Here is a 56,291-nt window from a genome sequence, read left to right on the forward strand (position 1 = left end):
CCGTTGACAGTCCATGATTTGAGAAGAACAGCCAGCACATTACTACACGAAGCTGGCTTCAATTCTGACTGGATAGAGAAGTGTTTAGCCCACGAACAAAAAGGCGTACGTGCTGTTTATAACAAAGCAGAGTATGCAGAGCAGCGCCGCGATATGTTACAGCAGTGGGCTAATATGGTGGATGGTTGGATAGAAAAAGAGAAGGGTAAAATTTAAAAAGTTTATTTTTCTGAGCCTAAAACTTTTGTGGCCAGTATAGTTGATAATATCGATGCACCAACTACCAGCCAAAATATGGAATAAAAAAGCCGCTCAATAATTACTGGGCGGCTATCGTTTTCAGTACCAATTGCAGAAAATACATAACCTGCAATCCATGCGTACGCTATGAAAATGAACTCAATCAATGGCGGCCTCCTTAGTTGTAAATTGAGGGCCGGTAAGTTCGATGCTGTTATTCGGGCATTCATTGCCCCAAGCATCCCAACCCTGTGACATGTCACGCGCAAATAACTCTATGCGATTAACGTCACCGTATAATTGTTCAAGCCTATTTTTAACCTCCCAAGGCTTTTGACTGTGCTCACCTAAGCAACTAAATACAACTTGTTTAACGCTGGCACTCACACGCTCTAAGCCATTGCCGCGAGTCGCTATTAATACATCCTCGCTATTGGCTCTGGTGTAGTTGCCACCATTCATTTTTGTTTCGGCATTGAGTAGATCCAGCATGTCATGAAAATCAAATAAGGCTCCATTTTGCAGGGCTTTATCGAAACGCTCATGCGCTAGTGAATTGAACTTAACCCATGTAAAGGCTTTTGACGTGCGAACCGTAAAGCCCCATGCTTTGGCTAACTCAAATGCTTCTTGCACAAAGTTACCTGTGTACCACATGGCAAGGACTGAGTTTTCGGCGGCGATGGTATGAACTGGAAGGTGTTTTAAATCAAAAAGGCTGGTTGTTTGGTAGTGGTTATTTGCGGCACCGTTGGAAGCTTTATTGCTGTATTGCCAAGGGGGATCACAATAAATGAGGCTGTATTTTTTCATTATCACCTACGCTAAGTTGATTACCTTTCTAAAATAGAATGCAATTCTCAAAGCAAAAATATCAAACTTATTTTTGTTGTTTAATGCAACTCTATAATATTCGCATTTTTCACAAGAGCATTCGTAATAAAACAACTCTTCTTTATTGAGTTTTTTATTACACCATACACAGCGAGTTTTATTCATTGATTAACTCCAAATTGTATGGTTTAAACGCATGTTCAGCGCCTTCCAGTTCACAGAATACATAAAGAGAATGGACAAAAGTTACAGTAAATATTTTGTCTTTATTGTTAATGTATTTACTTGATTGCCTCAGCCTTACCTTATCGCCGACTTTAAATTTCATTACTTAATTTTACCTCTTCAATTAATGATTCAAGGATTGCAATAGCTACTTTTTTTTGCAATGAATACCCTTTCCCATCGAGATGGTCAAAGCCTTCCACAATGCAACTATCTGCCATCATATCTAAAGGTTTATCATCCTGTTTTGATATTTTCACATTACCGAAATGAACGATATTTTTCTTAGTTTTCATTCCATATTTCTCCACAAACTATCTCAACATCCCGCGCCTGCATTATCTTCATAGCACGGCTCTCGCATTCTTGCTGTGTGTATATTTGCTCAGATACAGGTACAGCAGAACCCTGTATTAGCATGAGTAATACATATCCGATTATTTACATTAATTGTTGCTCTGAATTTTAGGTATAAAAAACCCTGCTAGTGCAGGGATAGAAATTTAAATATAGAATCAATAAGATAAGGTAGAGTCCTAATCAATAAATAAAATATGGTAATGAAAAACATACAAGTAAACACCTGCGTCCAAAATCTATATATTTTTTCTCCAGTCTTTACTCTTTCCCATTCTTTTTTTAATACTGATGCTGACGCTAATGTTAGTCTATCTTCATAACACTCAAAAAGATTGGATGTAGGAAAATGATATAAAGCAGCCTTTAAATTTTCTATAACATCAATTAACTCCACCTCCTCAGTGTTTGGTCTTAGTTTATTTATCCTTAGATATACTTCTGATAACGACTCTCTAACATTTGCTTTGTGTTGAATTATTTCATCTAGTGATGTGTTATTTATATGCATCTCCTGAAGAATGAACATGTTTTTATTTAGCTTCACAAGAGAATTTCGTAGGTCATTTATCCATAACTGCCTAAATTCTGAAATTTTACTTTCTTTTGCAATTACCAGACCGACAATCGAAACAACACCAGCTAAAACAGCGGCAATCAAAGTTATTAACTCAGCAGACATGTATTTAATCCATTTTATTAATTAAAGCAGGAATCATACTCACATCCATGTGACTAATCCACTGTCAAAATGCCTCCTTAATTCACACTTATTTGTTTTAATGCCTCACGAACTGCATTTAAGCGCGATTCCATTCTTAGATATTTAGGGTTGGGAATAGAAGGCCAATCGCTATACCAAGCATCATCGCCAAACAAACTAAGCAACTTACTTCCTATATAGCAATTGCAACAATCACTCTTAACATCATCGGATGATTCAATTAAATCCCAATACTCCCTTGCTTCGTATTGGTCTATTTCATCATCTTTGCGCAGTTCGATAACTTGCTTTTTAGCATATTCAGCATTTGCATCGTTATCATCATCTATCTCAGAGTTTAAATTAGAATCTAGCTTACCTATCCAGTAGTGGTTATTAATCCTATGAATAAACTCAACTAGTGAGCTGCCCATAGAGCCCCAAAAACAAGACCATGAATCGCCACTTTCGCTAATAGTAACTCTGCCATTTTTGTTATCACCATAATCTTCAAGGTAAACATGAATGGGGTCGTGACGCTCTATGCCTGCTATCACCAGTTTAGTCACTTGAGATTGTTCAACCTTCATATTCATTCCTATTATTGCATCTATTTAATCGATATGATTAAAATAATTCATCATTGTTTTTAATTTATGACCTATAGTTAATTTGAACTTTCTAATTATTTTTGTAGTCCTCGCCGATTCTCCCTGTGTCGGCATTTTTTTATCTACTTCCTTGCTAAATTCCATGGCTTAACTATTCTTAAATTGCTTACACAGATAAATTATAAGTTTCATTCCTGCACGTCCCCTTGCCGTCAGCTCCGTGGCGGCTTTTTTATTCATTGCATCCTTGCGAGTTAAATTAGAATTGCTTACCGCCTTCCTTTGCGCGGTTTTCACGTTGATGGTCTGCGCGATGCTTGTTGTATTCGAGCTTTTCAGTGATAGCGCTTTCAATGTCATAGCCGAAAGCATGTGCATAATCCAAAATACGGATAACAGCATCAGCAAGTTCAACTTCTGCCATTTTCCGATGCGGTAAATGGTCGTCCATTAAATCCTTGCGTTCACCTTCCATCGCTTCACTGATTTCAGAGTGAATAAGACAAAGTAGCGTTCCTTTTTCGCGTGGATTATCCCACCATCCAGCATCTTTATTTTGCTGATGAATTTGTTGCTGTAACTGTTTAATGCTCATATATCTATCTCCTGTTTGCATCCTTGCAAATATATCCTTTGGTTAAATCACATAGGGAAGGGTTATTGCTTGGCCTTTTTAGCACCGGGTGCTTGTCTGGCTTGCTTTATGTTTTCTTCGTCTTCTTTGTACATGGTTGGATTGGTGATACAGCTATCTAAATAAGCATTCACTTCATCCAACAAATAAACATGCTTCCGCGGGGCTAGATAGATTTTTCTTAGAATACCTTCTTTATCACGGCTATCTAATGCCGTTCTACCTAAACCAGTTACTTTTTTAACTAAGTCAGAAGAGATAACTTTCCCAATGGTACCGATTTCTTCTATGCCAATAATTTCTAATTTTAATGATTCTAAATTCATAATTTCCCCTAAGGTGGGGCGAACCCCACCACAAGTTTATTACTGGTATTCGTCTTTCATATCGTTCAGCGTCAGGCTGAATGAATCGAACAGTTCATCACCAAGCTTGCGTTTGTTGGCAGTAAGGAATTGAACAACCTTTTCGAATGCTGCTTTAGCTTCTGGTGAGCCACCAGCTGGAAGGCTGTTAATTTGTGCTTCAAGGTTGTTGCGTGAATCGACACGGTGATAAGCCTGTTTAGCTTTGTTGGTGAGTTCGGTATACAACGAAGTACCCATAACTGATTTGAGTTCTTCAATTTGGCTACGTATAGCTTTGAATTGTTCCAATGTTTCAGCGTTACTGATTGCTTGACGCATTTCATCAGGGTTAAATCCATCATCAACAATTTCACCAGTAATTACATCGCTGTCGCCGCTGGTGGTTTCGTGATGCTGCTCAGGCTCATTTTGCTGAGTGATTTCATTAAGGCTTACACGCTCTTTTGGTGGCGTAACATCTTTGATTGGTGCATCTGGTAGCTCATCGTGGGTATAAACGCCTAGTATCACTTCAGGGCAATAGAGACGAGCCCAATATTTAACAGCTAGATAAGCAAGTTGTTGTTTTGGATTTGTTGACCATAAAGGTGAATTGCGAGTAACGACACTAGATAGATAAATGCGTTCTCCCCATGTGATTTCGCTATCGCCTCGTAAAATAGCACCTACACGTATCCATAATCCGTGTTCGTCGGCATCAGTCCAATCACGGACACGAAACGAATAATCTTTACCGTTTCGATTTTTGGTAAGCTCTTTGCTCTTGGTGAGTTTTTCCCAGCCTCCTTCGCTATATTCATAATGAAAACGGCCATGAATGGCGGTTGAAGTAGAAACTAGGGAGTTAATTAACTGGGCTTCATAACCAAGGACGCCGTTAACGGTATAGGTTTTTTGTGCAACAACAAACGGGTTCATATCCCATTGTATTGCTTGCATGACAATTGCTAAGCAGTCAGATGATTTACCCCTTAAATGGTCTGGAACGGTAACTGTTCCCTCAGCCATTAACTTAGAAAACTCAACTAAGCTTTGTAGTTTGTCAGGGCTAAACATGACTAAGTTATTACTTTGATTGATAGTTGCCACTTCTGACATGATGATTACCTCTAAATTGATAAGCGCCACGCAGTAAGCAGGGCGCTAGAATGGATTAAGCTTCTAATTGAAGTTCTTCTAACTTGCGTGTTTCAAAGTCAGTAAGATTAATGGTGAGTGTTTCGGTGACTGGGGCAGGCCATACACCAGTGTTCATTGAGTTGTTGATATCGCGCAGCGTCTTTTTGTACTCCAAGCGACCAAGTTCAAGCAGTTCAGGTGATGCTTCAACGATTGCAACCCAGTGGTAATTTTCGTCTTTGTTGACGAATATCCAGAAGAACTGGTCTAGCATGGCGATATCGCAGTACATTGCAGCGCTGACATGGTAATCACGGTTAATGATTTCCTTGCGTATCATTGCTGTGATTGCATCCTGCTTGTATCGTCCTAATGAAGCTGATTTAAGGTCAAAACCAACTCTTAGGTTTTCGTCATACTGGATCTCTAAGTCAGGACGCACACGAACTTCTAAGCCTGTGTCATCGTCGATACCGTAATAACTAACTTCAACTGCACGGTTAGGGTGAGTTACCAGTTTCCCTGCCTCTGGATGGTCAAATACAGCTTGCTGCATTGCTTTACCTAAGCGGTACTGATCAGCAGTAATGCGAATGCGTGATTCATCCGATTGCCATGCTTGCATTAACTCATCAGCGAAAACAGTGTTAGGGGAAACGCCTTTTATTCTGGCGATAAGGTCCTCTTTCTTACCTGATGTATTCAGTGGATCTGGTTTATTGCGTTCAGTTTCCACCAATTCAGGGTTTATCATTTCCAATTCCCTAATCAGGTCGATTCTGCCACCAGATGTTTTCAAGGGTGTAGGTAAGGTATTATTGAATGTTTTGATGCAGGCTTTCATTGCGGCGGCGGTATGCTTATCTGATTCAGGTATCGTTCTAAATTCATCAGGTAAGTTTGCATACAGTCCACCAATTTCTTCTACTGAACCAGATAGCGGTAATGGCTGTGGTAGGGTAGCGTTATATGCATCAATTTCAGCTTTTAGTTCGTCATTACTCATTACTGGCTGCAATGTAGCATTGTATTTTTCAATCCATTTCTTCATGGATTCAGTATTGGTCAGTGCTTCTGCAGGGATAACTGGCGGAAGGCTAAATTCATCTTCAACCTTTTCAGGCTCTAAAACTAAGATATGAAATAAGCTACCGAAGTCTAAGGCTTCTGAGCGTTCACGCTGAATAACTTTACTGATGTGTCGACGTTCGTAGTACATCAGGCTTATGCGAGCATCTTTAAGCATTGTGCTGCTAATGCCATTTGATGAATGGTAATCATCATTTGAAATATCTGTATAACGCCCTGGTTCAAAGTAATGCGGTTCATTTACGGGGCATTCTTCAATAATTTCCGGCATAACATTACCAGTTTGTTTATCTTCACTAGCGTGAGTAATCACATCAGGTTTAGCAGGTTCGACCACTTCCTCTTTATCAGGTGAAACCAAAGACTGGAAATATTTTTTACGGTCAACATTAGAACGGAATTTATCAGGGTTCTTAATGACATGAATGTAAGCATTGATAATGTCGTTATCATATAGAAACATCAGCTTTGGCGTTGATGTAGTGGTAATACTTAACTCAAAAGCTACCTTTTCGAACGGTTCAAACTCTTCGCTGGTGGCTGTTTTGTTTAAGTGATTAGTTAGCTTATCAATATTTTCAGGCGTGTTAATGTCATTAGCCATTAAAATTGCACTAACAATATTGCTTAGTTTACGTTTTTCAAATTGCTCTTGTTCTTGATTGCTCATTAGATAATTCCTTGTCGGTTTGAATTGCTACGCAGGTAGTAAATGCCCATACGATGCCTTCTTTAAAACTGCTAAATACTTTCTTGTTTCCACGTACGATGAATACATGAAAACCATTTTCGATAAAAAACATCATTTCAATCACCTTTAGATAAACAAATTGTTTATGTTTGTGGCGTGAAAAAAATCCAGCTAAAACAGCTAGATTGATTAATATTGTCACTGTCCAAATCTTGCATTCCGAATCTACGGGTTAGCTAAGACATTCTGCGGCTCACAGAATTTAGGAGTGTGATAGCCATTCTGTATTGTTAAAGAGCGTTAACCTTGTGGGTTAACATGAGATAAAGAATAAACCATAAACGACAGTTGTCAACTGTTAAAAACAAATAAATAACCATTTCGTTTATCTTTCATGTGAATAAAAAAGCCAGCTCGAGGCTGGCTGTAAATGTAATGCTTTGTTTTACTTTTCGTTTTTACTAATTATGAACTCTATAAAGTCTTGTATCTTTTCTTTTTCGTTATCGGGCAATGCCGCAAATTTTTTATGATCGTAGTGAAGAACATCTGAATCATCTTTAGACATGAGTAATTCGTATGGCTTACGGCCTAAGGCTTCCGCAATTGCAGCAACGCTATCAACTGTAGCACTGGACTCATTTTTGATAATGCGGTTTACAGTGGCTTGGCCTAAACCGGATTTAACTGATAACTGGGCCTGTGATTTAAAGCCATCAATTAGCATGAATGTTGTGATGTTATCACCAAGTATGCGCCCAATATCGGTAGGCTGTCGTGCTAATTCATCTGCTATCTGTTCAGCGGGCACATTCAAGTGATCCTTGTCCATATAATACTTGGGTAGCTTGGTAAGGTGCTCAATCTTTCTAGCAATAGGATCGCTAAGCGAACGATGGCTTTTCATGTCAGAGGACATTAAATAACGAGAAATAACATTAGGAGCACAACCAAGCGCTGCCGCTAGGCTCTTCTGTTTCCCTTCGTAATGCTTTTCTATCACAAAGACAAGATTGTCTCTTCTGATATCCTGAATGCTTTTCACTGTATTTTTCCCTTGCGTTTATTTTGTTCGATATTGTTTATTCTGTTTATCTATTAAATATCAAATTAACCCTTTAGGTAAATTACCGATTTGGTTATCATGATTTAAAATTGTGAGTCGGTTTATCTTTATGGTGGTTGATATGAAAGATTTTAACTTCAAAATATTCTGGAATGGTCTATCTAAGCGTGAGCGCCAGCAATTTGCAGACAGCGCAAACCTGACCGTACAGTATGTTTCTATCCATCTGCGCTATTGCAGTCGTAGCGTATCATTACAGACAGCTAAGAGATTGCAGAAGGCTCTTAATACATTCGGAATAGAGCTAACGCTAGACCAAATAGCAGACAAATTTATGAAGTAAATCACACAAGGCCGCGAAAGCGGTCTTTTTATGATTAGATGGATAAACAATAACGTTTAAATGGTTGATTATTTTTTCTGTAGCGTATAATCTTACTGCTAATTAATCATAGATAAAGAGGTATCAATGAAGATTATCACTAGAAAGGAGGCCGTTACGAATGGCCTTAGTCGTTTTTATACGGGAAAACCATGCAGGCATGGGCACGATTCAGAACGATTCACTAGCAATGGTGTTTGTGTTGAATGCTCAGCAATTAACTCAGCGGCTTATCGCAAAGAGATAAGCAAGCTATTGAAACAGGCAAGAGAAATCAACGCTACGGCGTAGAGGTGGCCTATGTCTACATATAAATGGCTTAGGCTCTGGCATGACATGCCTAACGATCCTAAATGGAGAACAATTTCAAGGGCTTCAAAGCAGCCAATTGCATTAGTTCAAGCTGTTTACATTCATCTTCTTGTTGATGCGTCACAGAATGTCACGAAATGTCACGATGTGTCACAGCGCGGTCACGTGACAGTCACGATTGAAGATTTAGCAAGTGCTCTGGATGTTGAAAATGAACAGATTGAAGCTGTTTTAAATGCCATGCAGGGGCGTGTTTTAGATGGCTCAAAAATTACTGGTTGGGAGAGTCGCCAGCCAAAAAAGGAAGACTTAGGAAACGCAGAAACAGGAGCAAAATCAGCAGCTCAGCGAAAAAGAGAGCAACGCGAAAGAGAAAGAATTCAAAGAGAGGAAGAACAAAATAAAAATGCATGTCACGAAGATGTCACGAAATGTCACGATGTGTCACAACAAGATAAAGATAAGAATAGAGATATAAAAGATCCTCTCTCTAATGCGCACGAGGATAATTTTCAATCTGATCCGAATGCTAATAATTCTATCTTGAATGGTCGTGTTCCAGCTGGTGGTTTTGGTGTGAATGATAAATTTGTGATGTATCACGGCTGGGAACCTGATCAGGACTTTACGCAAAAGGCCGCGTATTGGGGAACGATACTCAAAGAGCCGTTACAGCCTCATGAGCTAGCCGAGTTTATAACTTACTGGGGGGCAGAGGGAAAAGCCAAAACACACGAGCAATGGGAACTAGCCCTTGCTAACGGTCTGAAACGCAGTCGATTGAAAAACGAAAAGGTGGTGAAAAATGGGGCAGGTCAGAGAACTAAGATCGATAGCCAATTCGCAGGAAAGCCAAAAGCGATGCAGGAATTCTTACAACACGTCCTCGATAAATACGGGCAAGACGCTGTTGACGCTTTGGTTGAAGATGATCGAAATCTACGGCGACAAATGGAAAAACAAGAATGGCACGGAACCGTCATTGATGTGGAAGCAAGCGCTAAGCGCATTGAGTGATCAGCAACTGGACGGACTGTTTAAATTCTGTATCGACCGCTGCATGAATGGCAATCCATGGCCACCGGAACTATCAGACGTGATTGTCGCGTTATCTGGTGAAGCGGCTAAGCATAACCCGTTTGGGCTTGATCCTGACGAACAGCTTAGAGATTTTTTAACCTACTGCGCTAAGCGCAATAACTACCAGAGCGCGGAAATGTACCCATTCAAACATCCGGTTCAGTACTGGATATTTACAGACCTCAGAACGAAGATGATTGACCTAAGGCTAACTGAGGTTGAATGTGAGAAGCGACTAGACAAAATGTTATCACAATGGACTGAGCGAGTTAGAAAGGGCGAAAAGGTACCAGAGCCAACACTGACACTTACCGATAAATCAAAACCTCGTCCTGCTTGGATGGATTTAATTGAAAAAGGTAAACAACGGAGACAATAAGATTCAAAGGTTATCAAAATCGTTAGCAGGATTAACATACAGGCACTTTTGATATACAGGATGATAAATCCCATAGGTTGAATGTGAAAATCAAATGTAGAGCATTACAGAGCGTTTTAAAGGGTGGTAAGAAAATCAATTCTTACTGATTTTTTATGGTTGAAAAGATAAACAAATTGTTTATATTAACCGTGTGGGTTAATCGAATTCGAGGTAATGGTTATGTTATTTCAGGATAGGGTTATAGAGCTACTCAAAGGCGGTCAAAGCATGTCGTTAAAAGCGATTAGAGACCATTTTGAAAGCAACGGTATTAAGGTTCCATATTGCACTGCAAAGGACGCCTTGAACCAACTGGAACAATTTAATGTTGTTTTGTTGGTAACCGTTGAAGAGGGTGGAATTAGAGCATTTGGCTACAAGCTGAATGATAACTACGAGGCTGGATTAGCTAGGCAAGCTAGCAGCAGTCAACGCCACAAGGTGAGAGCCAGTAAGCCAAAGAAAGCTAAATCACCAGCCGTGATACCTGAATATGGCCCATGGTGCCAAACAGGTGAACCAGCGCGATTACAAATTATGTTCAATGAATTACTAGCAAAACCAAGAGCTAAGCGTATCAAGCGAGGCTTAGCGGTATGAAAACCCTTGAATATCCAATTGTACCCGTACCTAAGCCGCGCATGACGCAGCGTGACAAATGGCAGAAGCGACCAGCTGTAATGCGTTATCGGGCGTTCTGTGACGAGGTGAGAGCAAGGGGTATTAACCTGCCTGAGAGCGATTACCACGTAATTTTTGTTATGCCTATGCCGAAGTCATGGAGCAAGAAAAAACAGGCTGAAATGGACGGTAAGCCCCACCAGCAAAAGCCAGACAAGGACAACTTAGAGAAAGCCTTACTGGACGCCATATTTGACGATGATTCATGCATCTGGGATGGGCGAGTTTCTAAGGTGTGGGGCACCACAGGAATGATAACGGTAAGGTTACCGGAATAATCGACAAATCATGAACTTGTTACCAATGGGTAAATAAGTGATTGAAATTACTAAATTAGAAATGAATAAGGTAATTAATTATGAAACTGAAAGTTAATCGTGGAACGTTGCTTGCCGTCATGGAATGTATGGCTGTTCGTGATGTGCGTTATTACATCAATGGTATTTGTTTTCTGCCCGATGGAAAGGTAGTTGGAACTAACGGGCACATGCTTGCTTATGGTTATCATGACAATGAAATTACAGACCAAGTGATTTTGTCTGTTGGGAAGTTGCCAACTAAAACATTTGAATACGCTGTTTTCGATACAGAGGAAGAGATTGTAAAACTTCACTCAGAGTCTGGTTTTGTTGTTGGTGTTGGACTGTGTAGTGTTATCGATGGTCGCTACCCAAATATTAATCCTCTTATCGAATCTACCGCAAAAGCAGATGAAAAATTACCGCCCGTTCTGCTCATAAACTCTGGTTATTTATCCAAATTAGAAAAGGTAGCCAAGTTTGTTAATCCACGTATGCCAGCGTATGAAATCAGAGTGAAGTCAGCCACTGATGCTGTGGTGTGTGAAGTTAAGAACCCACACGATGAGCGCGTTACTGTGATGATCATGCCGATGAGATTGTAATCATGGCAACTATCGACGCAATTAGGCTGTGCTACGACATTCTTGACGGCTCTGTATCGCCTGAAAATATCTCATCTCAAGAAGTGTATGCAATTTGCACTTACCTTGATGATGTTGTTCGTGAAAACCTTGCATTTGCTCAACAAAAGCCTGTGGCATTCATGGATAGCGAAGGTGAGGTAATTAGTGCGGTTAAGAAAGAGTTTGAGCAGCTAACGGGTGGTAATCACATTGATTTCGATATTCCGTTAATTCAACTAAACAAACAATCGTGACATGTCACGCGAGGTAAATATGAATTACGATTCAATACAAATTATCAAGCACAGAAAGCTCAGTAGAGGTTATAGCTTCGAGGTCAGGGGTGATTGGCGTAGCAATGGTTGGCAATGTGGTGGTGCTATATGGGTTGCACAACCTGTTGATGGTGGAATTGTGATTAGTGATGCTTTGATGCAAACGCCGATAAAAGTAGTTAATTCTATGAGTGAGTTTTTAACATTTGTAGAGCTGGAAACCAGACAAATTCCTGAGCTAATAGGGTGGCAGTTATGATTAAACGTTACTTGGTATTTGCTGTGTTCTGGTGTGTGTTCGCTGTAGCTGTGGGGATGGCATTCAATGGCTAAATCACCAGCATAGCGCAAGGCTGCGCAACGTAAACGCCAGCGTGATGCTGGCTTGGTTACTCCGCAGTGGCAGGTAGAAGCCGAAGAGCACGAAATGATTAAGCGTAATTGTGCATTGCGTAGACCAGGTCGCGAACCGTACGACGAATCGGAATACATTCAGATGCTCATACGCAACGATGACGCACGGCTCAAGCGTGAGATTGCGGAGCTATCAAAACGGTGTTGTGGTAAGTGCGGTGAGCAGCTACCAGTAGCTAATTGCTGCCTGTCTGGTGCCGCTGAGTGCTGGAATACTAAAGGGTGGCATGATATTAAATTGGAGGTAGAATAACAAGGGTTAAGCAAAGGGGAATTATATGTCATTGGAAATAACAGCTTTACCGATTGCAGCCTTAATTACATCTATAGTTGCCGTGGCATTATTTGTATTTAAAGAAGGATTGGAAATCTGGAAAAAAAGCAAGGAAAAGAAAGCAAAGATAAATGCTATTAGGGATATAGCAGCTAGAGAGGCGTTTAATCTAACAAGAGAAATTGAGTTATTTATTCAACTAAAAAGTATGTTAAATGGCTCAAAAGATGTTGAATTTATTGAATCTCATGGTAGCGAATGGGTGCAATTTTGTTTTAATTATGAATCAAGTTCGCGTTTTGTGCTCATTCCTAAATACTCAACGATGTTTAACCACTTATTTTTGGTTGAATCAGCAAAGGCTTCGTATGAGTTATCTAATTCACTGCATAATTTAAATATGGCGATATTTAATATCTCTATGGTTAGGGATTCTTGTATAGGATACGTAAAAAACAAGGATTATGAAGGATTTAATGACGCTGTTGATTTTATACTCGGGATAGAATCTGATGATGGTAACGACATGGTCTTATCGTTCCTATCAACAATAGATAAATTTAAGGTGGAAATGGAAAAGTTTAATGGGTTTAATGATATTTACTCAACCTTGAATTCTCATTATAGACCTTAATACAATAAGGTTTGAATGTTATCTTTTAGTTGGTCATAATAACCGTAGAGGTGATGATTATGACCACAAAGAAACCACGCAAGCCACCAGCCAGAAAACCTACACCGCTTAACGCTCAAATGGAGCGCTTCTGTCAGGAATATATTAAAGCCCCTGATAATCAAACCAATGCAGCGCTAGCAGCAGGCTATGCCGAAGTTAGCGCCTGTAAGCGTGCATCACAACTCATGAAAGACCAGCGTGTTATTGACCGTATCGCACAGCTTATGCAGCAACGCAACAAGCGCAAGAAGCTTGATGCTGACAGCGTGTTAGAGCGATTGGTTAATATGCTTGATGCTGATATTGCCGACATACTCACTAATACGGGTGATATCAAGCCAATTAAAGATTGGCCTGCAGTATGGCGTAAAAGCATTTCTGCATTTGAAATAGCCGTCATTGATGAGCGTGTAACAGTCAAGAAAGTGAAGCTGTTAGATAAGCTTCGCGTGCTTGAAATGGTCGGTAAGCATGTAGACGTTAACGCATTCCGTGAACGCTATCAGGTCGATGTAACTATTTCCCTTGCTGATAGGCTGGCAGCAGCCCGTAAGCGTGCCGCTGGTGGTGAGCAATGATTGATACCATGTCGCCAGAAGAACAACTAATTAACGATATCGGCATGTTTACGCATGACCCGTTAAGTTATGCGCTCTACGCATTTCCTTGGGGTGAGGCCGGCACCGAGCTTGAAAATGCTAGTGGGCCTCGGCAATGGCAAGCGGAAGCACTGAACGAAATAGGCGAGCATTTGCGCAACCCTGAGACTCGGCACCAGCCGCTACAGCTTGCTAGGGCATCAGGTCATGGTATTGGTAAATCTGCTTTCATATCGATGATTATCAAGTGGGGCATGGACACCTGCGAAGATTGTAAGGTTGTTGTTACTGCCAACACCGAAAACCAGCTACGTACTAAGACATGGCCAGAGATTGCGAAGTGGCAGCGCCTATCTATCACCAAGGATTGGTTTACATGTACCAAAACCGCTATCTATTCCAATGACCCTAATCACTCCAATGCATGGCGTGCTGATGCTGTGCCGTGGTCTGAGAACAATACAGAGGCATTTGCAGGCTTACATAATCAGGGTAAGCGTATCATTCTAATTTTTGATGAGGCTTCCAACATTGCGGATCTGGTGTGGGAAGTAGCTGAGGGAGCTTTGACGGATGAAAATACAGAAATCATCTGGATAGCCTTTGGTAACCCGACACGTAACACAGGGCGCTTTCGTGAGTGTTTCCGTAAGTTTAAGCACCGCTGGAAAACTAAACAGATTGATAGCCGTACGGTTGAAGGTACCAATAAAGAGCAGATTGATAAATGGATTGAGGACAGGGGCGAGGATAGCGACTTTGTTAAGGTTCGTGTGCGCGGTATTTTCCCATCAACATCTGAAACGCAGTTCATACCTACTGGCTTAACTGATGCAGCCATGAAGCGTACAGTAACACAGGCCGAAGTATCACATGCGCCAATTATCATAGGCGTTGACCCTGCATACTCAGGTGATGATGATGCGGTTATTTATATGCGCCAAGGTCTGCACAGCAAATGCCTATGGACCGGTAGCAAAACTACTGATGATATGGTTATGGCTAAGCGCATTGCTGACTTTGAGGATCAGTATGGTGCTGATGCTGTTCATATAGATTATGGATACGGTACAGGGATTTACTCTATTGGTACTGGATGGGGGCGTGATTGGCAGCTCGTGCAATTCGGTAGCGCGTCTACAGACCCGCAAATGCTAAATAAGCGTGGTGAGATGTATAGCAGCGCTAAAACATGGTTAAAAATAGGCGGTGCACTTGATGACCAAGAAACAGCTGATGATTTATCCGTGGCTGAATATAAGGTTAGGGTTGATGGTAAAATTGTACTTGAACCAAAAGAAGACATTAAAAAACGCATCGGACGCTCACCAGGTAAAGGTGATGCACTAGTATTAACGTTTGCTTACCCAGTGACCAAAAAAGAACGCAATAACATTTCTACATCTAGTCATGGCGGTCACGTTGTTAGTGATGCTGATTACGATCCATATGCCTAACTAACAGGCAAAAAAAAGCCCTCACAGCGAGGGCAAATATAAGCAAAGGAAAGTCACTTGATAACGGGCAAAGGAACATCCGACTAACGACCTATGACCAAAATGTATATCTTGGTTTTATATTTGTCAAATAAGATATACAATAAATCATAAAGTATATTATTGTTTATTTTATTGAGGTGTTATATGTGCGGAAATATCCTAGGTGGTAACCCAAAGATTAAAACCCCTCCACCAGTTCAGGCGGCACCACAAGAACAGGACGAGGCTGTAGTAGGTTCGCGTGATGAAGAGCTACGCCGCCGCCGTGCTGCCGCTGGTCGTAAGTCAACATTGCTAACAGGTGCGCAGGGTACAACCAATGCAGCATCAACCAGCGGTAAAACGCTACTTGGTCAGTAACCTAACGGGGGCGGTATGAGTTTAAAGCAGGATTTATTAAAGCAACTCTCACAGCTTAAGAATGAGCGCCAATCATTTGAGCCGCACTGGAAAGAGCTTGCAGAGTATACGCGCCCTCGTAGCACTCGTTTTAACACATCAGAAGTTAATCGCGGTGATAGACGTAATACGAAAATTATCGACCAAGAAGCGGCTAAATCTGAGCGTACTTTATCAAGTGGCATGATGTCAGGGATAACTAGCCCCGCCCGTAAGTGGTTCCGCTTGGCTACGCCAGACCCTGACATGATGAACTATAGCCCTGTAAAAATGTGGCTTGAAGTTGTTGAGCAGCGCATGAACGAGGTGTTCAACCGTTCAAACATCTATCAATCACTACCGCAAACTTATTCCGATATCGGCACCTTTGCCACCAGCGCATTAGCTGTACTGGAAGATAACGAACGTGTCATTCGTACCGTTCCGTTTCCTATTGGTAGCTATTACATTGCGAATGGCCCTGACTTAACCGTTGATACCTGTTTCCGTGAATTCAGCATGACTGTACGCCAGTTGGTTATGGAGTTCGGCTTAGACAATGTGAGTGAACAGGTTAAAAGCATGTGGGACTCTGGCAGCTATAGCCAGTGGATCACCGTCATTCATTCAGTCTACCCAAATTTAAACCGTATCAGCGGCAAGTTGGACGCTAAGAACAAGCTGTTTAAGTCCGTTTACTTTGAAATGGGCGGCGATAGTGACAGGGTTCTGCGTGAATCTGGCTTTGATGAATTTCCAATTATGGCACCACGCTGGGAAGTGAACGGCGAGGACGTCTACGGCTCATCATGCCCCGGCATGATTGCATTGGGTAGCGTGAAAGCATTGCAGCTATTGCAACGCCGCAAAGCACAGCAGATTGATAAAGTCACCAACCCACCTATGCAAGCGCCTGCTTCAATTAAGAATCAGCGCATTTCACTTGTTCCTGGTGGAATAACTTATCTTCCAATGGCTGGTGCTGATCAAATGATTAAGCCGATATTCCAAGTACAAGCCGACATTAACGGCTTGATTGCTGACATTGGCGATACTCGAAATCAAATCAAAGAAGCCTATTTCTCTGACCTATTCATGATGATGGCTAACGTTAATACACGTTCAATGCCCGTCGAGGCAGTCATTGAAATGCGTGAAGAAAAGCTACTCATGTTAGGTCCTGTCTTACAACGCTTGGATTCTGAACTACTCGACAAGTTAATTAATCGTACGTTCGCAATCATGGCGCGCAAAAACCTGTTACCAGTGCCACCAGAAGAAATGCAGGGTATGCAGCTTAAGGTTGAATACATTTCTGTTATGGCGCAGGCGCAAAAATCAGTTGGTGTTAGCAGCATTGAGCGTTTTGTTGGCTTCGTTGGTGGTCTGGCAAATATGAAACCAGAAGCACTCGACAAGATGAACACTGACGAAATGATTGATAACTACGCTGAATCAATCGGTGTTTCCCCAACTATCGTTTCATCCAATGACCAAGTAGCCGCTATTCGCCAGCAGCGTGCAGAGCAACAGCAACAGATGCAACAAATGCAAATGGCACAAGATGCGGTTGCTGGTGCTCAGGCTCTTAGTAATACACCTATGGACGATAACAGCGCCTTATCTGCGCTTGCTGGTGGTGGTCAATGACAAAGTTTGATGATTACTCGGAAGAGGAAAAGGCAGAGATTCAGGCTGATTTAGAGCTTAAAGACAAGCTTAGAAAAGAACGTGAATACGATGATTTAAAGCAGGTTATGAGTACTGAGTGTGGTCGTCGTTTTATTTGGAAAACTCTATCTGCCAGTGGTGTTTTCGAAGTTTCATTTACGCCTGATCCCTATATCACTTCATTCAATGAAGGTAGACGCAATAAGGGATTGGAACTGTTTAACGATGTAATGAGTGTTTGCCCTGATCTCTATTTGGTCATGGCAGAAGAAGCCAAAGAACAGGAGAACAATCAATGAATTTATTTCAACGCTTGGTGTTTCGTCGCCTTTGTAATGAGGTTTCAGTTGATGGTGGCGAGGGTGCAGCTGCGACAACCACAGAAACTACAGCGGTTAAAACTGAAACATCAACAACAGGTGATCAGACTACGACTACTGGTACAGAAACTGACAAGGCTAATGATACGTCCAGTACTAAGCAGGAAGGTGATGACAAGAAGCCTGTAAGCGCTGCGCCTGAAAAGTATGAGTTTACGGTTGGTGAAGGTCAGGAGCTGGATAAAGAAGCGGTAGCGGCGTTTGAGCCCATCGCCCGTGAAATTGGTTTAAGCAACGAGCAGGCGCAAAAGATTGTTGACGTCTACGGCTCTACGATCATGCCGCAAATTGCCAAACAGCAAGAGGCAGCATGGCAAAAGCAAGTAACTGAATGGGCAGAAACGGTAAAGGCAGATAAAGAGCTTGGTTCTGTTGAGTCAATCGGTAACGCACAAAAAGCTGTGGATCAGTTCGGTACGCCAGAGCTCAAGCAATATTTAAATGATTCAGGACTAGGTAATCATCCTGAGTTATTCCGTATTTTTTCAAGAATTGGCAAGGCCATGTCAGAAGATGGTTTTGTAAGTGGTAGCAGTGAAAACGCTCTCAGCACTGCGGATGTACTTTTTGGTGATAGCAAATAAGGTATAGGAGAAGATTATGCCTCAAGCTCTAACATTGGCTGACTGGGCTAAGCGACAGGACCCAAACAGCAAGCAAGCGAAGATCGTTGAACTGCTCAACCAGTCTAACGAAATTCTTGATGATATGGTGTTTGCCGAAGGTAACTTACCTACAGGTCACCGTACAACTGTCCGCACAGGTTTACCAGAAGCTACATGGCGTATTTTGAACTATGGTGTACCGCCAAGTAAATCAACTACTGCACAAGTCACAGACGCTATAGGCATGCTGGAAACTTACTCAGAAGTTGACAAAAAGCTAGCTGATTTAAACGGCAATACATCTGAATTCTTATTGTCGGAAGCGCAAGCGTTCATTGAATCCATGAATCAGCAAATGGCTGAAACGCTTTTCTATGGTGATACAAGTGTACATGCTCAGCGCTTTACTGGATTGTCAGCACGCTTCAATGATTTAAATGCTAAGAATGGTGTAAACATCATTGATGCTGGTGGTACTGGCAGTAATTTAACCTCAATTTGGTTAGTGGTGTGGGGACAGAATACCGTTCATGGCATCTACCCTAAAGGTTCTAAGGCTGGTCTTGAACAGCAGAACTTGGGCGAAGTCACACTAGTCGATGAAAATAACGCTAAATATCAAGGTTATCGTTCTCATTTTAAATGGGAAAATGGATTAACTGTGCGCGATTGGCGTTATGTGGTTCGTATCGCTAACGTTGACCTTTCTAAGTTAACCAAAGACCCAGAAGCTGCAGGCGCTATCGACTTGCCTGATTTACTGATTCAGGCGATTGAGAAAATCCCTAATCTGTCTATGGGTAAACCTGTTTTCTATTGCAATCAGCAGGTACGTAGCTGGATGCGCCGCCAGATTAAAAACTCAAAGAACGTCAATATTTCTATGCAAGAAGTTGCAGGGAAGAAGGTTGTTTCTTTTGATGAAATCCCTGTGCGCCGTACCGATGCAATTCTCACAACTGAGGATCAGGTGGTCGCTAAGTAAGTCAGGCCTATTGTGCGGTGCCTGAATGGGTACCGCTAACTTAATTTTGTTGGGAGTTCGCAACATGATTTTAGATAAAGAAACTTTATTTTCTCTCGACCAAGCAGTAACCGCATCAGCGACTGCGACAAGTATCATTGACCTAACACCAGTTAAAGGTGATTTCCGTGATATCGGTATCGGTGAGCCGTTGCAGCTGTTTGCACAGGTTACTGAGCAGGCTACAGCAGCAGGTGAAGCCAAAGTACAAATCGTACTGGAAACATCAGCAGATAAAGCATTTACAACGCCTGTTGCATTGTTTCAATCCGTTGAAATGCCTATTGCTGATTTAAATGCAGGTAAGCGCATTGTTGTTACCGTTCCGCATGGTGTTATTAAGTATCTGCGTCTGCGTTACGTTGTCACAGATGGTCCATTAACTGCAGGTAAGTTTACAGCGGGTATCGTACTTAACACTGATGCTCATCCTATCTACAACGCCGTAACTAATTAAGGTGTGACATGTCACGATATAAAGTTTTGAAAAAATCATTTATCGCTGGTCGTCTGCTTGAAGTTGGTGAGGAGGTTGAATACAGCGGTATTGCTGGCAGCAACTTAAAGTTGATTGGTGGTGATGATGCTAAACCTGATACTGGCGCTTTGGTTGATGGGGCTGGTGGTGATACTAGTGAGGTTGTAACCAATACTGCTATTAGTGGATCAGGCGATACGGTTGATTCTAGCCTTGAAGCTTTGCGCGAACAGTACACACAACTGTTTGGTAAAGCACCTCATCACAACATGGGCGCAGATAAAATGCGTACCGCGATAGATGAAAAGCGTAAAGAACTTGGGGTGTAACCCCCGATGCTAAAGGGGGCGAAAGCCCCTTTTTCTTTTGGAGATACAGACAATGAAAATGGTCAACTTAAAAATTAGCACAGAAACTTTTGAGAATTCCAAAGGTGAGAGCGAAACACGTGATGAATATCCTTACGGCCTAACTCTCTATCTGGACAATGAAACGTTAGAAAAGTTAGGCGCAACTATCCCTGATGTTGGCGAATCAATTGAATTGTCTGGTATAGCCAAAATTAAATCTAAACGTACCGATGAGCGTGAAGGCAAAAAAACAACATCAGTTGATTTGCAGATAACGGATCTGGCCTTGGGCTCAGGTGATACTAAATCAGCAGCAGATGTTTTATTTGATGGGGGTGAATAATGGCCTCAGAAATCGAAATCTGTAACTTAGCGCTTAGCCGTATTGGTAATAGCCGATTCATTAACAGCCTTAGCGAAAAGAGCAAAGAGGCTGAACAATGCAATTTACACTTCAATCATTGCCGCGATACTACGCTCTCTGATTTCCCGTGGAACTTTGCCAGTAAGCGCGTTGCTTTGGCTGATACAAATAACCCGCCGCCAGACTGGAAATTTGCCTATAGCTACCCAACCGACTGTTTAAAGGCAATAGCCATTATTCAATCTGGCCAGAAATATCCTCAGCCACATAATGCAATTAATTTTCTGGTGGGTTCAGATGCTGATGGTACTGGAAAGCTGATTTACTGCGACCAACCGCAAGCGTGGCTTCAATACACTGCGTCAGTCACTGATGTGAACATGTTTGATTCTTTATTCATTGATGCGCTGGCATGGCGTTTAGCTGGCGAGTTAGCACGCCCATTGGCTTCTAACGCTGGTATCGGTAGTGAAGCATTTCAGATGTACGCAATGTCGATTGCTAACGCTGGCGCTCACTCTCTTGATGAATCATCAGAGCCTAACGATTACATGGATCCATTCACTGAAGCGAGGTTATCGTAATGGCTTATAGCATCATTCAACCGAGTTTTTCTGGTGGCGAAATAGCGCCTAGCCTTTATGGTCGCATTGACTTAGCGAAGTATTCAACCGCTTTGCGTAAGTGTGAAAACTTTCTTGTGCGTCAATATGGCGGCATTGAAAATAGACCAGGAACTAAGTTTATTGCGGCAGCAAAATACCCTAACAAAAAATGCCGCCTGATCCCGTTCCAGTTCAGCACCGTACAAACTTATGCCCTTGAAATGGGTGATAAGTACATGCGTGTTATTAAAGACGGTGGACAGGTGCTTTATGCAGACGGTGAGCACAAAGGCGAAATATTCGAACTAGCAACGCCATACAAAGAAGCTGACCTATTCAATTTAAAATTCACACAGTCAGCAGACGTAATGACTATCGTACACGCTGATTATCCACCAATGGAGCTACAGCGTTATGATCATGACGATTGGAAGCTTGTACCCGTTGAAACGCGCAATGGGCCATTCGAAGATATCAACACCGATAAAGAGCGTAAATTATATGTTAGCGCCAGTACTGGTGATGTAACACTGACAGCAACGCATAATATCTTTGGCGCTGAATTGGTCGGCAAGCAAATCTATATTGAACAACAAGCGATTGATGCTGTACCTGTATGGGAAACAGACAAGACGACTAACATTAATGATCAACGCCGTGCAGGTGCTAATTACTACCGCGCTAATACTGCAGGTAAAAGTGGCACGTTAAGGCCATCACATACAGAAGGTATGAGTTGGGATGGCTGGGGCGGTGATGCTGGGATCCAGTGGGAGTATCTTCACAGTGGTTTCGGTATCGTTAAAATCAATTCTGTCAGTGCCGACGGATTAACAGCTACGGGTAAAGTTGTTTCATACATTCCATCAAATGCTGTCGGTGAAGAAAACGCTACGTATAAATGGGCACGGTCGGTTTGGAATGATGTGGACGGCTATCCTAGTACCGTTATGTATTACCAGCAGCGATTATTTTTTGCTGGATCTCGCGCTTACCCACAAACTATTTGGGCTAGCCGTAGTGGTGACTACAAAGACTTTGGCAAGAATAACCCGATACAAGATGATGACCGTATCATCTACACCTATGCAGGACGCCAAGTTAATGAAATTCGTCACTTAATTGATGTGGGTTCGCTGGTGGCCTTAACGTCTGGCGGTGAGTATCAAATCACTGGGGATCAGAACAAAGTATTAACGCCTAGTAGTTTCTCTTTTTCCTCGCAAGGTGCCAATGGCTGTAGTGATGTGCCACCAATTGCTGTTGCCAATATCGCTTTGTACATCCAAGAAAAAGGTAGCGCTGTGCGTGACCTCGCGTATTCATTCGACGTTGACGGGTACCAAGGCACCGATTTAACCATCATGGCTAATCATCTCTTTCAGCGCCACCAAATTATTGATTGGGCGTTTTCTATCGTTCCTTACTCAATCGCTTGGTGTATTCGCGATGATGGTAAATTGCTTTCATTGACGTATCTCAGAGAGCAGCAAGTATTTGCTTGGGCACCACAAGAGACTGACGGACAATTTGAATCAACCTGCAGCGTCAGTGAAGGCAATGAGGATGCGGTTTATTTCATTGTATGCCGTAAAGTTGGTGGCGGTACCGTACGCTACATAGAGCGTTTAAGTAGTCGTCTATTTACCAAAACCGAGGACGCTTTCTTTGTTGATTCAGGCCTAAGCTATGACGGCAGAAATAAAGATGAAGCTAGCACCGTACACCTAACCACAGTCGATAACTGGACGTATGAAGGGGATATTGCCTTAACCGCCAGTAATGCCATTTTTAAAGATAGTGATATCGGTAACGCTATTCACTTGCCTTATTTTGAAGATGAAGAAAACAAAATGTTACGTTGTGAAATTACTGAGTTTATTAATACTCATGCGGTACGTGTAACGCCTAATCGTGATGTGCCTGAATTACTACAGGATAAGCCGTTAAGCGAATGGGGCTTTGCGCGTTTCCGTTTTGAAGGGCTACAGCACATCGAAGGTAAAACCACCAGCATTCTAGCCGATGCAAACGTATTGCCTCAGCAAAAAGTATCTGGCGGCGCAGTGTCATTAGAAGAACCAGCAGTAGTGGTTCACATTGGCCTACCATATGTTAGCGATATGGAAACCCTAGATATTCATATCAATGGGCAAGAAACGTTACTCGACAAAAAGAAACTGGTTAAGGTGGCAAGCCTTATTGTCAATTCAAGTCGTGGTATATGGGCTGGTACCGAAAAAGACCGGTTATATGAATATGCTCAACGTGAATTCGAGTTCTACGATAATCCAGTTAATGATGCTACTGGCGTGGTAGAAATTAATCTTGATGCACAGTGGAGCAAAAACGGCCGTGTGTATGTCAGGCAATCTGATCCGTTACCTTTATCAATCCTTGCTGCGATACCGCGCTTAGATGTGGGGGGCTTCTAATATGGCAAAGAGTATTGTTCAAATCGTACCAGCTACATTAGAGCATGCGCAGGCATTGGTACCGCATGTTAGACAAGCTGATATCGATGAGTTCTATGTATTGAACCTATCAACGCCTGAGGAGGTTCTAACCTCAGGTATTAACCTATCTACAAAATCATGGGCTGCTATTTTCAATGGTGAGGTAGCGGCTATCTTCGGTGTGTCGCCAGCGTCCATCATCGGCGGCGTTGGCATTCCTTGGTTAGTTGGCTCAGATATTTTAGAGAAGCACCAGAAAGCCTTTCTACGCCGCTGTAAGCCATTCGTTGGCCTAATGCTACAAATCTACCCTGAACTGCTTAATTACGTTGATGAGCGCAATTACATTGCTAAAGCGTGGCTGCATTGGCTAGGGTTCAAACTAGAAGATGCGCAGCCAATTGGTGCGCTTAACTATCCATTTCATAAATTCACGATGAATGCGAGGGCGAAATAATGTGTAGTCCAGTCATTTTAGCAGGGGGCATTCTAGCCTCGGCAGGTATGCAGGCATATAGCCAATATCAATCAGGCAAGTTTAACGCTGAGGTAGCCAACCAAAATGCACGACAGAATGAGCAGGCAGCGAATGATTCAATCAATCGTGGCAATGCTGAGGCAGAGAAACAGCGCTCACGCACACGGCAATTAGCTGGTTCACAAGCGGCGGCAATGTCAGCGAGTGGACTTGATTTAAGTTCAGCAGGTGCCCTTGATATGTTCGGCGATACTGCTGCAATGGGTGAGTTAGACGCTTTAACGTTAGTTAATAATGCGAGTCGTGAAGCGTACGGCCTACGTATGCAAGCAGCTAATGACAGACTGCAGGGAAAAATGGCACGTCGTGAGGGTAATTTTGGCGCTGCTACAACATTATTAACTGCACCAATTAAAGCATACGGCGCATATCAATTGGCTGGTGGTACATGGGATCCGTTCTCTGGTACATCAGGCGCGGCGGCTGGTGGCAGTACAAGCAACAACATGTTTGATATTGCCAAGAAAAGCGGTACCAATCGTTTTGTATTTTAAGGGGTGATATATGCCAATAGTACCAACGTACAAAGAACAGCAGGTTAGTTCATCACCTCTGCCGAATAATGGTTTTAGTGTTCAGTCGAACCCTGATCAGTTTGGTGCAGGCTTAGGTCAAGTAGCTGAGCAATACACAGGCTTATTCGCTGAAGCGAAGCAACGGGCTAATGTAGCTCTGGCACAAGATGCATCACTGCAACTTAGACAGAAAGCCAATGAATTGATGAACGATCCGCGCAATGGATTACTTGCAATGCAGGGTAAGAATGCTATTGGTAAAGGTTATGAGTTTGAGCAGGCATTTGATATTGCCGCTGGTGAAATAGCAGGAACGTTGCAGGATGATGCAATCAAAAGTATGTTCGCACAGCAAGCAAAAGAAATGCGGTTGCAGTTTAGCTCGCAGGCTAATAAGCATGAAATGGGGCAAATTAAAGCTTACGAACAAGACCAATTCCAAGCAACGTTATCTGTTAATGCGGAGTCAGCTGCTAGTTTGTATGGTGATAACAATGCTTACCTATCAGCAAACAAACAAGTATTCCAACAAATAGAAGAATTTGGGTTTTCGCACGGCTGGAGTGATGAGCAGATTCTAGCAAAGAAACAAGAATTTAAAACAGCTACAGCCAAGAGAGCTATTGAAAATCAGATAGGTTCTGATTATATGCAGTTTATGCAGCAGAACGGAGAGCCATCAGATAACGGTGGTATTAGTCGTTATTATGATAAATCTACCTCATCTTCTAGTAGTGGATCTGCGCGTGGAGTTCGTAATAACAATCCGGGCAACATTAGAATGTCAAAGGATGTTTGGGTAGGACAAACGGGTAATGACGGTTCGTTTGTGACATTCGCTACACCTGCACATGGCATTAGAGCTACAGGAAAAAACCTATTATCGTATGCGAGGCAGGGGTATGTAACACCTGAGCAGATCATTACTCGATGGGCTCCACCTGAGGATGATAACGATACTGAAGGTTATATTAAATTCGTATCTGATTATCTCAATGTTCCTCGTGATACTGTTCTTGACCTAACTGACTTAGATACATTAACTCGCCTATCAATGGCGATAATGATTCAAGAGAATGGGCAAGGTGAAGTTAGCAAGCTATCTAATGATGATATTTCAAATGGAATTCAATCAGCGCTTGGATTGGTAAGTTTACCTAGCTCACCTAATGCACCTAAACGCTTAACTGGTTCAGTGGCTTTCGATGCGCTCGATGAGTCAGACCAAGCAAAATACTTGAAGCAAGCTGAGCAAATGGACAAGCAACGCCAACAGCAATTACAAACTGAGCTTGGTACGACTATTTCTGATTCCTATGCGGCATGGGAAAACGGTCTTGATGCACCTAATGCGCCATCTGAAAAAACTATTATTTCTGCTTTTGGTTATGACAAAGGCACTGCAATGATAGCGGATATGCAAGAAGCGAAGCGCTATGCTGGATTGATATCAGCTGCTAAAGATATGACGCAACAGGCTCAGCGCTCATTATTAAACAGCATCATGCCGGACCCATCTGAAAGCAGTTATGCAAGTAAAATGCAGCGTTGGGAAAAATTCGGTAAGTTTGTTGATAGCAATATCAAGGCACAAGAAAAGGTATTTTCAGCCAATCGCCTGCAGTTATCCATACAAAATAACTTCCCACTAGATCCTAACGATAAAAGCAATCAAGATGCAGCTGATAACTATTTTACTAACAATATCGAATCATCATTCAATATTCGAGATGAGAATAGTTTAAATGCTGTAGCTGAAATATCCAGCCGTACTGGGATTATTCCCTCGCAAATTAAATCAAAACTGGTGACCGGTTCAACATCTAGAAACCCTGAATTAGTCATTCCAATGGCTAAAATGTACGGGCAAATATTTGATAATAATCCGTCTGCGATTAATGGCCTATCTACTGATGCCATGGCTTACTATGGAAAAATATACGATTTAACGCGCTCAGGTATGGATAGTGAAAAAGCCATAGATATTGCATACAACCTGACCTATGAGCAGAACGATAGAACTAAGGCTATTATCGCTGAACAGATGCGCGATAAGAAATACAGCAAAGAAAGAGAGAAAGCTGCACAAGGTAATATAAATAGTTTCTTTGCTTTAGGTGGTTTCTCATCGCCGAATGTTACCAAGCCAAGTGTTAGCAACCGTGAATATATGCGAGATTACCAAACGCTCTATGATGCAAACTTTGCTAGTACTGGTGGGGATCCTGATTTAGCTAAAAAAATGACGAATGCTCAGGTTAAAAAAACATGGGGTGTCACTTCAATCAATGGTAAAGATGAAGTTATGCGTTATGCGCCTGAGGCTGTTTACGGTACCAATGAGAGCGGCGCAGGTAACTGGATCATAGGCCAATGGCGTGAAGAGCAAAAACAGCTTAAATCTAAAGTGTTCGGCGGCATGCCTGATGATGCAGAATTTGTTTTAGTTCCTGATGCGGTGACTGCTCGTGATTACAGTTATGCAATTATGTTGAAACAAACTGGCAGCGATAACATCCCTGTATTTACACCTTTCCTTGGTGAAAATGGAATGCCGTCACGCTTCAAGCCAGAGCAATCATCATCACCAATGTACCGTGAAGTTATGGATAAGCGGCAGAAAACATATCAAGAGGCTAAGAAAGAGCGTGAGATATTAGAAGGTAACGCCAAACCTGAACCGATTGATTATGGTTTCAGTAACACACTTAACACTATGTTTGGGAGAGAATAATTATGCCTATTTATGAAATGAATCCAAGTGATGTAATGGGCGCTGATGTTGGCTCAATTAAACAGCCTGACCCTCAATATGGTGAATCAAGTGATGTAGGCATTCTTGATGCTGCAAACCCTTTCAGTGATAAAAATGAGGTATCTAAGCTGCGTGATGCTGCGTTTCGCATTGATAACTCGGTAGGTAGTTTAATAGCTACCATGCCTTTTAATCAGTTCGAAGAGCAAGACGGTTATAACCCATTTGATGATGAACGTACGTTATCTGGCTATGAAGATTTTGCCGATGCATTTATTCACTCTAAATCACCAGAGGAAACATCAGCAATAAAACAGCGTATTAATAGACAAATGCAAGATAGACAAATGCTGCAAGACGCTGGCGGCGCAGGATTAATATCAAGTATAGCAATGGGAGTAATTGATCCTATCAACGTTGCCGCAATGATGATACCTGCAGGAACTATTGTTCGTGGTGGCGATGTATTGGCTACAGCAAGCAAATTTTCCGTATCTAATGCGCTTGGTGGTGTTGCTTCTGAATTGGCTCTATCTGCTACCCAAGAAACTAGAACGCTTGAAGAAAGCGCATTGAACGTAACTTTTGACGCTATGTTAGGCGGTTTGCTTGGTTCGGCAGCTCAGCTAGTAAAAAATAGAGGTCAGATAGTTAATAAATTGAAAAACGATGTGTTGGGTGAACAGCAGACAATACAACAAAATATTCCTGATAATACTAGTGTAGGTGCAATGGAAGTACCTGATACCACATTAGAACAGGAAACATTGAAAGGACCATCATTTATTAACAGAACAATGAATGTTAGCCCTGTTGGTCGCGTGGCTCAATCACCATCAAAAACAGCACGGCAAATTAACCAGCAGCTTGCAGAGAATAATTTTACCTTTGCAAAAAATGAAGAGGGTATTGCATCGTTCACAGCGGTAGAAACTAAGGTAAGAGGATATGAAACACTTGTTTATAAGCAAGTTGAATCAACCAAAGACTTTTATAAAACCTATCGCAAAAAGGCCAAAGAGCGTGGCGGCAGTCGATTAAGTCTATATGAATTCAGTGAGCAAGTTGGTGATGCTATGCGTAATGGCGATCGCCATGCAATACCAGAAGTTGCAGAAGCAGCAAGAGCCGTGCGACCTATCGTTGAGAAAACCAAGGATCGCATGGTTGAGCTTGGTATCTTGCGTGAGGGGGTGACTGTATCAACGGCAGAAAGCTATTTTCCTCGCATTTATAAGTTCGACAAAATACTGAATGACCGAGCAGAGTTTCGCACCATTATTGCTGATTGGTTGCAGGAAATGAATCAGCGAACAGTGTATAAGGCTGAATCTAGTTTAGCTAAAGCCGATGCAGGAATAGAACAAGCCAGAGCATCCGCGCCACAAGCAGAAAAGTTGAACGCTGAAATAAAAGAAGCTGAACGCTGGTCTGGTAAAAAACAGCTTTTAATGGATGAAATAGAAAAGAACCGCAAATTAGTTGCAGAAAAAGAAACTGTTACAGCCGAAATTGAAAAGCGTAGAGCAAAAAAGCCAACTAAAAAGCTGGAACAATTAGAGCGTAAACTAGTTCGCATTGAAGAAGCTGAAAACAAACTGGCTTCTTATCAACGTTCTTTAGACATTTTAGACAAGCCGCGCCAGTTTAGAAATGAATATCGCCAATTAACCCGTAAAGCTAACTCACTTACTCGCTATGATAATCGCCGTCATGCAGCATTGCGCAGAATGGAACCATTAGCGCGTGAAGAGGTTGAAGCAGCAGCGGATGATATCATTAATAAAATTATAGGCGCACCATCTGGCATTGTACCTAGTGAGCTGATCCCTGATGGATTAACTAAGCGTGCAGGTTTCACCAAATCACGTACGTTAAATATTCCAGATGAACGTATTAAAGACTTTTTAGAATCAGATGTTAACTACGTAATGGAAAACTATATTCGCCAAGTTGCGCCAGAAATAGAGCTTACCGCACAGTTCGGGCGTGTTGATATGGATGCACAAATTAAAGCCATTACCAATGATTACAATACGTTAATTTCAGAAGCTAAAACAGCGAAAGAGCGCGGGAAATTAGAAGCTAGAAGGGATGCTGATTTGCGAGATATTCGCGCTATGCGTGACAGGTTATTAGGCACCTATGGCGCACCTAAAGATCCATCAAGTTTCTTTGTTAGGGCCGGTCGCATTGCTCGTCACGTTAATTTTTTACGCTTGCTTGGTGGTATGACAATTTCATCATTGCCAGATATGGCCAGACCGATCATGCAGCATGGTTTGCGTAGCGCATTAAAGCCATTGGGTAAAATGTTAACCGACATTAGCGCAATGAAGATTGCCAAGGCTGATTTGCGTGAAATGGGTATAGGCCTTGAATATGCATTGTCTAGCCGTTCTAAAGTTATCGCTGACCTTAATGATCCCTATGCTCGCCGTACTTTTATTGAACGTGGTTTAGAATGGTCCTCACAAAAGTTTGGTAATTTCACACTGATGAATCAATATACAGACACAATGAAGATGTGGACAGGTGTTGTAACGCAATCAAAGATACTCAGAGCTGCGCAAGAGGTTGCGGCTGGTAATGCATTAAGTAGCAAAGAAATTAAAAAGCTGGCGCATCTTGGCGTTGATAAAAACATGTTAGAGCGCATAGCTCAGCAATATTCAAAACACGGTGAAGATTTAGACGGCATGTTAACTGGCCATAGTCACTTGTGGGATGATCGCGTAGTACGTGAAACTTTCCAAGCTGCGGTATTGAAAGACGTTAGAACAACAGTAATCACTCCTGGTATTGGTGACACGCCATTAATGATGAGTAGCGAATTAGGTAAGATTGTGATGCAGTTTAAAACTTTCTTCTTTGGTACCCACAATAGGGCGTTAGTGTCTGGTATTCAGTCTGGTGATGCCTCATTCTATTATGGCGCATTGTTACAAATTTCCTTGGGTTCATTGGTTTATGTATTAAAATCAATGATGGCAGGGCGTGAAATTAATGCTGAACCTGCTAACCTTGTGAAAGAGGGGTTAGACTGGTCTGGAATGATGGGCTGGTTAGGTGAGCCTAATAATCTATTAGAAAATCTCAGCGGTGGTTCGTACGGTATGAGCGCTATGTTTGGTGGCCCACCAGCATCACGTTACCAAAGTCGCAACGGTATTGGGGCATTATTAGGTCCCACATTTGACCTTGGTGGTGATATCCAAAATATTACTGCAGGTGTTATGAATGGTGAGTTTGATGATAGAGAAGTTAGATCGGTAAGAAAGCTGTTACCATTTCAGAATCTTTTCTATCTATCACCGTTGCTAAATCAGGTTGAAGAACAACTAAAATAAAAATTACAAAGTACATAGTAGGACTGAATGACTTATTGGTTTATTCTGCTCTACTATTTTTTCAGCAAGAGAAAAGCCATCTTCGTCTAAAGAAATCATAGTTATAATAGCCTTGAAGTCATTTTCATATATGTATTTTTTTATATGGCGGCCTTTATATCTATCGTTTATATAGGAAACAAAGTTATTAAGCATATTCATTGTATCCTCAGTAACTAGCTCACCTAAAGGTAGCTCTATTATTTGCTTGGCAACGTGTATTACTAATATGTTAGACAACACTTCAGAGCTGCTGTAATCGCTTTTCAACCCCATGAATGCTAATACTTTACCTCCATTTGTAACTGTAAAACCAAGGTCATTAGCCATCTGTTGTACTTCTTCGAATGTGTTTTTTTCTTTTTTTTTGAACAATCCAAACATGCTACCTCACATTATTATAAGGGTTATGCTGTTAACCTATCAGGTTAATTCTTAAAGTAGAATTATTCAATCCAAAAAGCACATCGCAAGTGGCTACGTTATACCATATTATTATCACTTAAGTGATTGGAGCTATTAGTTATGAACAAAGAGCAATTCAATGAGTTGGAAAGAGATTATTCAAACGCTGAAAGCAACAGAAAGTGGGGAATGTATATCTTTATAGGCGCCATTTTAGTAATGATAGCAAATATATCTTGGGGATGGAGTGATAGCCCTGTGTTTGTTGGTATTATAATAGGGGGCAGTCTAGTGTTTTCGGCTATCAACTATGAAAAATCTAAGGTCTTAAAGCGGAAGTTAGATCAAATATGTACTTCTAGATATGGTAAAACATATAAAGATTCACTAATTGAGATTATTCATGATAAATGGATATAGGTATTAAAAAGCACCTCCGCATAGGTGCTTTAAATTACCTTAAACGATTACTTGTTTAACTCATTTGCAATATATTCAATATGCGTCTTGATGTTCTCTTTAACCTTCAAACTCAGATTTATGTAATTCATCATTGCTGTAATTTCAATGAGTGCCGCGCTCACGTCACATCCTTCACTATCCAGTTTTCTTAGTAGTTCTTCTACATTCGATTTACTCATCAACTCCTTTATTCCAGTTTCGGTATTAACTTTATCTGCATAGTTATCTGGTGCTGGGAAATTAATTACATCTTTCATATTAACTACCTATATGATTTAAGGAGCTTATACAGTAACTGAAAAATCATTACCAATGTTTATCTTTTTATATTTAAAAGTAAACAATATTCCGTTAATGAATTTTAATGGCTATCATACACCAACGTAACCGAGTGGAGAATAGCCATGACTGTTTCAACTGAAATCAGCAGTAATGAATATACAGGAAACGGTGTAACAACCGATTTTGATTATAAGTTCAGGATTTTTAAAGCAAACCAATTGAGTGTTATCACTTCAGATGCTGACGGGGATAACGTTGTAACCTTGCGTTTAGGCACTGACTACACAGTAACAGGCGCTAATAAGTCGGCTGGTGGAAAGGTAATCTTAACTAAACCACTTGCCAACGGGCATAAAATTAGCATCGCCCGTGATATTCCAATCACACAAGAAACCTCATTCCGCAATCAAAGTAAGTTCCTTGCTGAAACGCACGAGGATGCATTTGACTACCTGACCATGATTTTACAACGCATTTGGGGAAGCCTCGGATCGCTATACCTAAAGCGCCCAAATATTCTAGCTAATTGGTTCGACGCTAAAGGTTATCGCATTGCTAACCTTGGCAAGCCTAAACGTGATAGTGATGCGGTTGATTTAGGTACGATGAAAGATGAGATTGAAGTCGTAAACAGTACGGTATTGAAACGTGAAAAACGTTTACTGCGCGTTGATGATATGGATATTGCGGCATTTCCAAAAGCAACAGAACGTAGAAATAAACAGATAGGATTTGATAACTCAGGATCGCCAACATTATTAGACCCAGTGGAAACAGGGGCGCTAGGTTATGTATTGGTTGACTCATTTGAAAAAGGTGCAGTTATAACAGGCCGTTTTCAAGCGTTGTTCTGGGAGGAAAAAAGAGAATATTTTAGATTTGATGGACCTCTACCAAAGACTGTTCCACCGTTATCAACACCAGAAACAACAGGTGGAATAAAGACAAATGAAAATCCAAATGGATTGTGGGTTAGTGTAGGAGATGCAAGTTTAAGGAATGAGCTTCCAAGATTGATTGGTGACATAACAAACTACCAAGCTGCTAACGTAGGAGATATGTTAGAAGGCAAGACGATATCTAAAAACAAAATATCACTTGCTATTGGTCAAGTATGGTCAACAGGAGGAACTCAATGGAAGCTTACTAGCGATTCAACCCCGATAACAATTGATAATTTCAGAGCTTTTAACTGTATAAATGGTTGTGATTTTGGGATGAAAGGTGATGGCGTAACGGATAATACAATACCGTTCCAAAATGCCATTAATTCATTAAAAGGAAAACCGAAAGGTGGTGTGGTGTTTTTACCACGCGGTGTATACGTTATATCTGATTCCATTAACATTAATAGAGATGCTGGGGATGGTGTTAATTACCCCAGCGTACCAGCTATGGGGTTGGATAATATAACTATAGAGGGTGAATCAAAATCAGGGGACTATTTAACGCAGGAATGGGGGACAACAATTAAACAAATCAACCCAGATAAAAATGGGTTGTGGTTTTTTGGTTACACAACATCTCCAAAGGTAAGGTTTTTACAAGTAATCGGTGCAAAGACCGGTGTGAAATTTGATAACTGCCTATTCTTTGAGCTTTCATCCACATCTTTAATGAGAAATGAATATGGATGTGAAGTTTGGGGGAATGGAGTTGGAAATGTTTTCGGTAATAAAATTCGTGAAAACTTTAAATTTGGGCTTGCACTATATGCATCGTCTGGAGATACCCTTGTTCAAGGGAATGACATAGGTAGGCAGGGTTATGGAAAATCTGGCAGTTATCAATCAGCAAATGTTTATATAAGCAGTGGTGGTATACGTTTAATAAATAATTTAATTTTCACATGCCGAAATACTGAAAACTCTCATGGGGTTATAATTGCAGGAAGAAATGAAGTTGACCCAGATAATGGAAAAATATATAGAGCAGATACTGATCTTCAGTATGTTATTATAGAAAATAACTTAATAGCTGCTAATAAAAAAGCATTAACAGTAAGAGGGGGGACGCTTTCATCCCCTAAAGTTAATGACCTGCATATTGTGAGAAATAGCTTTAAAGCTGGAGAAACTATAGAAGAGAGAGAGGATAGGTTAGGTGTAGATTTAACTCATGTTAAATTTTTCAGCATTAGCGAAAATCATTTTTCTGGATTTAAATTATCTGGATTACATATAACTGGCGCTTTACATTGCGGGGACATATTTCATAATAGATTTTATAATAATCAAGGAAATGGAATTACATGTGACTTGGCTAAATTTGTAAATATTTCTAGTAATTTCTTCGAATCAAATGATGGTATTGATGTAGAGATTAAGAATACGATCAATACAGGAGATTATTCTCAGAATAATACTATTTCTGAGAATGCATTTTTAGGTGGCTCACTAGCAAAATACAAAGAAGGTGAGCATGTGAGGCGAAATAATCTCTATTCAAATAAAGGCGCAACATTTGCTGAATTGAAGTCAGGTTTAAATGAATCAGGAATTGATACAACACTGGTTTCTCACGAAAATGGTGATACATCAGCATTTAGTGGCAATTTACTGGTAGATAAAAACATACGCTCTGAAAAATTAGTGATTGCTAGAAATGGGTTAGCAGTTGGCAATGCAGAAAATAAAGCGGTTGGTGCTGCTAAAAATAAGAGAGTTGAAGTGTTTGATATAAATGGAGAGTCAATAGGTTATATTCAGCTATTTGATGCTTGATTAATAATTCTATTATGGGTTTTTGTTTATCTTTTTATGCTGTAGTATCATGGTTATTTCTCAACCATGGTGCTACACATGAATGAAAATGCCACAACGGTTACAGGCCTAAGCCTTGCATCCTTTCTAGGTTACTTTTCAGGATTGCCCCCTGAGGTTGTTATGGGGGCCATTCTTGGCGCTATTTACTTTACTACAGCAGCTACAGAATTCTCTTTCGCTATCCGTTCAGTATTTGCAATTCTTAGCCTAGGGGCTGGTTTATTATTCTTTAGTCCTTTCGCTACTATCTTCGTTTCAATGACAGGGTTAATCGGTGTTAAACCAGACGCCTATAACATTGATAGCTTAGACGCTCTTGGGGCATTTGTTGCCTCGCTTCTCTCTGTAAAACTAAGTATCAAATTGTACAAGAAAGCTGATATCCCAAAGGGAGGCAACGGCCATGACGTACGATAAATTCCTGCTTATCACAAATGCGTTTGTTTGTTTAGTTATGTTCTTGCGTGGTCTTTACTTTGTGAGAGACGGTAAAGGCTACAGCAAGCTTGGTGGTTGGCTGGCTTATGCATTTTTAGGGTATTCAGCATCGGTACCAGTCTACTCCTATCTTGATCCTAGCTATCAAGCAGGTATTCAAAACTTAATTCCTAATTTATTTCTTTGTGCTGCGTTGTTTGCTAAGCGCGGCAATGTCATGCAGTTAATTAAAAAAGTGGGGTGATCCTAATGTCCATGGTGGATAAACAAAATAGATTTACTGGAATGGTGGCTAAGTTAATTATCTTTGCTCAGGCGAACGGCTACCAGTTAACTTTTGGGGAAGCATACCGAACGAAAGAACAGGCGGCATTAAATGAAAAGGCAGGTAAAGGTATTAGTAAAAGCCTTCATACAGAGCGCCTAGCGGTTGATTTTAACTTATTTAAAGATGGTAAGTGGCTAACTGCTTCCAGCGATCATAAGCCACTTGGTGAATATTGGGAATCAATTGGCGGCAGTTGGGGCGGTCGTTTTAATGACGGAAACCATTATTCATTGGAACACAACGGAGTTCGCTAATGAAACAAGTAGCCATTGCATTAATTGCGCTGGCTATCTCATTTGCCGCTGGTTTTATGACTAGCGTCATTTTTTCTGATAACCAGCAAATGACAAAACAGATTGCCGGGCAACAGGAAGATGAGAAAGACCTAGTGCTTAACATCGACAAACGCAAGCAGGCAGACGAAGAGCAACAAAACAGGGTGGTGATATACAATGAACAGAAAGAACGTGCTACGATGCGCACAGACGATTTGCTTAAGCGTGTTCTTAATCACTTTGACAGCGTGCAGTACGAAACAAGTGCCACGGAAACAAAAACTGATGGTACCATTAACGCCGATACCTGCAGAGCTGAGAGAACAAAGGCCAGTGAACTTTCTCGACAACTACGAAGCACACTTGAAGTCTATGGGCGTGAGTCTAATCGTGCCGATGAAAACACAAGGGCCCTTAATTTATGCATTACCGACTTAGCTGCAAAAGAAAAATTACTCGAATCGTATCGATAGATTGCTGTACAAATATTGTTCACTTTTCACTTTGACGGTATCAGTGACGGTATCATAACCCACTAGGTTAATTCTGTTTTATATAAATCAATAGGTTATGCTTGGTGTAAATAATTGAGTGGGAATAATATAGCAATTGTTGATAACAGTTTTTAGTTATCGATAAATTCAAAGGCATCAGTTAGTTACTGGTGCCTTTTTGTTTTTTGGTGACGAGTAGGTCATTTTACTTTGGTTAAGTGATGATCACTTTATTGATTAATATGCTTATAGGTGGAACTGGAATGAAAAAAGTAACAATGGTTATAATAGATGCTCTTAGATTTTTAGGTAACCTAAAAAGCACTTCAATAGAGTACTCGTAAATACTATATCTGTGCTTCAATGACGTCTATCGTAACGGTAATAAAATGGATATTAGGTCAATATATACTTATCGATGAGGGATAATAAATATCACCTAAAGTGGTATTTTTGAAGCCATGCTGTAGCAATAATAAATTTTTACCTGATTACGAATTTTAAAACTTTTATAAAATGATGAGAGATAATTTTAATGAGGGGAAAGTAGGGCTTACTGATATATTAAATTCAGTTAGATATTTAATGCATGATTGAGCAACAGGATTATAAAGTAAAAGCAATCCGTCTATAACGGATGCTTTTACTTTACGCTAGGGATAATAATTTTAGAATTGATACACTAACCCTAAGCCAAGCACGTTATCAGTATTCACTTTGTAATGGTCAGTAAAATCATTATCGTTTAACAAGTTGATTTTATAATCGATAACAGCACTCAAATTTTTATTAAAGTCATAAGCTGAGCCGATGGCAATATAATTCACTAATTCTTTATCCCCAAAGTTGCCTAAGTTTTTACCTTTGGAATAGTTATAGCCAATTGATGGGGTTAGACCGAAGTCAAAAGAATATAAGGCAACCACTTCAAGATTCTGAGTTTTATTTGCTATTGACTCCATATCATCATTACCAAAACGGCTCATATTAAGTGTTTGGCCATACATGACGGCGAGATAGAGGTCTTCGTATTCAAATTTTCCTCCTACGTTCCATGCTTCGGCGCGTTTACCCGTTGCACTACTGGTTGTGGCATCTTTTTGTTTTGGTGTGCGGGAAGATGAGGAGTAACCACCGCCAAGGGAAATACCATAACCTAACTCATAAGCAGTCGATAAGCCAAAACCATCGCCGTTATCGGTTAACTCATCTCCGGATGATAGGTTTTTTTCACCATTTTTACCTTGATATTGTAGTGCGAAGCTTAAACCGTCAATGTAACCAAAAGCATTATTATTGCGATAAGTGAGTAAATTGCGGTTACGGCTTAGCATGTAATTATCTTCTTGATCCATCGTATCCGCTCCCCAGAGTGGTAATACGTCTGTCCAAGCATTGGTATCATAAATAACACCATAATTGCGGCCATAATCAAGGGAGCCGTAATCTGCAAATTTTAAGCCTGCATAAGCTAAACGATTGCTATTTTCTTCAGTTGATTCCGATTGGTTAGTTTTCGTTTCCCATTCAAAACGCCCAAAGCCAATGAGCTGGTCGGTGATTTGCGAATCACCTTTTAGCCCTAGTCTGACACGTGAGTCGTCACCATCTTCGCCACTACGGCTTTTGGCAATATGATGGCGGACATCAATTTGTCCGTATACATCAAGTTTATTACCATCTTTATTGTACATTTCAGCGGAGTTAGCAACATTGACAGTAAGTAGTGTTGGAATAATGAGTGTGAGTAATTTGTACTTCATAACATAGCCTTATGGATTGAGTGATATTTAGTAAAAATTCCTAATTGATAGTTATTATCATTTAAGCATGTTAATTCGCCAAATAAAAAGTGTAACAAAAGTAAATGTTAGTGAAATTATTGCCATAACCTATTAAATAATAAAAATAATTTGATTTACGATGATTTCAACCAAATGTTTTATTTCTAAAAAAGAAAAATTAACTCGAAAAAGATATTTTGTCTTTTTATGCAAAAAAAGTGAATTATTACTTGTTCGGGGTATGAAGGTTGGTATTATTTAAAACCGATACATATTTTGTCTATTTCCACCTAGAATTATAAAAATAATGTCTTGGTAAAAATCACTAGAGATAAGGAACAACACGTGGCTTTTCGTTTGAAGTATCTGGCATTACTCCCTTTACTGGTTGCTGCAACAGCTTGTCAACAGCCAAACAATATCACAACACCGGTAGAAACATATGCGACACAAAACCAACCGGTGGTGGTTAATAACGCATGGATTGAAATATCTCGCAGCGCATTAGATTTTAATATTAAGAAAGTACAAAACCTACTAGGAGATAAATCTTCGCTGTGTGCCGTTTTGAAAGGAGATGCATATGGGCATGACCTTTCTTTAGTTACACCAATAATGATTGAAAATAATGTGCAATGCATTGGGGTAACAAATAATCAAGAGCTTAAGACCGTGAGAGATTTAGGTTTTAAAGGCCGATTAATGCGAGTGAGAAGTGCGACAGAGCAAGAAATGGCTCAGGCTACACAATATGAAACGGAAGAGTTAATCGGTAATTTAGAAATGGCGCAGCGCTTAAATGCGATTGCGAAAAAGCAGAATAAAGTGATTCCTATTCATCTGGCACTGAACTCAGCCGGGATGTCGCGCAACGGTTTAGAGGTGAGTACACTTGCTGGCCTTAATGAAGCTAAGCTGATTTCACAATTACCTCAGTTAAAAATCGTCGGTATTATGTCTCATTATCCAGAAGAGGATGAAACTCAGATCCGTAAGGACCTCAAAAAATTCAAGAAAGAATCTCAACAAGTATTGAATACGACAGGGCTAAAGCGTGAAGACATTACATTACATGTCGCGAATACTTATGCAACTATTACGGTACCTGAATCATGGTTGGATATGGTACGTGTCGGTGGCATTTTCTACGGCGATACCGTTGCGACAAATGACTATAAACGCGTGATGACACTGAAATCGAGCATTGCCTCTGTGAATCATTATCCAAAGGGAAATACAGTGGGTTATGATAGAACGTATACCTTGAAACGTGATTCTGTATTAGCAAATATCCCTGTAGGTTATGCGGATGGCTATCGCCGTGTATTTAGCAATGCGGGACATGCATTAATTAATGGCCAAACAGTTCCTGTTTTAGGAAAAACATCAATGAATACAGTCATGGTTGATGTTACTGATTTAAAAAACGTTAGCCCAGGAGATGAAGTTGTATTTTTTGGTAAACAAGGTAATGCTGAAATTACTGCCGAAGAGGTTGAGGATATCAGTGGTGCATTATTTACCGAAATGTCAATTTTGTGGGGAGCGACTAATAAACGTATCTTAGTTGATTAAGTTAATTTTTAATTCTGTGTATTTTAACCCGCAATAATCGCGGGTTTTTTTATCCTGAAAGTTTCTTAGGATATTATCTAATATATTGCAATATGTTGATAAAATGCTGTTTAGGTGAATGACTATCGAAACTTTTAAATTGATATGTTAGCTTGGTTGAATCTTTCCTGAGCAGGTAGGCTCGGAAGGTAAGTAGAAAAAATAGAAGGATATCATTTATGTATCAAGTTGATTTACATGCGCATACTATTGCCAGCACCCATGCTTATAGTACAGTTAATGAATATTTCGCTGAGGCCGCAAGCCGTGGTGTCAAACTATTTGCGATTACCGACCACGGGCCTGAAATGCAAGATGCTCCACATGAGTGGCATTTTGGTAATATGCCTATCTTGCCGAGAATTGTTGATGGTGTTGGTTTATTGTACGGTATTGAAGCAAATATAAAGAACAAGTTGGGTGAGACAGACTGCAATGAAAAGATCGCTCGTCATTTAGATATTATTTTAGCTGGTTTTCATGAACCGGTTCTTGAGCCCCAAAGTTTAGCTGATAATACAGAAGCTATGATTGCCACGATCCGTAGTGGTAAAGTGCAAATAATTACCCATCCAGGCAATCCTAAATATCCTATTGATATCAAAGCAGTAGCGCAAGCCGCGAAAGAGTGTAATGTTGCTTTGGAAATGAATAACTCTTCATTCCTACATTCAAGAGCGGGTAGTCAACAGAATTGCTTAGAAATAGCTAAGGCAGTTAAAGAAACTGGCGGGTGGGTTGCATTAGGTTCAGACTCACATTTTGCCGGGTATCTCGGCCGTTTTGATCGCGTAGTTGAAATGTTGGAATCAATTAGTTTTCCACAATCACAAATTTTAAATGTTTCTCCACGTCGTGTATTGGACTTTTTAGTGTCCCATGGGCGTAAGCCTATTGCCGAATTTGCTGATTTTTAGTTGTTATTCAAAACTGCATTCACAAATACAGTTAGCCTAAAATACAGTCAATATTAAATAGAATAAAGCCACAGAATAGCTTAGTGGCTTTTAACTCCAATTAAATTGAAAGTTATATTTCAATTTCCATTTGAACACAATCTAACTCGACTTGTGCGAGACAAGAGTAGTAGCTAGCATGTTTAATCGAAGTAAAACCATGTTTCTGATAAAAGCGTTCAGCATTTGGTGATGAATCTAATACCAATTTTTTAATATTTCTCTTTTTGGCTTCAGCTTTAATGGCATCTAATATTAAGCTAGCAGCTCCACAGCCAGTGTATTGTGGTAAGGTAAATATGGCATCAACACTGTTAGCCTCTAAATTAAGATAACCAGTTGCAACGGGCTCGTCATTGTTATTTACCGCGACAAAGAATGGGTTATTCCTCACAATGTGTATATAACTTACCGGCATTTCATCAGGTGTCCAGGCACGGATCGTTTTTGTATCAAAACTCGTTGTGCAACCATGGCGAATGGCTTGGTTACGTATAGACCAAAGAAGTTCGGCTTCATCGGGGGTTGCTAACCTAATTTTTATCATGAGACACCCGCTAATGTTTTTTTATTACTTTTAGAGAACAAAAAATACAGTTAAAAAGCAAGATATATAACAGAAAGAAAACTAATTTGAATATGGTATACTCCCCCTTATTTTTAAATCAGTGACTGCTATGAATTATCAATGTCCTCTCTGTTTTACACCACTAAATCTTGCTAATAACAGTTATCGTTGTGCAGAAAATCATCAGTTCGATTGTGCAAAAGAAGGCTATGTTAACTTGTTACCTGTACAGCATAAACGTTCTAAAGACCCCGGTGATAATGCTGAAATGATGCAAGCGCGTAGGCAATTTCTTGATGCAGGGCATTACCACCCTATGCGTGGAAAGGTGGCAGAAAAACTTATTCAGTTTATTCCATCATCTTGTACTAGCCTGCTGGATATTGGGTGCGGAGAAGGGTATTACACAGACTATTTTTCACGAGAACTTGCAAAACATTTTGAAAAATATACAGTTTTAGGCCTAGATGTTTCGAAGGCTGCGATTCGTTATGCGGCGAAACGCTATAAATCCGTTCGTTTTTGCGTTGGTACAAGTCATCGCTTGCCATTTTCTGATAACAGCTTGGGGGGAATTGTACGAATTTACGCACCCTGCAAGGCACAAGAATTAAGTCGTGTATTAGTTTCTAAAGGTATGTTAATAACCGTTACGCCTGCGGCGGAACATCTGCAAGAATTAAAAGCGTTAATCTACGATGAGGTTAAGTTACACCCAGCGAAAGATGAAGATCTGCCAAATTTTTCGTTAATAGATAGTTGCCAACTAAATTATAAGATGGCGCTGACTGGGCAAGAAGCTTATGAATTATTGATGATGACACCATTTGCTTGGCGTGCATCAGAACAGGTTAAAGAGGATTTACAGAAAGCAGAGGTGAAAGAATATACGGCTGATTTTTTAATTCGTGTTTATCAATCTAATGCAGAGTAGAGCTATTGCCCCCATATAGGGGGCACAAAAACTAATGGGCATACATAAATAATTCAAGGTGCTCAAATAAGATATTAAAACCAATACCTATTAGTACCAATCCACCGATAATTTCTGCTTTTTTTCCGAGTAATGGGCCTACATAACGGCCAATCATCATACCGATAGTGGCCATGATCATTGTCATTAAGCCAATAGTCATTGCAGTATGAACGATATCTACTTGTAAGAATGCTAAGCCTAAGCCGATGGCCATCGCATCAAGGCTGGTGGCTATTGCAGAAAAAATCAGGCTTGTTGAGCTATGACTAGAAGGTTTAGAACAGCATTCTTCATCTTTTGTTTTAATGCTCTGCCAGATCATCCTAGCACCTAAAACAAATAATAAACCAAATGCAATCCAATGATCCCAGCGGATAACATATTGGCTGGCTAAAATACCGATGCCCCAACCAATAATGGGGGTAATGGCTTCAATAAAACCAAAGATAAAACCAGTACGGAGAATTTCTCTAAAGCGGGGTTTATGAAGCACTGCACCTTTACAAATAGCAACAGCGAAGGCGTCCATTGACAGGGCAAGGGCTAAGATAAGGGTAGCATAGAAACTCATAACAGAACCTCGGTTGGGTGATTCCATATACACATAAATTACCCCCAACCAAAAGGCTTATTTATGTGTCTATGGTCTTGCCAACCGAATTTTGGTGTCCGCACCACGTTTGAAACCAAACGAGTATGTTGATACGGACTTTCTGGTATTATATATGAAACCAGAACAGGCTACTCCCCAATGACGTGGAAAGAAAGATACCATAATTTATATTAAAGGCAACACTTAATTAATTGTGGATATTAAACGGTAGTGAGAATTATTATCAACAAGGTTATTGGTAAAAACAAGGTTAATTAAATTAATAATTAACCTTGTTTTTAGTGACAATATAAAATTTATTTACTTATGATTAATAAGGAATTCATAAATTCGTTGTAAATCATCAAGATGTGAAACTTGGATGTTAATTTTCTTTTTTTCTAAACCTATTATTAATACACCGTCTTCGGATAAGTTCATTGTTTTTATTCTGTCATATAATATAAAGGCATTGGCAAAATAAAAACCAGTTTGTTTAAAGAATAGCTTTGGTGTTCTTATAAATGCCAAATAAATTGACATGAAAATAGTAATCAATAATAAGTAAGTGGTTAATAAATTACCATGGTGTACAATATTTGTATAAATAACGATACAAATTAGAACAATAAAAATAATAGCATCTGCTCGATGTTTTCTTTTTAGATTAATTTTTAATAAGGTTTTACCCTTTAACAAATGCTGAATGAATTCATCATAAATCGCATAAACAAGCATGATCAAAATGATTATAGCAAGAATGGCATCATTGAAGGTCATTTGTGAGCCCTTGGATAAGTAAACATAATGCAGAGCTTAAAATTAAAAAAGGGAGGCTGCAACCTCCCAATTCAAATAATGATGGAAAATTATGGCGCCAAGAAGTTCAGCCAAGCACCAAGGATACCCAAGCCAAAGAAGCCGATAATAATCCACAACGCGTTGACTTTACGACGCAACAGCCACATGCAGGCGAAGGTTAGCAATAGCGGGACTAAGCCTGGCATGAGTTGATCAAGGATCATTTGGACCGTGGTAATATCTTCAGTGCCCGTTGTTGGGTTTTTGATCCGTGAAACTTCAAGTGGGATATTGACATGTGTCCATTTGTTTACTAATGCCCCCATGACAAACAAACCGAGAATGGATGCTCCTTCGGTGAGCTTTTGTAGGAAACCGCCACCAATATCTTGAACAATATCAATCCCTTTTTTGTAGCCATATGAAACACCATAGTAAAGGGTTAATAAACGTACAAGGTTAAACAAAACAAAGAACAGTAGAGGGCCAAGTAAGCTACCTGTCATTGCGATACCGGCACCGAGAGCCGCAAATACAGGGCGAACAGTTCCCCAGAAAATGGGGTCACCAACACCGGCTAATGGCCCCATTAGACCGACTTTGATACCATTTATTGCACCGTCATCAATGTCTGCACCATTGGCACGTTGCTCTTCCATTGCCATTGTGACACCCAGAACAGGCGCTGCAACATATGGATGGGTATTGAAGAACTCAAGATGGCGTTTAATTGCTTGTTTCCTATCATCATTATTTTCTGGATAAAGACGACGAATAACCGGAACCATTGAATAGCAGAAGCCTAGGGCTTGCATACGTTCAAAGTTCCAAGAACCTTGCAATAGGTTAGACCGTAAGAATACGCCGCGAATATCGCTTTGTGTAAGCTTTTTAGCTGTCGGTTTTGTGATATCTACCATTATACGTTCCTCCTAGTCTAGCTCATTATCAAGGTTGTTATTGCTACTATTTCCTTGGGTAACAACAGTTTGTGATTTATTGTATTTTGGACTGAGTTGGATATATAAAATAGCCATCACAGTACCGATTACCCCAAGTGCAACTAGGTTGAAGTCAGTAAATGCCGCGGTAACAAAACCTAAGTAGAAGAATGGCATTAAGTAGCCTGCGCGCATCATATTGATGACCATCGCATAACCGACAACGACAATCATACCACCCGCAATATTAAGACCATCAGTAACAACTTGTGGGATAGAATCCAACATTTGTTGTACTTCTGATGTACCAACCGAAATGGCAACAATCAACGCGGGTATTGCGATACGCATCGCTTGCAGTAGTAATGCAGATATATGAATAAAGCCAATAGCCGTTAAATTGCCATTGAGGGCGGCTTTATCGGCAGCATGTTGGAATGCAACTGTCACAGTACGAACGATAATGGTTAATACTTGACCGGCTGCTGCAAGTGGGATGGCAATGGCAATACCTGCACCAATACTTTGACCACCGGCAATGACGAGGATAGTTGAAATAATCGAGGCTAAAGCGGCATCAGGTGCAACAGCAGCACCGATATTCATCCACCCAAGTGCGATCATTTCTAATGTACCACCGATGATGATACCCGTTTTCATATCTCCCAGAACGATACCTATAAGTGTACAAGCAATGAGAGGACGGTGAAATTGGAATTCATCAAGGATTGATCCCATCCCCGCGATACACGCGACGATAAAGACCATTACTATTTGAACAACGGTAAGTTCCATTGTTTAATCTCCTGTAACCAAAAGTTTTAAAATCTGTTTTGAGTAATGGATTAAAATCAATATAAAAATTGCGATAGAAATTATTTTTTGAGCTTATTAATCAAGTCCATCATGTAAACTTTGCTATCTGATGAAACTTTCCTGACTTCAAGTTCAATATTTTTGTCGTTCAAATAGTTAAATGCATCAATGTCTTCTTGGTTGATAGAAACGGCATTTGTAACCATGGTTTTCCCATCATGGTATGCCATGCCACCAATATTCACGGATTTCACGTCAACGCCTTCTTCGACGATACGTTTAACATCAGTTGGGTTAGTGAAAAGCAACATAACACGCTCACCGGCATATTTCGGGTTGTTATAAACGCGAATACATTTAGCCACATCGACAACATGCGCGGTGACACCTGGTGGTGCGACTTGTTTCAGCAATGTTGAGCGAACTTGGTCTTTAGCCACGTCATCACTGACCACAATAATGCGTTTAACTTGAGTTTCTTTCGTCCAGCGTGTTGCGACTTGTCCATGAATTAATCTGTCATCCACACGGGCAAGTGCGATCACCATATGTTCGCCAGGGCCAGCTTTCACTGGTGCTGGGGCAGGGGTACTGGCTGCTACAGGAGCGGGTTCTACTTCTACTTCAGCTTCTTTGAATTTAAATGAACGAACCCCCCCGCGTCCTGTTTCAAGTGCGACAGTGATTAGCTCATTCATAGATGGATCATCATCACGGCACATAAAGGTTTCAACTAACATTGGAACATTCACGCCTGTGATAATGTCATAATTACTATTTTCATTAACAATGCGACTAGCGGCGTTAAATGGACTGCCTCCCCATGTATCAACAAGGAATAAGACACCCTTTGATGTATCTAAATCAGTTAGCTTTTGGGTGTACTTATCAAATAGGGTGTCTGCGTTTTCCCCAGGGATAAAATCAATAAACGACACATTTTCTTGTTCGCCTATTAACATCTCGGTTGTTCGAAGAAGCTGCTCTGCAGCGACTCCGTGTGTACCAATCATAATAGCTATACTCACTATTTTTCCCTCATAGATAGATAAAACAAAATATCATCTGTTGATAAAATGGACACTTAAGTTAGACTCCTTTTTATCAGTTTCCCCTGTAAGATAATTTTAGCTGAATAATTACAAACGTCTCATAATATTCATGAGCTAACTCATGGTGTTGTTAGTATCAATTACATTATTAGCATATCATCTCGTGTTATCCTAAAAACTTGTTTCGCGTCAGAAAAATAAGAATACATCTAAAAAATGATATTAAATTGCAGTTAGTTGCTGTTTATTTTTATTTGAAAAGATCAATAAACTAAACATTTATCATTTATTGGTTTATAATTTTGTTATCGGTAACAAAAATAGCCAAAAAAATAGTGTAATATTGATTTTTAGAGTGAAAAACAACCAAATTTCAATGGGGAACGGTTGTCTCTCCGTCATGTCAAAACAGTCTTTAGCACAAAATAGTATGAATTTTGTTTTGATGTGGTTTGTTGAGTATAAGAAAATTGAGTTAATTCAATGAAAAAACTGTGGGTAATTGATTAGTTGAATTGGACTATATGGGAAGAGAAGCATAGCAAAAATAGAAAAAACTTTTTAATGCATGCTAAAAAAGCACCCTCAAAATCCTGTTTAAAGTGATAACAGAATAGAAAAGGGTGCTTAAGGATTAAAAATCAGTCACATTGTACTTTGATGGCTAACCCGCCTCGGGATGTCTCACGATATTTTGCATTCATGTCTTTCCCTGTTTCGTACATAGTTTCAATGACTTTATCAAGTGAAACTCGTGGTTCGCTTGTTCGACGTAGAGCCATACGTGTGGCATTCACTGCTTTAACAGAGGCGATTGCATTTCGTTCAATGCAAGGAACTTGAACTTGGCCAGCGACAGGGTCACAAGTTAAACCTAAATTGTGCTCCATGCCGATTTCAGCAGCAATACACACTTGCTCAGGGCTACCACCGAATAATTCGGCCAGGCCAGCCGCGGCCATCGAACATGCCACACCGACTTCACCTTGGCAGCCAACTTCAGCACCTGAAATGGACGCATTCATTTTGTATAAAATACCAATAGCGCCTGAAGCTAAGAAATAGCGCATATATAACTCAGGCGTTACAGGTTCTATACAATGGTTATAGTAAGCTAATACGGCAGGGACGATACCACATGCACCGTTAGTCGGGGCTGTGACAACGCGACCACCTGCAGCATTTTCCTCATTCACGGCTAAGGCATACATATTGATCAGGTCAACCACATTCATTGGGTCATTAGATAGCTTACTTGTTGAGGTCACCATTCGGTTAAGTGCCGGTGCACGACGAGGTACTCGTAATGGGCCCGGTAAAACACCTTCGGTGTTTAAACCACGCTCGATACAGGCTTGCATGGTATGCCATACATCAGCAAAATAGGCTTCAATTTCTTCTTTGGTATGAAGGTCTAACTCGTTTTTCATCATTAAGCTAGAAATAGAAAGACCGGATTTTTTGCAATTTAATAGTAGCTCTTCCGCGGAATTAAATGGATAAGAGACGGGTTTGCTATCAAGCGTTGATTCGCCAAAATGCTCTGCATCGACAATGAAACCACCACCAATGGAATAATAGGTTTTGGTGTAAATTTCATCATTATCGGCAAAAGCATGAATGGTCATGCCATTTTCATGTAATGGCAGGTTATCTTGACGAAAATTCATGCCACCCTCATTAGGGAAGTCAACGACTTGAAGGCCATTTGCTAATGATAACTTTTCTGTTTCTTCTACATTCTTGATAAAAGTTGGGATGGATTCAATGTCGACAGTGGCAGGCAAATTACCTGCTAGCCCCATAATAATGGCGATATCAGTATGGTGCCCTTTTCCAGTAAGCGATAATGACCCATAAACATCCACTGAAATACGAGTGACGTTAGGTAATAAATTTTTGCTTACTAAATCATCGACAAATTCTTTCCCAGCTTTCATTGGACCAACGGTATGAGAGCTTGAAGGGCCTATGCCCACTTTAAACATGTCGAAAACGCTTATCACGCAGGACTCCTTAAAAAAAAGATGAAAATGTAGTGCATTATTTTAAAAGACGCTACTTTACTGTTATTTAGTAGTGTTAACCAGTAAGTTTAAAGTATTTTTTGAAATAAGGTAGTTGCTGAAGGGTAATTGATTGTAAATAGCACAAAATGTCTGTGATGTGGCTAAAAAAACAACATGTGGTAGAGGTAAATTTTGTCATATATGACGCGATATCTTGTCATCTTAAATAGATTTTACTGCAATAGTGGCATTGTATGGTGAAAAGTTGTGTTAGCCGTTAATCTAACTGCAAGGCAAGTTGGTGAATAATCGAAGCGGTTAATCCCCAAACCAAATGGCCTTTATACCAATAAAAAAAGATGCGGTTATGCTGTCCTGAACGCTTAATATCGACATATTTATGATGTTGCAATGAAAGCGCATCAAACAATGGAACTTCAAAGATGTCAGCGACTTCACTGGGGTTAGCCTGATATTGAATATTATTTGGTACAAGCCCAACAATTGGCGTAACTTCATAACCACCATAACTTTGTAAAGGGCTTAACTGACCCAGTACGGTGACTTTTTCCGGTGGGATGGCGACTTCTTCATAAGCTTCACGTAAAGCGGTATTCACAAGCGTTCCATCCTCTGGGTCACTAGCCCCGCCAGGAAAGGCGACTTGGCCTGCATGGGAGCGTAAAAAAGGAGACCTTTGGGTGAGAAGTAATGTTGGGTTTGGTTTATTGATAATGGGTAAAAGAACAGCCGCCGATTTACCCGCCTTAGCTTCAAATTGGCGGGTAGCCGGTAAAGTAAACTGAAAACGATTGATAAAGTTATTCAGTTCAGTCATCGTTATTGAGTGCTCCTAATAAAGGTAAGATCAGGCTTAATTTATCAAAGGTTTCTTGATACTCTTTGTCTGCTTGGCTATCGGCAACAATACCACCGCCAGCCCAACAATAAACCTGTTTTTTATATGTCAGTAAAGTACGAATAGTAATATTGCTATCCATATTGCCATTGAAACTAATATAGCCTATTGCTCCACAATAGCCATGTCGGCGATGGGGTTCTAATTCTTCAATTATCTCCATTGCACGGACTTTCGGTGCGCCGGTTATTGACCCACCAGGAAAACACGCTCGTAATAAATCAGTTGCACGGTATTGGCTATCTAACTTTGCCGTGACGGTACTAACCAGATGATGTACTGCCGGGAAAGCTTCAACAGCAAATAATTCAGGAACACTGACCGTACCCGGTTTGGCGACGCGGCCAATATCATTACGCAGCAAGTCGACAATCATTAAGTTCTCTGCGCGATCTTTTACTGAATTAGACAATTTTGCTACTTGAGCAAGGTCATCTTGTTCATTGTCTAAGCGCGGAAGCGTTCCTTTGATTGGGCGGGTTTGAATATCTCCATCTTGCAAAAAGATAAAGCGTTCAGGTGAAATACTGATAACCGCATTTTCGGGAAGACGTATAAAAGAAGAGAAGGGAGCACCATTGCGATCAAGTAGTGCTAAAAATGCATTCCATTCATCCCCTTTATACTTGGCTTTAAATCTTTGCGCTAAATTGATTTGATAGCAATCACCATTACGTAAATATTCATGGATGCGCGCAATATTATGATGATATGCCTCTTCTGACATATTGGATTGCCATGCAGAGGTTAATTGAAATTTATTTTTACGTGGCCTTTTTTGGTTGTTTAGCCAAGCTAACCGGGCATCAGCATCATCATAACTAATTAATGTAGTGGTTTTATCATGATGATCAACAATGAGAGCCCATAAGTAGATGCCAACTGCCATGTCTGGAAATTGTAGTTCTGCGGTCGAAATTTCAGGTAATTTTTCAATGCGGCGCCCTAAATCGTAACTCCAAAGGCCGAGAGCCCCCCCGTTGAAGGGACACTCGGTCTCTTCCTGGCGTTTTGGTTGGTATTTATCCAGCAATCCTTGAAGGAGTTTAAAAGGGTCTGACTCAGAAACGAGAGAGGCGTGATTTTGTTCTGTAATAGTTGTTTTAAGCTGATAAGTCGTCAGTGTGGCAATCGGGTCAGCAACGATAATATCAAAGCGATTATGTAAGTGTTTTGCATTACCTGAATGTAATAACATCGCCCATGGCAGGTGTGCCAATGGGGTAAAATAATCAATGGCTGCATTTGGGCTATAAGGTAGTTGGATTTTTTTGATAACCATAATGATGAGTTTAAATTTCCGCAAGTGAATCAATACAGGTTAACATATATTCTTATCTTAATAGTCGAAGAAATGTTAAAATCTTAATCATTGATTTTAGTCTTTTATTCATGAGGTTTAAACCATGTTTTCTGGTATGCCAGCACTTAATCACGAAGAACAGCAAGAAGCTGTTGAAAAAATTCATCAATTGATGGCGGAAGGTATGAGTAGTGGTGAGGCGATTGCAATAGTCGCTCATGAAATTAGAGAAAAGCACCAAGGTAAAGAACAGATCCACGTTCGTTTCGATGATGAAAATTAATAATCTATAAACATACTATTAACATTCATGCATAAATCTGATAGATTAATATTAGTTAAGTCATTCTATTTATCAATGAAGACTAGATAATAACCAGAAGATAACTGGTATCTGGTAGGCTGAAATAAGCCGCTAAACTAATCAAAAATCTTTACCTAGTAATAGGTATCGGAGGATGGTATGGAAGCGAATCGAAAAATTGCTGTAATTTTAGGTGCTTGTGCTCTGGTTTTTAGTTCTTTTGCGTTAAGCGCAAATAATGAAGAAGGTAAAGCTGCGCCTTTCGTCAGTTGTGGTACGCTAACTGAGCCGCAAATTGCAGCACAGGTGAAAAGTGACTTTATGCATAATCGTTTGCCTCGTTGGACAGATGAAAAAGCGGCTTTAGGCAAAAAAGCGGTTGCTTGGGTCAATGATGGTGAAGTCACTAAAACTGAAACAGGTTACACCGTACCGCTGGTTGTTCGAGGTGCAAAATCCGATTTGCATTATTCAGTTGCGGTAGACTGCCAAAATAATACCGTGACATATAATACAACTAAATAAATTTTTTATTGAATATCAAGGGATAACCATTAAGGTTATCCCTTTTTTGTGTCATTTTTTCTGTGTATCCGTGAGCCTAGCGATTACGTGGTTCATAAGGCATACGAGCAAAATTTTGTGACAGCTGACGGTAGTATACTAATCGCTCTCTGAAGTATTCCCTTAAGTGTTCAGGTTGTTCTCGCTCAACAGCTTCAGCAATGATGGCAATGTTATAGCGTTCTTTAAATGCAACACCAGAAGCCAAAAGGTCGACATTGACCTTATCCATTTCATCTTTAGGCAATAAAGCAAGGTTGTGACTCATATTTGATCTCTACGGTTAAATTCATACCTTATTATTGTAACTGGATAATGAGAAAAAATCTCATTACATTAATTGTAATAATAAAAATAAGAGTTAAATTTATCTATTTATATATTTATATATTTATATATTTAGCTATTAATAGAAAAACAGGGAAAGATAATGAGATTGATTATTATTGTTTTTAACAAAAGTTATTAATTATCAGTAAATTGGATTTTTTTGTTTTAAGATTGTTTTAGGGTTTTAATTATTGTAATACTGTGCATAATATACGCATGAATGATTAACCGATAAGGCTTAAATATGTTAACTACAGATATGGTCAAAAAATTAAACGAGCAATTAAATCTTGAGTTTTATTCTGCAAATCTCTATTTGCAAATGAGTGCTTGGTGTAGTGATAAAGGCTATGAAGGCGCTGCAGCGTTCTTAAAAGCACACTCACAAGAAGAAATGGAACATATGCAGCGTTTATTTGATTATCTTAGTGACACTGGGGCGTTGCCACTGTTAGGGCAAATTGCTGCGCCGCCCGTTGATTTCAAATCAATTAGTGATGTATTCACCCAAACTTATGAACATGAGCAATTAATTACTCGTGAAATTAATAAATTGGCTCATTTAGCAATGACAACACAAGATTATTCTACATTTAATTTCTTACAATGGTATGTTGCAGAGCAACATGAAGAAGAGAAATTATTTAAATCAGTACTGGATAAACTGGATATGGTGGGTGAGTCTGGTAAAGCACTATTCTTGTTAGATAAAGATTTGAAAAACCTGTCTGCGGCAACGCATGTCTAATCTACACACCAGTAAGTAGATAGAAATCTAGTTTTTCTCTCTACTTGATGCATAAAGACCTCTCTAGGCTTATGGGCATGAATTCTGTAATTCAATGTTCATAAGTCTTTTTCTTTTCATTTTGTGTGAAAACTCACAGGATAGGCCGATAAAACCCATTTTTAAGCGGTAAAATGGTTTGTTTTCCGTATAATGATTGGCAATTATTCTAAATTCACCTGCAAATTAAGAGGTTACTATGCCAATTAACCCTATTAAATCTTCATGGCGCAAACTTAGCGCTGTCGCCGTTCTATTTTTAGGCATGTCTTTCCAACAAGCATTTGCCCATGCACAATTAAAAGACCAGCTTCCTGCTGAAGGTACGGCAGTGGAGCAAGCGCCAGAGTCAATCTCATTAAGCTTTTCTGAAGGTATCGAAGTTAATTTCACTAAGGTCAGTATTATCGGGCCTGAAAATAAAATAGTAAAAACCGGTAAAGCAACGTTAGACCCGAGTAACGACACTAAAGTGGTCGTTCCTGTGGAAGACAAGCTCATTGCTGGGAAATATGATGTTAATTGGAGCGTCGTTTCTGTCGACGGACACAAAACAAAAGGAACGTATAGCTTTACAGTGAAATAATATGTCACTAGAAGCTTTTTATACCCTTATTCGCTTTATTCATTTTATCGCTGCAATATTGATGTGTGGAATGTCAATATTTGCAGTGGTACTTAGTCGCGGCTCATTTAATTATTTATTAAGCCGCTATTTGAATAAAGGCATTTTCTTTTGTGCCATTGTTACTGTCTTAACAGCCTTCAGCTGGATGATTGCGCAAGCGGGTCTGATGGGTGATGGTTGGGAAGATAGTATTGATTGGCAGATATGGCAAGGGGTTTTAGGGACGTCATTCGGCCAAGTATGGCGTTGGGAACTTTTGTCATCTGTATTATTGCTATTGGTCTTATTTATAAAATCAATTCAATTACGATTGAAACTAATATTAGTTTTTTCAGTGATCCTGCTTGGTTTGCATGCCTTTATTGGGCACGCGGCCATGCATGATGGCCTACTCGGAACATTCCATCGTATTAATCAATTTATTCATCTCATTAGCTCTGCATATTGGTTTGGCGGTTTGTGGCCATTTTTAATTTGCATCCAATTTTTGCGCAATAAAAAAGAAATGGCAGAAGGGATGGACAAACAAATTGTGAATACCATGATGCGTTTTTCGCGCTTCGGCCATATCGCTGTTGTACTGGTGGTCATTACAGGGATCATTAGTGCAATAACACTTTTACCTGGCTGGCCATTAAATTATTCAGGGTCAGAATACCAATCACTACTTTGGTTTAAGATCATTTTAGTGGGAGGAATGCTTTTATTAGCGATTATCAATCGTTATTACATCGTACCTATTATTAAGCAAAAAGGGCGAGTCAATTACCTAATCATTAACAGTTGGGTTGAGTTACTGTTAGGTACGATGGCGATTCTTTCTGTGGCAATTTTTGCAAGCTACCAACCAATCTAGCTAAACTTTTATATTTAATTGATAATATGTAAAGATATCTTCAATGTTTAATAAGGTCACTACCATGAAATTTAAACTCATTATTTGCTCACTGTTATTGGGTGGAACCGTGAGCACTGCTTTTTCTGCACCGTTAACATCCGTGAGTAAAAAACAATTTGGTGATGATTGGCCATTTACTCGAGAGGAAGTCATGTTAGAGTGCCGTCATAATGGGGCTTTGGTCGTCATTAACCCTGCCACGCTAATGCAATACCCATTAAACGACATAGCGACTGAATTGATGATCAAAAAAGAAATTAAAGCACAGCCTATTGATGTGCTGCTTAAGCCTACCGATAGCACCAAAACAGTTGAGGAAAGAATATTACCTATAAAAGAAGCTGCTGCAAAATTGTGTGCGAGCAATTAAATTTATCGTTCAGTTAAAATGTTCAATCTAGAAGGGATATGGAAAACAAAAATTATTGTTATTATTCAATGCATTGATTAATTGAAAGGTTTGAGTGATTGTATGTATAGGTATAACCTATTAAACAAATAGTTCAATTTTAGAAAATTAAGAAATAAATTGTGTTAATAATATGTAAAAATATTGATAATAAATATGGTAAGAACGTGCATTGAAAGCTAGTATTAGAGTGTACTTTGTAACGTCTCAATGGCAATTTTAGCGCACGGCTCTGCCAGAGCCATTTCCCAAGGCCCGGTAATCGGAATCTACCAGGCCTCTTTTTTTGCCTATTATTTTGTCAGTTCTCATTTCATATCAGCTTATCGGTTCCTACCTATTTATATGCTTAGTAAATAACCTAAGAGTACTAACAAAACTATTAAGCAAGTTTCATCACCCAATGGTGATTTTCTTTGTCATAACGATCACGGTAGAGTAGAACCGGTTTTTCATCTAAAGTGGCAGGAATACTTGTATGCTCGTCCCAGCCATCAAGTTGCATGCAAAAGTCTGTATCAGAATCACATGGAATACTTACTGTATCACTTTTATGGGAAGCCATAACCGCATCATTAATTTCATAGGAAGATATTTTCAATTTTACAATACACATAACAGCACCTCATTCATCGATTTTAACCATATATAATCAGCTCAACGAATTTAAGCATAGTATAAATGGAATTAATTTCCAAAATAATTTTTAAGGTGCTTGTGAGGAAAGGGTGCTATATATGGTTAATATGCACCCTAATAGTGATTATTTTTTCGGGATAGATGTTCCCCAGTCCACGTAATCTTTAGGGGGCTCTAATTTTAGGATGAAATGCTGTTCAGGCCTAGCTTGTGGGGCTAGAGGCACTGACGGCGGTGTAGCAAGGGAAATACCGCCACGTACAAATTGCTTGAAAGTCCCGCTTTTGGCAACGCCACCGGTTAAACCAAATGAAAAGTTAAAACCGGAAGACTGCCAAAACTCGGTATTATTGCGAATAAGATATTGGTATTCCTTGCCAATACGTGTCGCAACATATACGCGATCGGAAAGCTCTCCCAAATAAAGACCTGTAACAACACCGACTTCTAGGCCCCTAAACAAAATAGGTGTACCAATTTGGATTGCGCCTACATCAATAGCATCAAGGTAAATAGTTAAGCCGTCTAGATAACGCGAGTCTGTAATATTGGCAGTTTGTAATTCAAATTGATAACGGCTTTTACTGTTACGTCCCGGTTCAGCACTGATATAAGGCTGCAATATGCTATCTAAATTATTTAAACCCGCAGGGGATAATTCAGGTGTTACCACAGCGAAGCGACTTCCTAACCGGGTAAAGGTACTGACATATTCGGGGTATAGAATTGCTTTTGCTTGTACTTCACGTTTGTCAGATGACAATTTTAATGATTCAATTTGACCAATATTAATACCTAAATAACGGATTGGCATGCCTTCGGAAAGCTTTGATGCATCAAACGTGGTTAGCGTAATAATGCTTCCTATTGCCTTCGCAGATGTTTCATTTGGGTAAAGCGTGTGTTGTCGAGCAGTATTGGCGACGCCACCATCTAGGTTATCAAAGCTAATTGCACCGCTAATCGCTC

General features: G+C 40.1%; 69 protein-coding genes and 1 riboswitch (2 of these 70 cut by a window edge). Of the genes, 43 read left to right on the plus strand and 26 right to left on the minus strand.

What is annotated here, in order from left to right; genetic code table 11:
* Positions 1-216, plus strand: partial view of a tyrosine-type recombinase/integrase gene (locus tag FVA69_RS09890; RefSeq protein WP_164528764.1) — the 3' end only. It extends 990 nt beyond the left edge of the window; 216 of the gene's 1,206 nt are visible here — the last part of the coding sequence; its start codon lies off the left edge, out of view; it ends in the stop codon at positions 214-216.
* 5 nt (positions 217-221) lie between these two features.
* On the opposite strand, the gene FVA69_RS21645 is transcribed toward FVA69_RS09890, so the two are convergent.
* The 11 genes from FVA69_RS21645 to FVA69_RS09950 form a co-directional block, all read right to left on the minus strand.
* On the minus strand, positions 222-407 hold the full coding sequence (locus tag FVA69_RS21645) for a hypothetical protein (RefSeq protein WP_164528765.1): 186 nt from the start codon (positions 405-407) through the stop codon (positions 222-224).
* Entirely contained in the window at positions 400-1,053 is a 654-nt protein-coding gene (locus FVA69_RS09900; protein WP_164528766.1) for an MT-A70 family methyltransferase, read from the minus strand. Before FVA69_RS09900 ends, FVA69_RS21645 begins: the two co-directional genes overlap by 8 nt.
* A 338-nt stretch (positions 1,054-1,391) precedes the next feature.
* Complete coding sequence (locus FVA69_RS09910; RefSeq protein WP_164528768.1) at positions 1,392-1,595, minus strand: hypothetical protein; 204 nt, start codon at positions 1,593-1,595, stop codon at positions 1,392-1,394.
* Positions 1,596-1,783: 188 nt separating this feature from the next.
* Positions 1,784-2,338 carry a hypothetical protein gene (locus FVA69_RS09915; RefSeq protein WP_164528769.1) on the minus strand — a complete coding sequence of 185 codons (555 nt, stop codon included), beginning with the start codon at positions 2,336-2,338 and terminating at the stop codon, positions 1,784-1,786.
* Between the two features lie 77 nt (positions 2,339-2,415).
* Positions 2,416-2,949 (minus strand): hypothetical protein, encoded by a 534-nt coding sequence (locus FVA69_RS09920; RefSeq protein ID WP_164528770.1) that lies wholly within the window; start codon positions 2,947-2,949, stop codon positions 2,416-2,418.
* A 280-nt stretch (positions 2,950-3,229) separates the two neighbouring features.
* A complete protein-coding gene (locus FVA69_RS09925) occupies positions 3,230-3,565 on the minus strand; it encodes a hypothetical protein (protein WP_008915996.1) in 336 nt (111 codons plus the stop codon).
* Positions 3,566-3,627: 62 nt separating this feature from the next.
* Positions 3,628-3,930: a hypothetical protein gene (locus FVA69_RS09930; RefSeq protein WP_164528771.1), complete on the minus strand. Its 303-nt coding sequence runs from the start codon at positions 3,928-3,930 to the stop codon at positions 3,628-3,630.
* Positions 3,931-3,969: 39 nt separating this feature from the next.
* A complete protein-coding gene (locus FVA69_RS09935) occupies positions 3,970-5,070 on the minus strand; it encodes a RecT family recombinase (RefSeq protein ID WP_164528772.1) in 1,101 nt (366 codons plus the stop codon).
* Between the two features lie 55 nt (positions 5,071-5,125).
* Complete coding sequence (locus FVA69_RS09940; RefSeq protein ID WP_164528773.1) at positions 5,126-6,850, minus strand: PD-(D/E)XK nuclease-like domain-containing protein; 1,725 nt, start codon at positions 6,848-6,850, stop codon at positions 5,126-5,128.
* Positions 6,822-7,073, minus strand: a complete 252-nt coding sequence (locus FVA69_RS21650; protein ID WP_164528223.1) for a hypothetical protein — start codon at positions 7,071-7,073, stop codon at positions 6,822-6,824. Before FVA69_RS21650 ends, FVA69_RS09940 begins: the two co-directional genes overlap by 29 nt.
* A 243-nt stretch (positions 7,074-7,316) precedes the next feature.
* A complete protein-coding gene (locus FVA69_RS09950; RefSeq protein WP_061063964.1) occupies positions 7,317-7,916 on the minus strand; it encodes a helix-turn-helix domain-containing protein in 600 nt (199 codons plus the stop codon).
* Positions 7,917-8,028: 112 nt separating this feature from the next.
* Between FVA69_RS09950 and FVA69_RS09955 the strand changes: the two genes are divergently transcribed.
* The 27 genes from FVA69_RS09955 to FVA69_RS10080 all read left to right on the plus strand — a co-directional run bounded on the left by FVA69_RS09955 (position 8,029) and on the right by FVA69_RS10080 (position 30,944).
* Positions 8,029-8,280: a hypothetical protein gene (locus FVA69_RS09955; RefSeq protein WP_241254169.1), complete on the plus strand. Its 252-nt coding sequence runs from the start codon at positions 8,029-8,031 to the stop codon at positions 8,278-8,280.
* A 160-nt stretch (positions 8,281-8,440) separates the two neighbouring features.
* Positions 8,441-8,566, plus strand: a complete 126-nt coding sequence (locus tag FVA69_RS21655) for a hypothetical protein (RefSeq protein WP_306804950.1) — start codon at positions 8,441-8,443, stop codon at positions 8,564-8,566.
* Between the two features lie 53 nt (positions 8,567-8,619).
* Positions 8,620-9,648 carry a DnaT-like ssDNA-binding domain-containing protein gene (locus tag FVA69_RS21660; protein ID WP_238789303.1) on the plus strand — a complete coding sequence of 343 codons (1,029 nt, stop codon included), beginning with the start codon at positions 8,620-8,622 and terminating at the stop codon, positions 9,646-9,648.
* Complete coding sequence (locus FVA69_RS09965) at positions 9,617-10,090, plus strand: replication protein P (RefSeq protein ID WP_164528774.1); 474 nt, start codon at positions 9,617-9,619, stop codon at positions 10,088-10,090. The genes FVA69_RS21660 and FVA69_RS09965 overlap by 32 nt, the downstream gene beginning before the upstream one ends.
* A 222-nt stretch (positions 10,091-10,312) precedes the next feature.
* Complete coding sequence (locus FVA69_RS09970; RefSeq protein WP_238789304.1) at positions 10,313-10,732, plus strand: hypothetical protein; 420 nt, start codon at positions 10,313-10,315, stop codon at positions 10,730-10,732.
* Positions 10,729-11,091 (plus strand): RusA family crossover junction endodeoxyribonuclease, encoded by a 363-nt coding sequence (locus FVA69_RS09975; RefSeq protein ID WP_117162268.1) that lies wholly within the window; start codon positions 10,729-10,731, stop codon positions 11,089-11,091. The genes FVA69_RS09970 and FVA69_RS09975 overlap by 4 nt, the downstream gene beginning before the upstream one ends.
* 80 nt (positions 11,092-11,171) lie before the next feature.
* On the plus strand, positions 11,172-11,717 hold the full coding sequence (locus FVA69_RS09980; protein ID WP_164528776.1) for a hypothetical protein: 546 nt from the start codon (positions 11,172-11,174) through the stop codon (positions 11,715-11,717).
* Between the two features lie 2 nt (positions 11,718-11,719).
* Positions 11,720-11,992: a hypothetical protein gene (locus FVA69_RS09985; RefSeq protein ID WP_164528777.1), complete on the plus strand. Its 273-nt coding sequence runs from the start codon at positions 11,720-11,722 to the stop codon at positions 11,990-11,992.
* 19 nt (positions 11,993-12,011) lie between these two features.
* Positions 12,012-12,272 (plus strand): hypothetical protein, encoded by a 261-nt coding sequence (locus FVA69_RS21665; protein ID WP_164528778.1) that lies wholly within the window; start codon positions 12,012-12,014, stop codon positions 12,270-12,272.
* Between the two features lie 126 nt (positions 12,273-12,398).
* Positions 12,399-12,680, plus strand: coding sequence for a hypothetical protein (locus tag FVA69_RS09995; RefSeq protein WP_238789305.1), 282 nt, complete (start codon positions 12,399-12,401; stop codon positions 12,678-12,680).
* 25 nt (positions 12,681-12,705) lie between these two features.
* Complete coding sequence (locus FVA69_RS10000; RefSeq protein ID WP_164528779.1) at positions 12,706-13,335, plus strand: hypothetical protein; 630 nt, start codon at positions 12,706-12,708, stop codon at positions 13,333-13,335.
* A gap of 59 nt (positions 13,336-13,394) precedes the next feature.
* A complete protein-coding gene (locus FVA69_RS10005) occupies positions 13,395-13,955 on the plus strand; it encodes a terminase small subunit (RefSeq protein ID WP_336431441.1) in 561 nt (186 codons plus the stop codon).
* Positions 13,952-15,433, plus strand: a complete 1,482-nt coding sequence (locus FVA69_RS10010) for a terminase (RefSeq protein WP_164528781.1) — start codon at positions 13,952-13,954, stop codon at positions 15,431-15,433. Before FVA69_RS10005 ends, FVA69_RS10010 begins: the two co-directional genes overlap by 4 nt.
* 186 nt (positions 15,434-15,619) lie before the next feature.
* Positions 15,620-15,835, plus strand: coding sequence for a hypothetical protein (locus FVA69_RS10015; RefSeq protein ID WP_164528782.1), 216 nt, complete (start codon positions 15,620-15,622; stop codon positions 15,833-15,835).
* 15 nt (positions 15,836-15,850) lie between these two features.
* A complete protein-coding gene (locus FVA69_RS10020) occupies positions 15,851-17,503 on the plus strand; it encodes a portal protein (RefSeq protein WP_164528783.1) in 1,653 nt (550 codons plus the stop codon).
* Complete coding sequence (locus tag FVA69_RS10025; protein WP_164528784.1) at positions 17,500-17,823, plus strand: hypothetical protein; 324 nt, start codon at positions 17,500-17,502, stop codon at positions 17,821-17,823. The genes FVA69_RS10020 and FVA69_RS10025 overlap by 4 nt, the downstream gene beginning before the upstream one ends.
* Complete coding sequence (locus tag FVA69_RS10030) at positions 17,820-18,488, plus strand: peptidase (RefSeq protein WP_164528785.1); 669 nt, start codon at positions 17,820-17,822, stop codon at positions 18,486-18,488. The genes FVA69_RS10025 and FVA69_RS10030 overlap by 4 nt, the downstream gene beginning before the upstream one ends.
* Positions 18,489-18,504: 16 nt before the next feature.
* A complete protein-coding gene (locus FVA69_RS10035; RefSeq protein ID WP_109912478.1) occupies positions 18,505-19,494 on the plus strand; it encodes a major capsid protein in 990 nt (329 codons plus the stop codon).
* A 64-nt stretch (positions 19,495-19,558) separates the two neighbouring features.
* Positions 19,559-19,990, plus strand: a complete 432-nt coding sequence (locus FVA69_RS10040) for a Bbp16 family capsid cement protein (protein WP_164529343.1) — start codon at positions 19,559-19,561, stop codon at positions 19,988-19,990.
* A gap of 8 nt (positions 19,991-19,998) precedes the next feature.
* The gene (locus tag FVA69_RS10045; RefSeq protein ID WP_164528786.1) at positions 19,999-20,340 is read left to right on the plus strand and encodes a hypothetical protein; all 342 of its coding nucleotides are present in this window, start codon (positions 19,999-20,001) and stop codon (positions 20,338-20,340) included.
* A gap of 52 nt (positions 20,341-20,392) precedes the next feature.
* Positions 20,393-20,704 (plus strand): capsid staple protein, encoded by a 312-nt coding sequence (gene gp10 / locus FVA69_RS10050; RefSeq protein WP_164528787.1) that lies wholly within the window; start codon positions 20,393-20,395, stop codon positions 20,702-20,704.
* Positions 20,704-21,309 carry a hypothetical protein gene (locus FVA69_RS10055; RefSeq protein WP_164528788.1) on the plus strand — a complete coding sequence of 202 codons (606 nt, stop codon included), beginning with the start codon at positions 20,704-20,706 and terminating at the stop codon, positions 21,307-21,309. Before gp10 ends, FVA69_RS10055 begins: the two co-directional genes overlap by 1 nt.
* Complete coding sequence (locus tag FVA69_RS10060) at positions 21,309-23,765, plus strand: hypothetical protein (RefSeq protein WP_164528789.1); 2,457 nt, start codon at positions 21,309-21,311, stop codon at positions 23,763-23,765. Before FVA69_RS10055 ends, FVA69_RS10060 begins: the two co-directional genes overlap by 1 nt.
* Complete coding sequence (locus FVA69_RS10065; protein WP_164528790.1) at positions 23,749-24,243, plus strand: hypothetical protein; 495 nt, start codon at positions 23,749-23,751, stop codon at positions 24,241-24,243. Before FVA69_RS10060 ends, FVA69_RS10065 begins: the two co-directional genes overlap by 17 nt.
* Positions 24,243-24,818, plus strand: coding sequence for a hypothetical protein (locus FVA69_RS10070; RefSeq protein ID WP_164528791.1), 576 nt, complete (start codon positions 24,243-24,245; stop codon positions 24,816-24,818). The genes FVA69_RS10065 and FVA69_RS10070 overlap by 1 nt, the downstream gene beginning before the upstream one ends.
* Positions 24,819-24,828: 10 nt before the next feature.
* Positions 24,829-27,573 carry a hypothetical protein gene (locus FVA69_RS10075; RefSeq protein WP_164528792.1) on the plus strand — a complete coding sequence of 915 codons (2,745 nt, stop codon included), beginning with the start codon at positions 24,829-24,831 and terminating at the stop codon, positions 27,571-27,573.
* Between the two features lie 2 nt (positions 27,574-27,575).
* On the plus strand, positions 27,576-30,944 hold the full coding sequence (locus FVA69_RS10080; protein ID WP_164528793.1) for a hypothetical protein: 3,369 nt from the start codon (positions 27,576-27,578) through the stop codon (positions 30,942-30,944).
* A 3-nt stretch (positions 30,945-30,947) separates the two neighbouring features.
* Here the strand turns inward: FVA69_RS10080 and FVA69_RS10085 are convergent, their stop codons facing one another.
* Positions 30,948-31,367: a hypothetical protein gene (locus FVA69_RS10085; protein WP_164528794.1), complete on the minus strand. Its 420-nt coding sequence runs from the start codon at positions 31,365-31,367 to the stop codon at positions 30,948-30,950.
* Positions 31,368-31,508: 141 nt separating this feature from the next.
* On the opposite strand from FVA69_RS10085, the gene FVA69_RS10090 reads away from it, so the two are divergent.
* A complete protein-coding gene (locus FVA69_RS10090; RefSeq protein WP_164528795.1) occupies positions 31,509-31,808 on the plus strand; it encodes a hypothetical protein in 300 nt (99 codons plus the stop codon).
* 47 nt (positions 31,809-31,855) lie between these two features.
* On the opposite strand, the gene FVA69_RS10095 is transcribed toward FVA69_RS10090, so the two are convergent.
* Positions 31,856-32,107, minus strand: a complete 252-nt coding sequence (locus tag FVA69_RS10095) for a hypothetical protein (RefSeq protein WP_164528796.1) — start codon at positions 32,105-32,107, stop codon at positions 31,856-31,858.
* A 147-nt stretch (positions 32,108-32,254) separates the two neighbouring features.
* Between FVA69_RS10095 and FVA69_RS10100 the strand changes: the two genes are divergently transcribed.
* From FVA69_RS10100 to FVA69_RS10120, 5 genes are all read left to right on the plus strand, one after another.
* Positions 32,255-34,855, plus strand: a complete 2,601-nt coding sequence (locus tag FVA69_RS10100) for a glycosyl hydrolase family 28-related protein (RefSeq protein WP_164528797.1) — start codon at positions 32,255-32,257, stop codon at positions 34,853-34,855.
* A 66-nt stretch (positions 34,856-34,921) separates the two neighbouring features.
* Entirely contained in the window at positions 34,922-35,314 is a 393-nt protein-coding gene (locus FVA69_RS10105; protein ID WP_004253793.1) for a putative holin, read from the plus strand.
* Positions 35,301-35,579: a phage holin family protein gene (locus FVA69_RS10110; RefSeq protein WP_164528798.1), complete on the plus strand. Its 279-nt coding sequence runs from the start codon at positions 35,301-35,303 to the stop codon at positions 35,577-35,579. Before FVA69_RS10105 ends, FVA69_RS10110 begins: the two co-directional genes overlap by 14 nt.
* Before the next feature lie 5 nt (positions 35,580-35,584).
* Positions 35,585-35,917: a M15 family metallopeptidase gene (locus FVA69_RS10115; RefSeq protein WP_039861802.1), complete on the plus strand. Its 333-nt coding sequence runs from the start codon at positions 35,585-35,587 to the stop codon at positions 35,915-35,917.
* Entirely contained in the window at positions 35,917-36,411 is a 495-nt protein-coding gene (locus tag FVA69_RS10120; RefSeq protein WP_164528799.1) for a hypothetical protein, read from the plus strand. The genes FVA69_RS10115 and FVA69_RS10120 overlap by 1 nt, the downstream gene beginning before the upstream one ends.
* Positions 36,412-37,100: 689 nt before the next feature.
* Here the strand turns inward: FVA69_RS10120 and FVA69_RS10125 are convergent.
* The gene (locus FVA69_RS10125; RefSeq protein ID WP_004911303.1) at positions 37,101-38,195 is read right to left on the minus strand and encodes a porin; all 1,095 of its coding nucleotides are present in this window, start codon (positions 38,193-38,195) and stop codon (positions 37,101-37,103) included.
* A gap of 366 nt (positions 38,196-38,561) precedes the next feature.
* Between FVA69_RS10125 and alr the strand changes: the two genes are divergently transcribed.
* Positions 38,562-39,791, plus strand: a complete 1,230-nt coding sequence (alr, locus tag FVA69_RS10130) for an alanine racemase (RefSeq protein ID WP_109912497.1) — start codon at positions 38,562-38,564, stop codon at positions 39,789-39,791.
* A gap of 218 nt (positions 39,792-40,009) precedes the next feature.
* Entirely contained in the window at positions 40,010-40,747 is a 738-nt protein-coding gene (locus FVA69_RS10135) for a phosphatase (RefSeq protein ID WP_109912498.1), read from the plus strand.
* A gap of 112 nt (positions 40,748-40,859) precedes the next feature.
* Here FVA69_RS10135 and FVA69_RS10140 read toward each other — a convergent pair whose 3' ends face one another.
* Positions 40,860-41,330, minus strand: coding sequence for a GNAT family N-acetyltransferase (locus FVA69_RS10140; protein WP_164529344.1), 471 nt, complete (start codon positions 41,328-41,330; stop codon positions 40,860-40,862).
* A 133-nt stretch (positions 41,331-41,463) separates the two neighbouring features.
* Between FVA69_RS10140 and rlmA the strand changes: the two genes are divergently transcribed.
* Positions 41,464-42,288 carry a 23S rRNA (guanine(745)-N(1))-methyltransferase gene (gene rlmA, locus FVA69_RS10145; RefSeq protein ID WP_004911290.1) on the plus strand — a complete coding sequence of 275 codons (825 nt, stop codon included), beginning with the start codon at positions 41,464-41,466 and terminating at the stop codon, positions 42,286-42,288.
* A gap of 31 nt (positions 42,289-42,319) precedes the next feature.
* On the opposite strand, the gene mntP is transcribed toward rlmA, so the two are convergent.
* The 8 genes from mntP to pabB all read right to left on the minus strand — a co-directional run bounded on the left by mntP (position 42,320) and on the right by pabB (position 50,742).
* Positions 42,320-42,901: a manganese efflux pump MntP gene (mntP, locus tag FVA69_RS10150; RefSeq protein ID WP_004911288.1), complete on the minus strand. Its 582-nt coding sequence runs from the start codon at positions 42,899-42,901 to the stop codon at positions 42,320-42,322.
* A 46-nt stretch (positions 42,902-42,947) separates the two neighbouring features.
* Positions 42,948-43,092: riboswitch (yybP-ykoY riboswitch) on the minus strand.
* 151 nt (positions 43,093-43,243) lie between these two features.
* Complete coding sequence (locus FVA69_RS10155) at positions 43,244-43,702, minus strand: DUF986 family protein (protein ID WP_164528800.1); 459 nt, start codon at positions 43,700-43,702, stop codon at positions 43,244-43,246.
* A gap of 89 nt (positions 43,703-43,791) precedes the next feature.
* The gene (locus tag FVA69_RS10160) at positions 43,792-44,643 is read right to left on the minus strand and encodes a PTS mannose transporter subunit IID (protein ID WP_102138691.1); all 852 of its coding nucleotides are present in this window, start codon (positions 44,641-44,643) and stop codon (positions 43,792-43,794) included.
* 12 nt (positions 44,644-44,655) lie between these two features.
* Positions 44,656-45,459: a PTS mannose/fructose/sorbose transporter subunit IIC gene (locus FVA69_RS10165; RefSeq protein ID WP_004253851.1), complete on the minus strand. Its 804-nt coding sequence runs from the start codon at positions 45,457-45,459 to the stop codon at positions 44,656-44,658.
* An 80-nt stretch (positions 45,460-45,539) separates the two neighbouring features.
* Positions 45,540-46,508, minus strand: a complete 969-nt coding sequence (gene manX, locus FVA69_RS10170; protein WP_204163271.1) for a PTS mannose transporter subunit IIAB — start codon at positions 46,506-46,508, stop codon at positions 45,540-45,542.
* A gap of 665 nt (positions 46,509-47,173) precedes the next feature.
* Entirely contained in the window at positions 47,174-48,538 is a 1,365-nt protein-coding gene (locus FVA69_RS10175; RefSeq protein ID WP_004911271.1) for an L-serine ammonia-lyase, read from the minus strand.
* Positions 48,539-48,818: 280 nt separating this feature from the next.
* Positions 48,819-49,379, minus strand: coding sequence for a CoA pyrophosphatase (locus FVA69_RS10180; RefSeq protein WP_109912500.1), 561 nt, complete (start codon positions 49,377-49,379; stop codon positions 48,819-48,821).
* Positions 49,372-50,742 carry an aminodeoxychorismate synthase component 1 gene (gene pabB, locus FVA69_RS10185; RefSeq protein ID WP_109912501.1) on the minus strand — a complete coding sequence of 457 codons (1,371 nt, stop codon included), beginning with the start codon at positions 50,740-50,742 and terminating at the stop codon, positions 49,372-49,374. The genes FVA69_RS10180 and pabB overlap by 8 nt, the downstream gene beginning before the upstream one ends.
* 124 nt (positions 50,743-50,866) lie before the next feature.
* On the opposite strand from pabB, the gene FVA69_RS10190 reads away from it, so the two are divergent.
* Positions 50,867-51,046 carry a YoaH family protein gene (locus FVA69_RS10190; protein ID WP_004911263.1) on the plus strand — a complete coding sequence of 60 codons (180 nt, stop codon included), beginning with the start codon at positions 50,867-50,869 and terminating at the stop codon, positions 51,044-51,046.
* A 180-nt stretch (positions 51,047-51,226) separates the two neighbouring features.
* Positions 51,227-51,592, plus strand: a complete 366-nt coding sequence (gene yebF / locus FVA69_RS10195; RefSeq protein WP_115167167.1) for a protein YebF — start codon at positions 51,227-51,229, stop codon at positions 51,590-51,592.
* Positions 51,593-51,668: 76 nt separating this feature from the next.
* On the opposite strand, the gene FVA69_RS10200 is transcribed toward yebF, so the two are convergent.
* The gene (locus tag FVA69_RS10200) at positions 51,669-51,899 is read right to left on the minus strand and encodes a DNA polymerase III subunit theta (protein ID WP_004253885.1); all 231 of its coding nucleotides are present in this window, start codon (positions 51,897-51,899) and stop codon (positions 51,669-51,671) included.
* 306 nt (positions 51,900-52,205) lie between these two features.
* Between FVA69_RS10200 and ftnA the strand changes: the two genes are divergently transcribed.
* The 4 genes from ftnA (at position 52,206) to FVA69_RS10220 (ending at position 54,644) form a co-directional block, all read left to right on the plus strand.
* On the plus strand, positions 52,206-52,709 hold the full coding sequence (ftnA, locus tag FVA69_RS10205; RefSeq protein WP_004911254.1) for a non-heme ferritin: 504 nt from the start codon (positions 52,206-52,208) through the stop codon (positions 52,707-52,709).
* A gap of 238 nt (positions 52,710-52,947) precedes the next feature.
* Positions 52,948-53,334, plus strand: coding sequence for a copper homeostasis periplasmic binding protein CopC (gene copC, locus FVA69_RS10210; RefSeq protein ID WP_164528801.1), 387 nt, complete (start codon positions 52,948-52,950; stop codon positions 53,332-53,334).
* A gap of 1 nt (position 53,335) precedes the next feature.
* Positions 53,336-54,232, plus strand: coding sequence for a copper homeostasis membrane protein CopD (gene copD, locus FVA69_RS10215; protein WP_109912504.1), 897 nt, complete (start codon positions 53,336-53,338; stop codon positions 54,230-54,232).
* 64 nt (positions 54,233-54,296) lie between these two features.
* Complete coding sequence (locus tag FVA69_RS10220; protein ID WP_042851603.1) at positions 54,297-54,644, plus strand: YebY family protein; 348 nt, start codon at positions 54,297-54,299, stop codon at positions 54,642-54,644.
* Positions 54,645-55,065: 421 nt separating this feature from the next.
* Here FVA69_RS10220 and FVA69_RS10230 read toward each other — a convergent pair whose 3' ends face one another.
* Entirely contained in the window at positions 55,066-55,299 is a 234-nt protein-coding gene (locus FVA69_RS10230) for a DUF1480 family protein (protein WP_004253902.1), read from the minus strand.
* Between the two features lie 147 nt (positions 55,300-55,446).
* A protein-coding gene (locus tag FVA69_RS10235) for a PqiB family protein (RefSeq protein WP_110731969.1) crosses the window boundary here: on the minus strand, positions 55,447-56,291 show its 3' portion. It continues 1,495 nt past the right edge of the window; only the last 845 of its 2,340 coding nucleotides appear in the window; its start codon lies off the right edge, out of view; the stop codon is at positions 55,447-55,449.

Origin of the sequence: Providencia sp. PROV004 (genome assembly GCF_011045615.1) — a bacterium.
In the GTDB taxonomy this organism is placed as follows: Bacteria; Pseudomonadota; Gammaproteobacteria; order Enterobacterales; family Enterobacteriaceae; genus Providencia; species Providencia rettgeri.

What these genes read in the sequence shown, in the direction of transcription:
- FVA69_RS10030 (WP_164528785.1), top strand. Translation starts at nt 17,820, where the DNA reads ATGAATTTATTTCAACGCTTGGTGTTTCGTCGCCTTTGTAATGAGGTT.
- FVA69_RS10015 (WP_164528782.1), top strand. Translation starts at nt 15,620, where the DNA reads ATGTGCGGAAATATCCTAGGTGGTAACCCAAAGATTAAAACCCCTCCA.
- mntP (WP_004911288.1), bottom strand. Translation starts at nt 42,901, where the DNA reads ATGAGTTTCTATGCTACCCTTATCTTAGCCCTTGCCCTGTCAATGGAC.
- FVA69_RS10115 (WP_039861802.1), top strand. Translation starts at nt 35,585, where the DNA reads ATGTCCATGGTGGATAAACAAAATAGATTTACTGGAATGGTGGCTAAG.
- FVA69_RS10095 (WP_164528796.1), bottom strand. Translation starts at nt 32,107, where the DNA reads ATGAAAGATGTAATTAATTTCCCAGCACCAGATAACTATGCAGATAAA.
- FVA69_RS10080 (WP_164528793.1), top strand. Translation starts at nt 27,576, where the DNA reads ATGCCTATTTATGAAATGAATCCAAGTGATGTAATGGGCGCTGATGTT.
- FVA69_RS09925 (WP_008915996.1), bottom strand. Translation starts at nt 3,565, where the DNA reads ATGAGCATTAAACAGTTACAGCAACAAATTCATCAGCAAAATAAAGAT.
- FVA69_RS10125 (WP_004911303.1), bottom strand. Translation starts at nt 38,195, where the DNA reads ATGAAGTACAAATTACTCACACTCATTATTCCAACACTACTTACTGTC.
- FVA69_RS21655 (WP_306804950.1), top strand. Translation starts at nt 8,441, where the DNA reads ATGGCCTTAGTCGTTTTTATACGGGAAAACCATGCAGGCATGGGCACG.
- gp10 (WP_164528787.1), top strand. Translation starts at nt 20,393, where the DNA reads ATGAAAATGGTCAACTTAAAAATTAGCACAGAAACTTTTGAGAATTCC.
- ftnA (WP_004911254.1), top strand. Translation starts at nt 52,206, where the DNA reads ATGTTAACTACAGATATGGTCAAAAAATTAAACGAGCAATTAAATCTT.
- FVA69_RS10100 (WP_164528797.1), top strand. Translation starts at nt 32,255, where the DNA reads ATGACTGTTTCAACTGAAATCAGCAGTAATGAATATACAGGAAACGGT.
- FVA69_RS09965 (WP_164528774.1), top strand. Translation starts at nt 9,617, where the DNA reads ATGTGGAAGCAAGCGCTAAGCGCATTGAGTGATCAGCAACTGGACGGA.
- FVA69_RS09970 (WP_238789304.1), top strand. Translation starts at nt 10,313, where the DNA reads ATGTTATTTCAGGATAGGGTTATAGAGCTACTCAAAGGCGGTCAAAGC.
- copD (WP_109912504.1), top strand. Translation starts at nt 53,336, where the DNA reads ATGTCACTAGAAGCTTTTTATACCCTTATTCGCTTTATTCATTTTATC.
- FVA69_RS09900 (WP_164528766.1), bottom strand. Translation starts at nt 1,053, where the DNA reads ATGAAAAAATACAGCCTCATTTATTGTGATCCCCCTTGGCAATACAGC.
- FVA69_RS09935 (WP_164528772.1), bottom strand. Translation starts at nt 5,070, where the DNA reads ATGTCAGAAGTGGCAACTATCAATCAAAGTAATAACTTAGTCATGTTT.
- FVA69_RS10220 (WP_042851603.1), top strand. Translation starts at nt 54,297, where the DNA reads ATGAAATTTAAACTCATTATTTGCTCACTGTTATTGGGTGGAACCGTG.
- FVA69_RS10085 (WP_164528794.1), bottom strand. Translation starts at nt 31,367, where the DNA reads ATGTTTGGATTGTTCAAAAAAAAAGAAAAAAACACATTCGAAGAAGTA.
- rlmA (WP_004911290.1), top strand. Translation starts at nt 41,464, where the DNA reads ATGAATTATCAATGTCCTCTCTGTTTTACACCACTAAATCTTGCTAAT.
- FVA69_RS10155 (WP_164528800.1), bottom strand. Translation starts at nt 43,702, where the DNA reads ATGACCTTCAATGATGCCATTCTTGCTATAATCATTTTGATCATGCTT.
- FVA69_RS09985 (WP_164528777.1), top strand. Translation starts at nt 11,720, where the DNA reads ATGGCAACTATCGACGCAATTAGGCTGTGCTACGACATTCTTGACGGC.
- FVA69_RS10190 (WP_004911263.1), top strand. Translation starts at nt 50,867, where the DNA reads ATGTTTTCTGGTATGCCAGCACTTAATCACGAAGAACAGCAAGAAGCT.
- FVA69_RS10075 (WP_164528792.1), top strand. Translation starts at nt 24,829, where the DNA reads ATGCCAATAGTACCAACGTACAAAGAACAGCAGGTTAGTTCATCACCT.
- FVA69_RS10200 (WP_004253885.1), bottom strand. Translation starts at nt 51,899, where the DNA reads ATGAGTCACAACCTTGCTTTATTGCCTAAAGATGAAATGGATAAGGTC.
- FVA69_RS10065 (WP_164528790.1), top strand. Translation starts at nt 23,749, where the DNA reads ATGTGGGGGGCTTCTAATATGGCAAAGAGTATTGTTCAAATCGTACCA.
- FVA69_RS10070 (WP_164528791.1), top strand. Translation starts at nt 24,243, where the DNA reads ATGTGTAGTCCAGTCATTTTAGCAGGGGGCATTCTAGCCTCGGCAGGT.
- FVA69_RS10160 (WP_102138691.1), bottom strand. Translation starts at nt 44,643, where the DNA reads ATGGTAGATATCACAAAACCGACAGCTAAAAAGCTTACACAAAGCGAT.
- FVA69_RS10045 (WP_164528786.1), top strand. Translation starts at nt 19,999, where the DNA reads ATGTCACGATATAAAGTTTTGAAAAAATCATTTATCGCTGGTCGTCTG.
- FVA69_RS10120 (WP_164528799.1), top strand. Translation starts at nt 35,917, where the DNA reads ATGAAACAAGTAGCCATTGCATTAATTGCGCTGGCTATCTCATTTGCC.
- yebF (WP_115167167.1), top strand. Translation starts at nt 51,227, where the DNA reads ATGGAAGCGAATCGAAAAATTGCTGTAATTTTAGGTGCTTGTGCTCTG.
- pabB (WP_109912501.1), bottom strand. Translation starts at nt 50,742, where the DNA reads ATGGTTATCAAAAAAATCCAACTACCTTATAGCCCAAATGCAGCCATT.
- FVA69_RS09915 (WP_164528769.1), bottom strand. Translation starts at nt 2,338, where the DNA reads ATGTCTGCTGAGTTAATAACTTTGATTGCCGCTGTTTTAGCTGGTGTT.
- FVA69_RS09975 (WP_117162268.1), top strand. Translation starts at nt 10,729, where the DNA reads ATGAAAACCCTTGAATATCCAATTGTACCCGTACCTAAGCCGCGCATG.
- FVA69_RS10025 (WP_164528784.1), top strand. Translation starts at nt 17,500, where the DNA reads ATGACAAAGTTTGATGATTACTCGGAAGAGGAAAAGGCAGAGATTCAG.
- FVA69_RS09980 (WP_164528776.1), top strand. Translation starts at nt 11,172, where the DNA reads ATGAAACTGAAAGTTAATCGTGGAACGTTGCTTGCCGTCATGGAATGT.
- FVA69_RS10230 (WP_004253902.1), bottom strand. Translation starts at nt 55,299, where the DNA reads ATGTGTATTGTAAAATTGAAAATATCTTCCTATGAAATTAATGATGCG.
- FVA69_RS10040 (WP_164529343.1), top strand. Translation starts at nt 19,559, where the DNA reads ATGATTTTAGATAAAGAAACTTTATTTTCTCTCGACCAAGCAGTAACC.
- FVA69_RS10055 (WP_164528788.1), top strand. Translation starts at nt 20,704, where the DNA reads ATGGCCTCAGAAATCGAAATCTGTAACTTAGCGCTTAGCCGTATTGGT.
- FVA69_RS09920 (WP_164528770.1), bottom strand. Translation starts at nt 2,949, where the DNA reads ATGAAGGTTGAACAATCTCAAGTGACTAAACTGGTGATAGCAGGCATA.
- FVA69_RS10135 (WP_109912498.1), top strand. Translation starts at nt 40,010, where the DNA reads ATGTATCAAGTTGATTTACATGCGCATACTATTGCCAGCACCCATGCT.
- FVA69_RS09940 (WP_164528773.1), bottom strand. Translation starts at nt 6,850, where the DNA reads ATGAGCAATCAAGAACAAGAGCAATTTGAAAAACGTAAACTAAGCAAT.
- FVA69_RS21660 (WP_238789303.1), top strand. Translation starts at nt 8,620, where the DNA reads ATGTCTACATATAAATGGCTTAGGCTCTGGCATGACATGCCTAACGAT.
- FVA69_RS10005 (WP_336431441.1), top strand. Translation starts at nt 13,395, where the DNA reads ATGACCACAAAGAAACCACGCAAGCCACCAGCCAGAAAACCTACACCG.
- FVA69_RS21665 (WP_164528778.1), top strand. Translation starts at nt 12,012, where the DNA reads ATGAATTACGATTCAATACAAATTATCAAGCACAGAAAGCTCAGTAGA.
- FVA69_RS10180 (WP_109912500.1), bottom strand. Translation starts at nt 49,379, where the DNA reads ATGACTGAACTGAATAACTTTATCAATCGTTTTCAGTTTACTTTACCG.
- FVA69_RS10010 (WP_164528781.1), top strand. Translation starts at nt 13,952, where the DNA reads ATGATTGATACCATGTCGCCAGAAGAACAACTAATTAACGATATCGGC.
- FVA69_RS10165 (WP_004253851.1), bottom strand. Translation starts at nt 45,459, where the DNA reads ATGGAACTTACCGTTGTTCAAATAGTAATGGTCTTTATCGTCGCGTGT.
- FVA69_RS10090 (WP_164528795.1), top strand. Translation starts at nt 31,509, where the DNA reads ATGAACAAAGAGCAATTCAATGAGTTGGAAAGAGATTATTCAAACGCT.
- FVA69_RS10000 (WP_164528779.1), top strand. Translation starts at nt 12,706, where the DNA reads ATGTCATTGGAAATAACAGCTTTACCGATTGCAGCCTTAATTACATCT.
- FVA69_RS10035 (WP_109912478.1), top strand. Translation starts at nt 18,505, where the DNA reads ATGCCTCAAGCTCTAACATTGGCTGACTGGGCTAAGCGACAGGACCCA.
- FVA69_RS10105 (WP_004253793.1), top strand. Translation starts at nt 34,922, where the DNA reads ATGGTGCTACACATGAATGAAAATGCCACAACGGTTACAGGCCTAAGC.
- FVA69_RS09930 (WP_164528771.1), bottom strand. Translation starts at nt 3,930, where the DNA reads ATGAATTTAGAATCATTAAAATTAGAAATTATTGGCATAGAAGAAATC.
- FVA69_RS10110 (WP_164528798.1), top strand. Translation starts at nt 35,301, where the DNA reads ATGACGTACGATAAATTCCTGCTTATCACAAATGCGTTTGTTTGTTTA.
- FVA69_RS09910 (WP_164528768.1), bottom strand. Translation starts at nt 1,595, where the DNA reads ATGAAAACTAAGAAAAATATCGTTCATTTCGGTAATGTGAAAATATCA.
- copC (WP_164528801.1), top strand. Translation starts at nt 52,948, where the DNA reads ATGCCAATTAACCCTATTAAATCTTCATGGCGCAAACTTAGCGCTGTC.
- FVA69_RS10060 (WP_164528789.1), top strand. Translation starts at nt 21,309, where the DNA reads ATGGCTTATAGCATCATTCAACCGAGTTTTTCTGGTGGCGAAATAGCG.
- FVA69_RS10020 (WP_164528783.1), top strand. Translation starts at nt 15,851, where the DNA reads ATGAGTTTAAAGCAGGATTTATTAAAGCAACTCTCACAGCTTAAGAAT.